Origin of the sequence: Paenibacillus sp. GCM10012306 (assembly GCF_042649265.1) — a bacterium.
Lineage (GTDB): Bacteria > Bacillota > Bacilli > Paenibacillales > Paenibacillaceae > Paenibacillus_AQ.
The window spans coordinates 173,014-218,547 of the sequence record NZ_JBHRYW010000012.1; the positions used below are offsets into that span (position 1 = coordinate 173,014).

At 48.9% G+C, this 45,534-nt stretch carries 39 protein-coding genes, 1 rRNA gene and 1 riboswitch (1 of these 41 only partly in view); of the genes, 34 read left to right on the forward strand and 6 right to left on the reverse strand.

The features are described from left to right. Window positions 1–450, forward strand: the 3' portion of a protein-coding gene (locus ACFORK_RS23105) for a nucleotidyltransferase domain-containing protein (protein WP_379203461.1). It extends 336 nt beyond the left edge of the window; only the last 450 of its 786 coding nucleotides appear in the window; its start codon lies off the left edge, out of view; it ends in the stop codon at window positions 448–450. Between the two features lies 1 nt (window position 451). Continuing rightward, window positions 452–1,678, forward strand: coding sequence for an RtcB family protein (locus ACFORK_RS23110; protein ID WP_379203463.1), 1,227 nt, complete (start codon window positions 452–454; stop codon window positions 1,676–1,678). A 561-nt stretch (window positions 1,679–2,239) separates the two neighbouring features. Here ACFORK_RS23110 and ACFORK_RS23115 read toward each other — a convergent pair. Then, window positions 2,240–2,989, reverse strand: coding sequence for a class I SAM-dependent methyltransferase (locus tag ACFORK_RS23115; RefSeq protein ID WP_379203466.1), 750 nt, complete (start codon window positions 2,987–2,989; stop codon window positions 2,240–2,242). Window positions 2,990–3,284: 295 nt separating this feature from the next. On the opposite strand from ACFORK_RS23115, the gene ACFORK_RS23120 reads away from it, so the two are divergent. The 6 genes from ACFORK_RS23120 to ACFORK_RS23145 all read left to right on the forward strand — a co-directional run bounded on the left by ACFORK_RS23120 (window position 3,285) and on the right by ACFORK_RS23145 (window position 8,657). Continuing rightward, complete coding sequence (locus tag ACFORK_RS23120; protein ID WP_379203468.1) at window positions 3,285–3,968, forward strand: HAD family hydrolase; 684 nt, start codon at window positions 3,285–3,287, stop codon at window positions 3,966–3,968. Window positions 3,969–4,055: 87 nt separating this feature from the next. Next, window positions 4,056–4,445, forward strand: coding sequence for an iron chaperone (locus ACFORK_RS23125; RefSeq protein ID WP_379203470.1), 390 nt, complete (start codon window positions 4,056–4,058; stop codon window positions 4,443–4,445). A 204-nt stretch (window positions 4,446–4,649) separates the two neighbouring features. Beyond that, a complete protein-coding gene (locus ACFORK_RS23130; protein ID WP_379203472.1) occupies window positions 4,650–4,916 on the forward strand; it encodes a CD3324 family protein in 267 nt (88 codons plus the stop codon). Between the two features lie 167 nt (window positions 4,917–5,083). Continuing rightward, window positions 5,084–6,106, forward strand: a complete 1,023-nt coding sequence (locus ACFORK_RS23135; protein ID WP_379203474.1) for a phosphotransferase enzyme family protein — start codon at window positions 5,084–5,086, stop codon at window positions 6,104–6,106. Window positions 6,107–6,176: 70 nt separating this feature from the next. Continuing rightward, on the forward strand, window positions 6,177–7,427 hold the full coding sequence (locus tag ACFORK_RS23140) for a helix-turn-helix transcriptional regulator (protein ID WP_379203476.1): 1,251 nt from the start codon (window positions 6,177–6,179) through the stop codon (window positions 7,425–7,427). A 69-nt stretch (window positions 7,428–7,496) separates the two neighbouring features. Next, complete coding sequence (locus ACFORK_RS23145; RefSeq protein WP_379203478.1) at window positions 7,497–8,657, forward strand: hypothetical protein; 1,161 nt, start codon at window positions 7,497–7,499, stop codon at window positions 8,655–8,657. Here the strand turns inward: ACFORK_RS23145 and ACFORK_RS23150 are convergent. Further along, window positions 8,654–9,559 carry an AraC family transcriptional regulator gene (locus ACFORK_RS23150; protein ID WP_379203480.1) on the reverse strand — a complete coding sequence of 302 codons (906 nt, stop codon included), beginning with the start codon at window positions 9,557–9,559 and terminating at the stop codon, window positions 8,654–8,656. The genes ACFORK_RS23145 and ACFORK_RS23150 overlap by 4 nt on opposite strands. Window positions 9,560–9,748: 189 nt before the next feature. Here ACFORK_RS23150 and ACFORK_RS23155 point away from each other — a divergent pair, with 189 nt between their 5' ends. Next, window positions 9,749–10,588 (forward strand): SDR family NAD(P)-dependent oxidoreductase, encoded by an 840-nt coding sequence (locus ACFORK_RS23155; protein WP_379203482.1) that lies wholly within the window; start codon window positions 9,749–9,751, stop codon window positions 10,586–10,588. A 191-nt stretch (window positions 10,589–10,779) separates the two neighbouring features. On the opposite strand, the gene ACFORK_RS23160 is transcribed toward ACFORK_RS23155, so the two are convergent. Beyond that, the gene (locus ACFORK_RS23160) at window positions 10,780–11,151 is read right to left on the reverse strand and encodes a winged helix-turn-helix transcriptional regulator (RefSeq protein ID WP_379203484.1); all 372 of its coding nucleotides are present in this window, start codon (window positions 11,149–11,151) and stop codon (window positions 10,780–10,782) included. Window positions 11,152–11,326: 175 nt separating this feature from the next. On the opposite strand from ACFORK_RS23160, the gene ACFORK_RS23165 reads away from it, so the two are divergent. The 9 genes from ACFORK_RS23165 to ACFORK_RS23205 all read left to right on the forward strand — a co-directional run bounded on the left by ACFORK_RS23165 (window position 11,327) and on the right by ACFORK_RS23205 (window position 20,325). Continuing rightward, the gene (locus ACFORK_RS23165) at window positions 11,327–12,217 is read left to right on the forward strand and encodes an NmrA/HSCARG family protein (RefSeq protein WP_379203486.1); all 891 of its coding nucleotides are present in this window, start codon (window positions 11,327–11,329) and stop codon (window positions 12,215–12,217) included. Window positions 12,218–12,547: 330 nt separating this feature from the next. Then, the gene (locus ACFORK_RS23170) at window positions 12,548–13,402 is read left to right on the forward strand and encodes an AraC family transcriptional regulator (RefSeq protein WP_379203488.1); all 855 of its coding nucleotides are present in this window, start codon (window positions 12,548–12,550) and stop codon (window positions 13,400–13,402) included. 135 nt (window positions 13,403–13,537) lie between these two features. Beyond that, a complete protein-coding gene (locus tag ACFORK_RS23175; protein ID WP_379203490.1) occupies window positions 13,538–14,404 on the forward strand; it encodes a DUF6923 family protein in 867 nt (288 codons plus the stop codon). Between the two features lie 31 nt (window positions 14,405–14,435). Then, window positions 14,436–15,800 carry an ABC transporter substrate-binding protein gene (locus tag ACFORK_RS23180; protein WP_379203492.1) on the forward strand — a complete coding sequence of 455 codons (1,365 nt, stop codon included), beginning with the start codon at window positions 14,436–14,438 and terminating at the stop codon, window positions 15,798–15,800. Window positions 15,801–15,889: 89 nt separating this feature from the next. Beyond that, window positions 15,890–16,816, forward strand: coding sequence for a carbohydrate ABC transporter permease (locus tag ACFORK_RS23185; RefSeq protein ID WP_379203494.1), 927 nt, complete (start codon window positions 15,890–15,892; stop codon window positions 16,814–16,816). Between the two features lie 82 nt (window positions 16,817–16,898). Next, window positions 16,899–17,735: a carbohydrate ABC transporter permease gene (locus ACFORK_RS23190; protein WP_379203555.1), complete on the forward strand. Its 837-nt coding sequence runs from the start codon at window positions 16,899–16,901 to the stop codon at window positions 17,733–17,735. A 12-nt stretch (window positions 17,736–17,747) separates the two neighbouring features. Beyond that, complete coding sequence (locus ACFORK_RS23195; RefSeq protein WP_379203496.1) at window positions 17,748–18,605, forward strand: metallophosphoesterase family protein; 858 nt, start codon at window positions 17,748–17,750, stop codon at window positions 18,603–18,605. Then, window positions 18,602–19,804, forward strand: a complete 1,203-nt coding sequence (locus tag ACFORK_RS23200; RefSeq protein ID WP_379203499.1) for a Gfo/Idh/MocA family protein — start codon at window positions 18,602–18,604, stop codon at window positions 19,802–19,804. The genes ACFORK_RS23195 and ACFORK_RS23200 overlap by 4 nt, the downstream gene beginning before the upstream one ends. 2 nt (window positions 19,805–19,806) lie before the next feature. Next, window positions 19,807–20,325, forward strand: coding sequence for a GNAT family N-acetyltransferase (locus ACFORK_RS23205; protein ID WP_379203501.1), 519 nt, complete (start codon window positions 19,807–19,809; stop codon window positions 20,323–20,325). A gap of 52 nt (window positions 20,326–20,377) precedes the next feature. On the opposite strand, the gene ACFORK_RS23210 is transcribed toward ACFORK_RS23205, so the two are convergent. Next, window positions 20,378–21,565 carry an MFS transporter gene (locus ACFORK_RS23210; protein ID WP_379203504.1) on the reverse strand — a complete coding sequence of 396 codons (1,188 nt, stop codon included), beginning with the start codon at window positions 21,563–21,565 and terminating at the stop codon, window positions 20,378–20,380. Window positions 21,566–21,699: 134 nt separating this feature from the next. Here ACFORK_RS23210 and ACFORK_RS23215 point away from each other — a divergent pair, with 134 nt between their 5' ends. From ACFORK_RS23215 to ACFORK_RS23240, 6 genes are all read left to right on the forward strand, one after another. Further along, window positions 21,700–22,038, forward strand: a complete 339-nt coding sequence (locus ACFORK_RS23215; protein WP_379203506.1) for a winged helix-turn-helix transcriptional regulator — start codon at window positions 21,700–21,702, stop codon at window positions 22,036–22,038. Window positions 22,039–22,296: 258 nt separating this feature from the next. Continuing rightward, window positions 22,297–22,878, forward strand: coding sequence for a hypothetical protein (locus ACFORK_RS23220; protein ID WP_379203508.1), 582 nt, complete (start codon window positions 22,297–22,299; stop codon window positions 22,876–22,878). A 17-nt stretch (window positions 22,879–22,895) separates the two neighbouring features. Further along, complete coding sequence (locus ACFORK_RS23225) at window positions 22,896–23,825, forward strand: aminoglycoside phosphotransferase family protein (RefSeq protein WP_379203510.1); 930 nt, start codon at window positions 22,896–22,898, stop codon at window positions 23,823–23,825. A 95-nt stretch (window positions 23,826–23,920) separates the two neighbouring features. Continuing rightward, the gene (locus ACFORK_RS23230; RefSeq protein ID WP_379203512.1) at window positions 23,921–24,358 is read left to right on the forward strand and encodes a HEAT repeat domain-containing protein; all 438 of its coding nucleotides are present in this window, start codon (window positions 23,921–23,923) and stop codon (window positions 24,356–24,358) included. A 154-nt stretch (window positions 24,359–24,512) separates the two neighbouring features. Beyond that, window positions 24,513–24,619, forward strand: a riboswitch (TPP riboswitch). Between the two features lie 115 nt (window positions 24,620–24,734). After that, window positions 24,735–26,528 (forward strand): phosphomethylpyrimidine synthase ThiC, encoded by a 1,794-nt coding sequence (thiC, locus tag ACFORK_RS23235; protein WP_379203514.1) that lies wholly within the window; start codon window positions 24,735–24,737, stop codon window positions 26,526–26,528. An 86-nt stretch (window positions 26,529–26,614) separates the two neighbouring features. After that, window positions 26,615–27,199: a hypothetical protein gene (locus ACFORK_RS23240; protein WP_379203516.1), complete on the forward strand. Its 585-nt coding sequence runs from the start codon at window positions 26,615–26,617 to the stop codon at window positions 27,197–27,199. 105 nt (window positions 27,200–27,304) lie between these two features. On the opposite strand, the gene ACFORK_RS23245 is transcribed toward ACFORK_RS23240, so the two are convergent. Then, a complete protein-coding gene (locus tag ACFORK_RS23245; protein WP_379203557.1) occupies window positions 27,305–28,849 on the reverse strand; it encodes an acetate--CoA ligase in 1,545 nt (514 codons plus the stop codon). A gap of 366 nt (window positions 28,850–29,215) precedes the next feature. On the opposite strand from ACFORK_RS23245, the gene ACFORK_RS23250 reads away from it, so the two are divergent. Continuing rightward, window positions 29,216–29,938: a stalk domain-containing protein gene (locus ACFORK_RS23250; RefSeq protein WP_379203518.1), complete on the forward strand. Its 723-nt coding sequence runs from the start codon at window positions 29,216–29,218 to the stop codon at window positions 29,936–29,938. A 127-nt stretch (window positions 29,939–30,065) separates the two neighbouring features. Here the strand turns inward: ACFORK_RS23250 and ACFORK_RS23255 are convergent, their stop codons facing one another. Beyond that, a complete protein-coding gene (locus ACFORK_RS23255) occupies window positions 30,066–30,194 on the reverse strand; it encodes a DUF4023 family protein (protein WP_083205578.1) in 129 nt (42 codons plus the stop codon). 223 nt (window positions 30,195–30,417) lie between these two features. Between ACFORK_RS23255 and ACFORK_RS23260 the strand changes: the two genes are divergently transcribed. The 9 genes from ACFORK_RS23260 to ACFORK_RS23300 form a co-directional block, all read left to right on the forward strand. Continuing rightward, window positions 30,418–32,229, forward strand: a complete 1,812-nt coding sequence (locus tag ACFORK_RS23260) for a sensor histidine kinase (protein WP_379203521.1) — start codon at window positions 30,418–30,420, stop codon at window positions 32,227–32,229. Window positions 32,230–32,232: 3 nt separating this feature from the next. Beyond that, window positions 32,233–33,759, forward strand: a complete 1,527-nt coding sequence (locus ACFORK_RS23265) for a response regulator (protein WP_379203523.1) — start codon at window positions 32,233–32,235, stop codon at window positions 33,757–33,759. Between the two features lie 176 nt (window positions 33,760–33,935). Next, window positions 33,936–35,423 (forward strand): ABC transporter substrate-binding protein, encoded by a 1,488-nt coding sequence (locus ACFORK_RS23270; protein WP_379203525.1) that lies wholly within the window; start codon window positions 33,936–33,938, stop codon window positions 35,421–35,423. Between the two features lie 82 nt (window positions 35,424–35,505). Then, window positions 35,506–36,438: an ABC transporter permease gene (locus ACFORK_RS23275; protein WP_379203559.1), complete on the forward strand. Its 933-nt coding sequence runs from the start codon at window positions 35,506–35,508 to the stop codon at window positions 36,436–36,438. A gap of 24 nt (window positions 36,439–36,462) precedes the next feature. Then, window positions 36,463–37,380, forward strand: a complete 918-nt coding sequence (locus tag ACFORK_RS23280; RefSeq protein WP_379203527.1) for a carbohydrate ABC transporter permease — start codon at window positions 36,463–36,465, stop codon at window positions 37,378–37,380. 101 nt (window positions 37,381–37,481) lie between these two features. After that, window positions 37,482–38,801: a glycoside hydrolase family 125 protein gene (locus ACFORK_RS23285; protein WP_379203529.1), complete on the forward strand. Its 1,320-nt coding sequence runs from the start codon at window positions 37,482–37,484 to the stop codon at window positions 38,799–38,801. Beyond that, window positions 38,798–41,959 carry a beta-galactosidase gene (locus ACFORK_RS23290; protein ID WP_379203531.1) on the forward strand — a complete coding sequence of 1,054 codons (3,162 nt, stop codon included), beginning with the start codon at window positions 38,798–38,800 and terminating at the stop codon, window positions 41,957–41,959. The genes ACFORK_RS23285 and ACFORK_RS23290 overlap by 4 nt, the downstream gene beginning before the upstream one ends. Window positions 41,960–41,981: 22 nt before the next feature. Then, the gene (locus ACFORK_RS23295) at window positions 41,982–44,720 is read left to right on the forward strand and encodes an alpha-mannosidase (RefSeq protein WP_379203533.1); all 2,739 of its coding nucleotides are present in this window, start codon (window positions 41,982–41,984) and stop codon (window positions 44,718–44,720) included. Window positions 44,721–45,367: 647 nt separating this feature from the next. Then, a 16S ribosomal RNA gene (locus ACFORK_RS23300) occupies window positions 45,368–45,534 on the forward strand; the annotation flags it as partial.

Consider the following 45,534-nt stretch of genomic DNA (forward strand, 5'->3'; position numbering starts at 1 on the left):
CGGCAAATCCGTGACATTTCTTCATTCATGTTCTCCCCCAAATCGTGCATGCACCACTATCTGCATATGGCTAAGGGGAACTATCGCGATTACCTGCAGGGCGATCATGTGAAAATAAAGAAGTATTTTTATGTGCTTCGTCCAGTGCTGGCCTGCGAATGGATCGAGCGATTCCATACGATACCACCTATTGAATTTCTAATATTAATGGAGACCCTGCTGCCGGAGGAGGGCTTGCTTAGAGCGGCCGTCGATGATTTGCTGGTCCGTAAAAGAGCAGGAGACGAGATGGATTACGGTCCGAGAATTCAACCCATTAATGAGTTTTTGGAGGAACGAATCAGCTACTACGAGCAGGTCGTATCCGGAATAGAGGCTGCTGAAGGCGGTCAGGATGGACGGCTCGATGAATTGTTTAGAACATTAGTAAAGTTACAGGAGTGGGTGTAAGATGACATATCAGAATATTGACGGTGTACGTGTTTGGGGAAAGCCTGACGAGGGAGCACTTGCTCAGGCGAGAACCTGTTCCAAGACGGGGAACGTAGTTCAGACGCTGCTTATGGCGGATCATCATAAAGGGTACAGTCAGCCTATTGGCGGTGTTGTTGTCTATGACGGGCAAATCTCGCCCTCCGGTGTGGGCTATGATATTGGATGTGGGAATAAAGCGGTGCGGACGCAGCTGTACGCAGCTGATGTAAAACCTGGGCTGGCCGGAATCATGAATGATATCGCTCGCCAGATTTCTTTTGGCGTGGGTCGTATCAATAACGAGAGATTGGATCATGAGTTGTTCGACGATCCGGACTGGGATGTATACCGAACTATAGGAAAGGCAGAGCACGATAAGCTGAAAACGTTGGCCCGTGATCAACTCGGAACGGTTGGTTCAGGGAATCATTATGTGGATCTCTTTGAGGAAACGGCGACAGGGCGGCTGTGGATCGGTAATCATTTTGGCAGCCGGGGCTTCGGGCATAAGACGGCAAGCGGTTTTATCAATCTGGCAGCAGGACGTGGATTCTTAGCCAACGCGCCGGGTGAAAAAATGGATCAGCCGCCACTCCTGCTGGATTTGAACAGTGAGCTAGGGGATATGTACTACCGTGCCATGAAGCTGGCAGGGCGTTATGCGTACGCAGGACGGGATTATGTAATGCGCAAAGTGCTGTCCATCTTGGGGACGGAGGCCGACTTTGAAGTACACAACCATCATAACTATGCCTGGAAGGAAACTCATGACGGGAAGGAGACAGTGGTGGTCCGCAAAGGTGCTACACCGTCTGCACCGGGACAGATGGGTTTTATCGGCGGGAGCATGGGAGACATTTCGGTAATCGTTAAAGGTAAGGATACCGCAGAGAATCGGGACGCTTATTACAGCACGGTTCACGGAGCCGGACGGATCATGAGCCGGACACAGGCCGCAGGCAAAATGAACTGGAAGACCCGAACCCGCAGCGGCGGAGTAATCTCGAAGGCGCAAATGCTGGACGCGGTGCAGGCATTTAATGTGGAGCTGCGCGGAGCCGGGACGGACGAAAGCCCGTTTGTATACCGGAAGCTCCAGGAAGTACTGGACGCTCACGCGGAGACGATTGAGGTTATGCATGTCTTAAAACCGATCGGAGTGTGTATGGCAGGAGCGGACGAGTTTGATCCGTATAAGGATTGATTATGGGCTTATAGGGATTGCTTTGAGTAAATAAGGATTAACTATGTGCGTATAGTGATTAAGCATGGACGTACGAAGATGAAGCATATTGTCCTATAAGGAAGGACCTCAGCTCCCACGTTATTGTGGAGCTTGAGGTCCTCTTTTGCAAACGGATTTTCATACCCTAGGTGCTGAACCACCGAAAGGCCTTTTCTGGGGAATTAAGGGACAAAAATGCACTTAATCACCCCATAATGGAAATATTGCGAAAAATAAGGTGCAATTTTGCCTTTAGTAGCTGAGTTTTGTACACTGTTGTCCAGCTTACTAGCTCAGCACTAGCACCCAGTTGACTAGCTCACTAGTTCAACAACCCACCAGCTTTTTCTGTCCACTAGCGTACCTACGCAGCAGCAGCAGCAGCACCCAGTCGACTAGCTCACTAGTTCAGCAACCCACCAGCTTTTCAGTCCACTAGCGTACCTACTCATCAGCACCCGACTAGTTCACCAACACAGAGGCCCACCACTCAGTTAACCAGCGCACCATTCCAGCGACCCATCCACCGGCCGACCAGTTTTAGAGTAGGCCAGTAATCATAAAACGCTCTGAGTTTGTCATAATTCCTTGCTCGGTTTGATTCTCTGCAATAAATCGCTCAAGAATCTGAAAATCCTCTTCGTTCTGGCCGAAGCCAGGAATGATCGGCGTATGCTTCAACAGAAATATCAGGTCTTCAGCGGTCTGGTAATACTCGGTGATGTTATATTCGTAGGACTGAATCTCCCTGAAGCCTGCTTCACTTAGCTCGGTCAGGTACTGCTGCTTGAGGGTGCCACCCGGTGTACCCCAAGCTTGCCCGCTCCCAAATGCTTCTTTAAGGTTCAACTTATCATTCTCGGCCACTTGCTGGGTCAGGAATACTCCATCCTTGGACAAGACTCGTGCTATTTCCTTGGCGGAATAAGGAGAATGTCTGCATGGGATCACATTAAAGAAGTGTGCCGGAAACTCCAACTGATCACCATTCATCTCCAGAAAACGGACATTTGTTCTGCCGGAGCTGGATAGATTCCTGTTTGCTGTCTCCATCATCCCAGTAGACTGGTCAATGCCCACCAGCAGCGCTGCTGAATCAGCTATGGATAAAATGGCTTCTCCGCCGCCTGTTCCGATATCCAGCAGGAGGTCGGAGGGGTGACATCTCTTCGTGACTTCACGGTAGAAGTCCCAAGGAGCTTCTTCGGACACGCATTTCACATGGCTGAAATCCCAACCGTTTAATACACCGACTCTATCATAAAATTCCTTATAATCTACCTTGTTCATTCTTAAATTCCACCTTCCAATGAGAATAAAATAATACGGAGTCTCCGCTGGCTATTGCTCAAGATTGCACTGGGTCAAAGGGCAGACTTCCCCCTTGACGGCTGGTACGCGTTTTATCCAGCCCGGCAGCTACATACCTCGAACGATGCGGAAAGACATCCATTTCACCCCGATTTAGAAGATTTTTCAATTATAAAATTCGGCGAGTGAGTGATCAAGAGGTAGAATGATTATAGTGGTTTTAGGCGAATCCGCTTGGACCCTAATTTAACCTCAGAGGAGTGAATACATCCAAGTGATAAGGGCTGTGCTGTTTGATCTGGACGGAACATTGCTGGACCGGGATACATCCTTGAAACGATTTGTTGAAATGCAGCATCAACGCTTGGGGCATTGCCTTGGCCATACTTCGAAGGAAGCTCTGATTAACCGATTTGTCGAGCTAGATGCAAGGGGCTATGTATGGAAGGATGTAGTCTATCGGCAATTGATAGATGAGTTTGGGATTCAGGGAACAACGTGGGAAGAACTACTTAAAGATTATGTGTCTCAGTTTCATCAGTCCTGTGTACCATTCCCTAATTTGGTTGAGTTGTTAGAAGAGTTACAGCGGCAGGGAATAGAGCTAGGTCTGATAACCAATGGCTTTACAGCACTACAAATGAGCAATATCCAAGCCTTGGGCATTGAACGATTTTTCTCGGCCATACTGGTATCAGAACAGGAAGGTCTAAGAAAGCCAGATCACCGAATATTTAATTTAGCAGTAGAGCGGCTGGGCGTAGCACCCGAAGAGAGTATATACGTAGGAGATCATCCGATAAATGATGTGCAGGCCTCCAGAGAGGCCGGAATGAGAGCGATTTGGAAAAAGGACCAGTACTGGGAGCCCCCTGTTGAGGCTGATGCGATCATTAATGATTTGTCCGAATTGGTAGGAGTGCTGGAGAATTTTATCCATCTCGAACCATTGAAGTGAGCTTTAAAGAGCTTGAAATAGCGCTAAATATAGAATGAGCCCAGAAATATATAACCATACTAACCATGCAGTGAAAGGAGGAATCATATGGATACGGACAAGCCTGTTTTTGAGACAATAGATGAATACATCTCGTTGTTCCCTACCGAAGTTCAGCAGACACTTCAGACGTTAAGAGGTGTTATACACGAAGCTGCACCGGAGGCGGTGGAGAAGATCAGTTATCAGATGCCCACCTTTGCGCTGCAAGGCAACCTGGTGCATTTTGCTGCTTACAAGAACCATATCGGCTTCTACCCGGGGGCCAGCGGAATTGCCGCTTTTAAGGAAGAACTGTCAGGGTATAAGGGAGCCAAAGGCTCTGTGCAATTTCCCATCGGCCAACCAATGCCCTATGAATTGATAAGCAGGATTGTAAAATTTAGGGTTGCAGATAATGCCAAACGAAGGGAAAATAAGGGAAGGAAGAAAAAGTAATCATATTGCATGTTAAGGAAGGGAGGGGCACCACATGGCTAGATTAGATCAGCGCTCTATGCAGAGTTTATTCTATAAACAACAAGCGGTTGTTTGCATAGAGCTGAATAGAAATAAGTAACCGCTTTTATATGACAGTGTTCATGTTTATAGAATAGACTTTGCTACCTTTAAGATTTCAACATTTAAAGGAGCGGAGCTATTATGAAATATGTAAATGCTGACCTAATCTTCCCGGAAGCCTTGCTGAAGGAAGTACAGAAATATGTCCATGGCGGGATGGTGTACATCCCCAAGCCGGATGGCGTGCGCAAGAAATGGGGCGAGAAATCCGGCAGCCGAAAGTATCTGGATCACAGAAATGAGACCATTCGTTTAGAATTTTCAACCGGGGTCACGATGGACCAGCTGGCCGACCGGTTTTGCCTATCCAGAGATAGTATTAAGAAGATTGTATATGCAAAAAAGTAGTCACATAAAGCCGCATTGGGACTTATTCTGATGTGGCTTTTTGCTGTGTAAAATACAGTTTTTAATCATTTATTGTATATTTCCGGGTGGCCCGTCATTGCTATAATGACCAACAGAACAGGGACGGCGTTATCGATCCCAGGCACAAGACACCGGGAGGACTAGGTATGGATGATTTTTCCAGGTATGACACAGCGCAGCATAGGCGTTCTTTATTGAACAAAGCCAGGACGATAGTTCTGTCGGCACTTATGCACTACGATATCGAATGGGAGGGCATCCAGTTCATTCAGCTATCGGACACCATCACGTATAAAATAGAGACGAAATCAACGGGCCATTATTTACTGCGTATTCATTCGGACCTCATGAGCAAAGAGCAAATTCAATCCGAGTTAACGCTGTTACAGGCGCTTAACTTATGTGATGATCTGACGGTTCCGGAAGGGATTGCAAGCCGTGATGGCTCGTATGTATTGGACATTGAGGTTGCTGGTGAGCAACGTCGTCCCTATTATGTGACCATGATGCGTTGGGTAGAGGGCAGCCACGTAGAAGGTGATTTTACCGACAGTTTGGCTAATAAAATGGGGATGCTGATGGGCAGGCTTCATGAAGCCGCTGTGAAGTTTGACCCGCCAGCAGATTTTACGCGCCCTGTATGGGGTGCCGGCAGCTTCCGGTCTGAGTTGGCTAAGCTGGAACAGCATTATTCCGTATTTTTGTCGGAGGAGGCTTGGAGATCCTATCAGGCAGCTGCTGAAAAAGTGTGCTCACAACTCGAAGAAATACCCTGCAACGATCGTAACCATGGTCTTATCCATGGCGATTTGCACAGCGGTAATATCGTTATTCTGGAGGATGAGCCCTACCCCATTGATTTCGGAAGATGTGGCTATGGCTATTATCTTTACGATATGGCAGGGGCGTTGTTGGGGCTTTGGCCGAAGCACCGCTGGATGTTCATACAGGGATATGAGAGCGTAAGGAAGCTTACAGGGGACTATGTCCGCGAGCTGGAATGCTTTTTCATCATGGTTATGATCGGAAATTACGCTCATCATGCCTCTAATCCGCTGGAGACAGCAAGTCTGATTGAGGAGCAACCCTACGCTCAGGCTTACATTAGGGAATTCTTGAGCGGCCGATCATTTCTGTTCGAGGTGGTCGATCTTGTGAGAAGTAATTAACAGTTCCCACAGTGTCAAAAGGTTTACGATATAAGGGTATGCTACTATTCCTTATCGGGGAGGCGGTCGTGTGCAGCCCAAACCGCATATTCAATCGATAATCGAATATATAGAACGGAATCTCGCTGCGGGGCTGGACATACAGCATCTTACGAAGCGGTGCTTCCTGTCGCCCATGCAGTTATATCGAGATTTTTATAGTGTGACAGGTCATTCGGTGAAGGAATACATCCGCAAGCGCCGACTCTCCAATGCGATGGCACTGGTGAAGCATTCAGAGATGCCGCTGGCGGATATCGCGATGGAATGGGGGTATAGCTCCCAGCAGGCTTTTTGCAAACATGTCAAATCCACGCTGGGACAGTCCCCTCTGGAATATCGGAACGGGGATTGCTATTATTATTTCCCGCCGTATAACAGCCAGAACGACAGGCAAGTGTCAGTGGCCTCAGAATGTATTCCGGAGACGGTGCGAGCAAGGTATTATCACAGTAGTCTGGAGAATATTGAACGGAATGCCATGCGGTCTCTGTTCTCCCTGCTTCCTGGCTACAGGGGGCGCATTTTTGGGAGGAACGGCAAGCAGGATGGGAATCGTTTTTGCTATGAGCTGTATATTCAGGGTATTGACGCAAGGGATTTGGCGGAGGGGGAATTTACAAGCTTGGAGACAGTTTCTTCGTTTAACAACAGTTTTGCGACCGTGATTGTCGATCATAAGGAAGATGCCATCTTCGAGGCCTGGAATTATCTCTGCATTGATTGGCTAAACAGGAGCATGTTCGTACAGAGTGAACGACCATACTTTGAGGAATACATAATCAGACAAGGCACATTCCAGAAGCTAAAGCTGTACCTGCCATTGCACAAGCGCAGTGACTTTCCCCGAATTACACTAACTTGTCCAGGTGAGATGGTCTTCTTGGTGTCGGAAAAAATGGGTCCGAGAGCGGAAGAGGCAGCAGCGGCAGCAGTCACAGGATTTGCAGCAGTCTATTTCCCTCACTTGCTGAAGAGTGAGCAGGAATTCTATGTCTCCCGAATGCCGGACGCTTGTATCTGCGGAATTAGAGTTGCAGAGGCACTGGAGCTTCCACAGAATTCTGAAATAAAGCTGCTGAGAGTGGAGGGCGATACTTGCTGCGCGATGTTGCAGGAAAGTGGCGGCGGCGATTATACGGTATATGATCAGATTCTTTCCGGATGGATTAATGACAATGGGTTGCTGTGCGAGGATGAACCTGCTTTTGCGGTATACCAGGCCATCAGCGATACTGGGAGCGTGCAGCAGAAATTATATCGCAGACTCAAAAAATGGTAAGAACGGATAATACTACGAAGTACGAAACGGCTACAATGGGTGACATCAGTGACGAATGGAGGAATCCTAATGAATACAGCCAAAAAGCTGGATGCAAGCCCCGAGGGTTATGGACCCAAGGTAAAACCAGTCATTATGAGCATGGTGGAGGAGGCAAACCGCATCAGTCAAGCAGAGGTATTGGTAGAACAGGTGAACGAATTCTGCGCTATTGTTGACAGAAGTGAAATCAAGATTGTCGGAATTGGCTTGACGATCACCTACGAGAGCCGTGGCTATGGTTATGGGCGAAGTGGAACGGCTGGCCGTGATTTAAATGATTATTTTTTTGCCCGAAAAATGATTGCTGAAGGAGAAACGGCGCTGCTAGCCGATATCCTTGGGGTGAAGCTGGCGGAACAGGAATTGCTGAGCGCACGTTATGATATCGCGGGGGATGGCAACTACAGAGTAGTTGTTGGGATTGCTGTGGACAGCTTGGCGAATCTGCCGGCTCATCTCCCGGAGAATACGGTAACGTTGACGATACCGGCCTGCCGCTATGCCAAGATGTTGATCAACGGGAAGAAGCAAGAAGGCAGAGCCGGATATGACGAACGGATGCAGGCTGACGAGTATTTTGTCAATGGCTTCCGTACCGATACAAAGTATGTTTATAACCCGGCAAGCTCCCCCCTCAATACCTATGATGAGGACGGGGATATGCTTGTGAAGTACGAGCCGATCAAGCTTCCGTCCAATGCTGGGGATTCTTTCGAGACTTTAAGATGCCGCCCGGTGACGCTTCCCGAGATGAAAATAGCATGCAGTGTGACCCCTCCTGACTCGGAGGAATTTGTAATTACCAAATACTTTGAAGTGGAGCAGCAGGTCTTTGCAGTAGAAGCGGCTCAATATTATCTGCATGATTACTATGGCTTTCCAGTTGATACGGGGGTGGAGGGACAAGTGAACAGTTGCTTTGGTACACGGGTTAGTTCCTTCGAGGGGCTGCCGGATGGTGTGGAAAAGATCACGCTGCCCGGTGGCATCTATCTGCATATCTCGCAACTGGAGTTCAACGGCGACAATCCGGCTATGCCGTATGATGCCGCATTTAACCATCTGGATGAGCTGTTTCTAGCCTCCCATCCACAATATGAGCGTGACTGGAGCAGGCACGTCATCGCTCGTTTTCGCCAAGCCAACTGTGCCTCGGTGTTTGTTCCGCTTCTATACAAAGGCATTTAGCTGAACCGCTTAATATCGCTCATTGGAGAGAAGCCGAACAAACGCGCATATTCCCGGCTGAATTGGGAGGGGCTCTCATAGCCTACCTCGAACGCAATATCTGCCACATGGGTAGATTCGGTTAACAGGCGGCGGCGAGCTTCCTGCAGTCGAATTTGCTTCTGATACTGGACTGGGGTCATGGCGGTCACTTCTTTGAAGTGACGATATAACGAGGAGGAGCTCATGTTCGCAAGCTCAGCTAATTCTTCGATGCGCAGCGGCTGGTTGTAATCCCTCTTGATCCGCTCGACCACCTCAGCAATGGAGGCGTAATTACTTCCAGCCATGGCAATCTGCTTGAACACATCTCCTTGATCATCGCTAAGGAGTCTGTAAATAATCTCCCGTATGACAAGGGGCGCCAGTGCCGGAATGTCCTTCGGCGTCTCTAACAGGCCTACCAGTCTGACGGCTGCGTCGAGGAGAGCATTATTCATTTTGCCTACGAATAATCCTCTATGGTATCTATTAGTGCTCTTGGGAAGTAGGTCCGTCTCCTTCATGATCTGAAAGATTTGGCTGGCCTCTAAATCCAGACGAATCGCTAAGTAGGGGGATTCAGGAGAGGGCTGAGTAGCCCGGCCGGTTATCGGCACATCCAGAGACACCGCGAGGTAGTCAGATACCCCGTATCGGTAGCGCTCATCTGCGAGCATAATAACCTTCTCACCTTGGGCAACGATGCATAGCGATGGTTTTTGAATTCTGCAGATCGGAACCTCGGAGTGGGAATCGCGAACCAGATGCAGTGAGGGGATGAGGGTAGCATGGTCGCCATCTTTACCGGAGAACTTCTCGACGAGCTTCGCTAGCTCCAGCTGTTTATAGTATGTTTTTTGAGCATCATCCAGCATGTGCATCCCTCCCATTACTGTGTTTCAGTATAAATTCTTGAACTGTGTTTGTTAAGTAAGGTGAGAATAATAGGCAAGAACGTGAGAGTAATATTCTAACGGAATTTCACCCGGCAGGAGCATAATAAGGTTGTTCCAACAGACCGGCGGCAATCGCCTATTACACAGTAATGATTATCCATTGGAGGGGAAAATATGCAACATGATAAAGTATGGTACGTGACCGGTGCTTCGAAAGGGCTGGGGCTGTCCTTGGTGAAAAAATTGATTGATAGCGGATATAGAGTCGCTGCAACTTCACGTAATATAGAAGATTTAAAGCAAGCCGTGGGTGAGGTGTCGGAAGGACAATTCCTGCCGCTCGCGGTCGATCTGACCCAAGCAGATTCGATCCAGGCATCCGTGACAAAGACGTATGAGCAGTTCGGGCAAATAGATGTAGCGGTTAACAATGCAGGGTATGGCATCGGTGGTGCAATCGAGGAGCTATCGCAGAAGGAGATCATGGCTAACTTTGAAGTCAATGTATTTGGTCCCATTAATGTCATTCAAAGTGTGCTGCCCTATATGCGGAAGCAGCGGTCAGGGCACATTTTCAATATCTCGTCTATCGCGGGCTTCGCTCCGCATTTGGGCTGGAGTGTGTATGCAGCGACGAAGTTCTCGCTAATGGGACTGACAGAAGTGCTTGCCCAGGATGTGCAATCTCTGGGGATCAAAGTGACGGCAGTAGTACCCGGAGGCTTCAGAACGGAGTTCAATAAGGCGGATTCCCTGGTTCTGTCTGCCAATAAAATTGAGGATTACAGCAAGCTTCACGCTGGACATAACCAGTTCGTAGCGGCAGATGGCAAGCAGCTTGGTGATCCTGAAAAAGCGGCAGAGGTGTTCATTGATCTGGCGGAATCACCGAATCCGCCGGCTCAATTGTTCCTGGGCAGTGATGCTTACCGGAGAGCATCCGAGAAGCTGGACCAACTGCGTGAAGAACTGGAAGCGAACAAGGACGTCAGCTTCCGAACTGATTTTGAATAAGTGGCGATCACTATCCTGAGAAGCAGGATGGAAGTAGTGTTCTAATTTTGTTAGATCATGATTAGCTGAAGCTAGTGGCAAATGCCGTAAAACCAAAAAAGACAACGAGTCCCGATAACGGATACTCGCTGTCTTTTTATATTTGCTGAAGACCAGTTCAATTTATAACCCGGTTTGTATTCTCTCCATGCTTATCTATTTGTACAACAACGATATTCGCGACCATCGACAAGCTGCGGATGTTCCCCCCAGTTTTCACCCCATGTACGCATTTGCGCAAGCACGGGGATATACTCCCGTCCTTTATCGGTTAGTGAGTATTCAACGGTTACTGGTACAGTAGGAAACACTTCGCGATTGATGACTTTATATTGCTCCAAATGACGCAGGACATCCGTTAAAGACTTGATGCTGATGTTATCTAAATTTCTTCGCATTTGATTAAATCGTTGCGGCCCCAGACTAAGTAAGGAAAGCACCAAAAAGGACCATTTTCCGCGAACAACCTCCAAAGCTTCACGAATAGAAATGAGGCATAGTTCGTCCCCTTTGCGTACATCCACAGAAATCACTCCTAACTAAAATATAGGTAGTCTACTTTATGAAGTTATATAAAAATAATGTGTCTCCTTTAAATTATATAGTTAATAATTTAGGATAACAACAGGACTTATTTTACTGTAATGGTTTAGTTTAAGCAGAGATAGTCTTATACAGCTTAGAGAGGAGCATGGGGATATGACTGATAAAAAGATATTGGTTTTAGGCGCAACGGGACAACAAGGAGGTGCCGCTGTTAGGCATTTAATCGCTGATGGCTGGAAGGTTCGTGCATTTGTTCGCGATTTATCAAGCGATAAGGCCCTGAAACTAGCCCAACAGGGAGCTGAGCTTTTTTTAGGTGATATGAACGATTTTGCCTCACTTGATGCCGCTATGCAGGGGGTATATGGCGTATTCAGTGTTCAAGCATCGGGCTGGAACCCTACTCTCGAAACCAATGCCGATGAAAGACGTATCGGGAAGGCTGTAGCGGACGCTGCCTTAAAGGCGAACATTCAGCACTTCATTTATACATCAGTTGGCGGTGCAGATGCGCAATCCCGTTATCGTGACATGCAGAAATGGGATATAGAGCAGTATATTCTTTCATTAGATTTGCCGGCTACCATATTGCGTCCCGCCACCTTTATGGAGAACTTCTCAGACCCGATGACAGCCGGTGTGCAGAACGGAATGATCGCACAAGCCTTCAAGCCAGATGGAGTGATCCCGCTTGTAGCTGTGGACGACATCGGCGCTTTCGTTGTGTTAGCACTTAGATTCCCAGACGACTATTTGGGCAGAACTGTCGAAATTGCCGGTGACATGCTAACACCCGTACAGATTGCTGATGCTATAGGCCGCATAACCAACCGAACCATTCCTTATGTTCAAGTTCCGCTGGAAACATTGCGTCAGCATAATGAAATCTTGGCCGGCGTGTTTCAGTGGCTAAACGAAGAAGGCCACGAGGTCGATATTTCTGTTGTGAGCAAGGCATTCCCGGCACTTACGGATTTCAATACCTGGATTGAAAAGCAAGGAAAAGCGAAGTTTGAGGCATTGTTTCTTCCAGAGCGTGTATGAGATTGTTAATTAACAGCTCTGGCATTCGAAGACCGCAGTCATAACCATCGGTTTAGTCGGTGGTTTGAAAAAAAGCGCGAGTAACAGGTTCATTTCACACCTGTCACTCGCGCTTTTTGGTGCGGGAGGATGTCGGATTGCACCCTCAATGAGGAGGTAAGTCCGAAGTGGCGGCATATTTGCCAAAGCAAGACACACATAGGGACGTTATGACGAAAATATTGCTGTGCAATACAACATTTGCGATGTAGAGATTTACAAATGTTTTACAACTCATTGACGCGGCGCGCATATATGGCTGATAGATTGGGGGGACAAGGGGTGATGGCTATGAAAAATTTTACAGAATCGGTCTCCACGACATCTCAGCCTGTTCTGGCAAGTGACAACCTGGGTTGGGATAAGGTCAAGGTCTCGCAATGGTACAGTCCGCAACAAGCGTTTAGTCCCTCGCCGGAGCCCAAGTATTTGGTAGGAATTCATTGTACGGCTTATTACGAAAATTATTATACGATTCATATTACCCCATGCAACGAGAGCCTCCTCTGCCCCTGGGGCAAGACGTCGTTATATTTCCTGAATATTGAGATCACTCCTTCTGTGATTGAAGAAGTTGCCCGTGAATCCGGATTTTTGACGGAAGGGCACATTCAATTAGACCGCAAATTCCATGTCAAAGATTCCAAGCTCCTGCAGTTAGGGCTCTGGATGCTGGAAGAATTGCAGAATGGCGGAGCGAAGGGGAAAATATACAGCGATTCACTGTCCAATATGCTAATCATTCACTTACTGCAGCACTATTCCTCTGTCATTCCCCAACATTCTGGTGCTAAAACGCTAGCGAACCAGGAGATTTTCCGCGTTATCCAATACATGCGAGAGAACCTGGAGGAAGATGCTCCGCTGGCTGAGCTGGCCGCGAAGGCCAATATGAGTCAGTCCCACTTTATCCGTGTCTTCAAGCAGCAGACCGGTTATACTCCCCATCACTATTTAATCCGCCTCCGTATTGAACGCTCCAAATTCCTGATCCGATCAGGCAAGGTAGGCTTGAAGGAAATTGCTGCTCAAGTCGGTTTTGCCGACCAAGGGCATTTTACCAGAGTCTTTAAACGGGAGACTGGATTGACTCCGAAGCTGTATGCTTATCAAATTTCAGCTAAACCCGGCTCCATGTCGGAATAAATATGCAAATGAGAGTTTTATTCAAGGAAAGAAGTATTTTGTTCAATAGGAGGGGGATGGATCAGCCCTAGAATGGGATTAAGGTCAGGCGTGAGGACGTGCTGGGCCAAGATAACACTAGGAGGAGAGAAGAACATGAAAGTTGCAAGGTTTTGGGGTCTGGTTGTTGCGGGAGTAATGGTGTCCAGTTCAGTGTCTATGTCTTCGGTACTTGCAGATCCGGTAGAAACGGAAAATCTGGGAAGTGATTTTGCAATTACAGCAGCAGCTGAACCCTGGCATGAAGTGTCCAAGCAAACTTTCTGGCTGTTAGATGCCCTGGAACGGGGGCAAGGGGTAACGACGGATGGGAACGCATGGATTTTCAGCTCACCTTATGGCCTGCTTCGTACAGCACTGGACGGCAAGACGGTAATCGCACGGAATCCTTTGGCGATTCCATCCCAGATATCCGCGCTTGGCGGGGATCACATCGGGGATATCTCCTATTATAACGGGAAGATTTATGCTCCTATTGAAGATGGGAAAAAATACGAGCATCCGTACATCGCCCTTTATGATGCCAATACCTTGCAGTATACCGGTACTTCTTATGCGCTGCCGCTAGATCTCCATCCTGGAGGTGTTCCATGGGTTGCTGTAGATGCTGCCCGCGGGCAGGTGTACACGGCAAAATGGAACAATGCTGATGTGTTAAACGTGTTCAGCCTTGACGACATGCACCTGATTAAGACGGTTCCGCTTACTCAAAGCATTGATCGGGTTCAAGGTGCTGCGATGTATAACGGATACCTCTATGCTTCTTCAGATAATAAGACCCAGACTCTCTATAAAGTCGATGTGGATAACGGTAATGTGTCCGTTGCAGTAGACCGTAATTTGCCTAGTGGTACCGAAGCTCAAGGTATTGCAGTGCTGCCAACGGCTGACGGAGCCCAGCTTCACATTCTCGATGTAGGTTCTAATCGCATAAGCGTGAACTTCCGTCACTATTCTTTCTAATCCAATCGAAGCTAAAAAGGAGCCTATAGAAATGATGAAGCAATCGAAACTGATGTTGTTCTTGATGGGATGTACTCTACTGGCCACAGGCTGTAGTCAATCTAATAATAATAGTGTTACAGAAGCTGCCGCAGACCCTACTGCGCAGCCTTCTGCAAGTGCAGAGGCCACTGAAGCACCGAGCACACAGAACGTAGAAATTACCTTCTATTATCCGGTTAACGTCGGGGGTCCACTGACCAAAGTTATCGATAATATGGCCAAATCCTTTATGGAGACGCATCCTGGAATTAAAGTGAATCCTGTATATACCGGCAATTATGGTGATAATACAGTGAAAATTCAAGCCGGTGTTCAGGCTAAGCAGCCGCCGGATGTAGCCGTGATGATGTCCACGGAATTGTACAGCATGCTGGATATGAATGCTATTGTTCCGCTGGATGATTGGATCGCTAAGGATACAGACGTTAATATGGATGATTTCTATCCTGCTTTTATGGAAGATACACAAACCGAAGGCAAAACCTACAGCCTTCCGTTCCAACGAAGCACAATTGTCATGTACTACAACAAAGAGATGTTCAAGGAAGCAGGCTTAGATCCTGAGAAGCCGCCGACAACCTGGGCTGAGCTTGTATCCTATGCCGGAAAGCTGAACAAAGACGGTCATGCTGGCCTGGAAATCCCGGGTAATGACGACTCCTACTGGATGTTCCAAATGCTTGCCCGGCAAAATGCCACAGATCCTAAGCAAAACATCATGTCCGATGACGGTAAAAAAGCAATGTTCAACACACCTGAGAATGTGGAAGCTCTGCAATTCTGGCTGGACCTGTCCCACAAAGACAAGGTAATGCCAGAAGGCGTAATTGACTGGGCTACCGTGCCTACTGACTTTATTCAAGGCAAGACAGCAATGATGATGCACACAAGCGGTAACCTGACGAATGTCAGAACAAATGCCAAGTTCGATTTCGGTGTGGCTTTCCCGCCTGCACAGAAACAATTCGGATCACCTACGGGCGGCGGCAACTTGTACATCTTTAAAGACACTTCGCCTGAGAAGCAAGCAGCAGCTTGGGAATTTGCTAAATATATGACTGCTCCAGAGCAGGCCGCACTGTTCAGCAGCTCCTCCGGCTATGTAGGCGTGCGCAAATCAGCCTATGATACAGAAGCCATGAAGAAATATACGGCTGATTTCCCGCAAGCACTTGTTGCGCGCGATCAACTGCAGTATGCCTTCAGAGAATTGTCTACGCATAACCACGGTAAAGTGTCGACAGCGATCACGAATCAGATTCAAGCTGCTTTAGCCGGACAAGTGGATGCTGCTGGTGCACTGCAGAAAGCGCAGGAAGAAGCCGATCAGGCGCTTGCCCCGTTCAATAAGTAACAAAGGCAACGGATAAGAAGGAGTTGTTGCGGAGTACGCCGGGAGGGTCTCTATCTCAAGGCGTACTCCATTCTATACCGTGAAATGGAATGATCCAGAGCCCGTGGCAGAAAGGACGGAAAGGCATGCTTGCCGGATGGAGTGAGAAGCTCAAACGAAATAGCTTTGGCTGGGGGCTGGTGTTGCCCTCACTGCTGTTTCTCTGTTTATTTACCTACTACCCGATGTTGAAATCCGTGTGGCTTAGTTTATATGAAAAGAATCTGGCGACCCCTGAACCTGTGTTCGTCGGGTTGGGGAATTATGCAAACCTGCTTAAAGATCAGGTGTTTAGAAAAGTGGTAGCAAACAATATTTGGTTTGCTGTCGGAACGGTTCCCGTTTCAGTAGGACTCGCGTTTGTCATGGCGCTGTTTGCCGACAAGGCGATTAAGGGACGCGGGGTTGCCCGCCTTGCTTTTTTTTATCCGAATATGATTCCAATGATCGCTGTGGCGAACATTTGGTTGTTTCTGTATACACCGCATTTCGGGCTGTTCGCCAGGTTTGCCGCCTGGATCGCAGATCAGCCGGTCAATCTGCTTGGGAACCCCGATACGGTAATGGGGGCGCTAATTGTCATGATGGTCTGGAAGGAAGCCGGTTACTTCATGATTTTCTATTTGGCGGGGATGCAGCAGATTCCGAAAGATCTGTATGAAGCCGCAGCGGTTAGCGGTGTTGGCACTTTCACCTCGATACGGCGGATTACCATACCGCTCACGATGCCAACTACGTTGTTCGTCATGGTAGTTGCGATTACGAATTCTTTCAAGCTGGTTGATCATCTATGGATTATGACCAAGGGTGGTCCGAACAATTCCAGCAACTTGCTATTGTACTATATCTACGATACCACCTTTAACTTCTACGATCAGGGAATGGCTGCTGCGATGACCGTCGTGATGATCGGTCTGCTGCTCATTATCTCGTCCCTCCAGTTCTTTGGGTGGGATCGTAAAATTCATTACGAATAGGACGGGGCTCATGGACAATCCATTAAAGCTGTCACTTCTGCCAAGGCAGAAGAAAAGCAGGTTGGCAGAAGAAGAGCGGGCTATGCACCGGGATCGGCGGTTCGGTCGAAGACTTCTTCAAGTGCTGTCGCATGGCATCGGCTTCGGTGTGGTGGCGCTCTGGATCATCCCTTTTTTATGGGTGGCCAGAACGGCCTTTTTGCCCAAAGCCTCGGCTGTGGATACAGGCTGGTCCTGGGGATGGACGCTCGATAACCTCACCCGGGTGTGGCAAGCGGCACCCTTTGGGCAATTCTTTTTAAATACGTTATTGGTCTGTACTGGCGTTCTTGCTGTTCAGCTGGTTACGTTGACCATGGCCGCCTACGCATTTGCACGGGTGCGCTTCGTGGGCAGAGAGTTAGTATTTATGTTGTTTTTAGTACAAATCATGGTACCGCCTGATGTTCTAATCTTCTCTAACTATCAGATTTTAAGTGACATGGGTCTGCTGGATACCAAGATCGGAATTATGCTGCCTTACTTCGCATCCGCCTTTGGTGTCTTCCTGCTTCGGCAGTCTTTCAAGCAATTACCGTATGAACTGGAGGAAGCTGCCCGTGTAGAAGGGGCTTCCCGTCTGCGCATCCTGGCGCAAATTTATGTTCCGTTGTCCCGGCCGGTCTATGTATCGTTCGCGATCGTCTCTTTCAGCTTCCACTGGAATGATTTCTTGTGGCCGTTGATCGTGACCAATTCCGAAGAGAACCGGCTGTTGACCGTAGGGCTGGCGATGTTCGCGAAATCTACCGAGTCAGGGGCACAATGGAGTGACGTAAGCGCGGCGACGCTAATTGTTTCGGCACCTCTTATGCTGGGGTTCTTATTGTTCCAGCGTAAGGTGATCGGCAGTTTTATGCACTCAGGAATCAAAGGCTAAGGGGGACTACGATTGAAGTTAGCTATAATTGGAGATTTGCATTACCCGTATGAACTAACCAGCGATGAGCCTTCGATAGCCGCTGCCCGTGATGCTTATTATGAACGCTTCATGGATCTGTTCTTATCCCTGGAGGCTGATTATTATATTTCGATCGGTGATTTAACGCATGCGGGAGAAGCCGCCGAATTCACGTATGTCATAGAGCACATTGAAAAGCGTGGTCTACGCGACCGTTTTCTTCATGTGCTGGGTAATCATGATACGTATACGCATCCGAAGAGCGATATTCTTGCGTTAACCGGGTTGAAGAGATATGAAGTGATCGAGGAGCATGACGCAAGAATTATACTGCTGGATACCGCGCGTGAAATTCGTGAGGATTGGAGCGGCACCATAGACGAGGAACAATGGAACTGGCTACACAGCCAATTGAGACAGGACCCGGACAAGCCGCTGATTATGATCGGCCATCATCCGCCTTACGGGACAACCGCAAGGTCGACCGAAACCATGATGTCTCTAGACCCTGACCTCGCGATCTGGCCGTTGCTTGAACAATGGCAGGGAAGCGGATTCTATTTTAACGGACATAATCACGTGAATTCCATTGTTCGCCAAGAACACTGGCACTTCATCCAGACGGCAGCTGTACCGGATGTACCCTCTGTGCGAATGGTGAACATTATAGACCAGAAGGTTAGCGTGGAAACGATCAGCTTCGCCAGCGAGGATCTATCCAACTGGGCGCGTGTCTATACGCCGCACATGTACGATTATGAGAGACATCCCAGCTGTGAAGGTGACTCGTCTGCGCTGGGACTCTTCGTCAATGCCCAAACAGCCCGCAAAGGAGTTGCAAGGAAATGAGCCGTAAGCCTGTAAAATTAGCCATTGTTGGCGGGAATCGGGGGGCCAGCTTTATGAACGCCCTATCCTCGCTCTCTGACCGAATTCAATTGACTGCAACCTGTGATTTGAATGAATGGGTGCTTCTTCAGTGGAAAGAGAAATTCCCAGAAATCCGTACCTATCGTGATTATCACGAAATGCTGAAAGACCCCTCGGTGGATGCTGTTTTTATATTAAGTCCTATGCATCTGCATGCCAGACAGTCCATCGACGCACTGAATGCTGGCAAGCATGTACTTAGTGAAGTTATTGCTACCCGAACGTTGGATGAAGCTTGGGAGCTGATCGAGACGGTAGAGCGGACAGGACTTAAATATATGATGTCCGAAAATTATTGCTTCTCCCGTTCCAATCTGACAATCAAGCATATGGCAGATCAGGGGATGTTCGGTGAGATTACATACCTGGAGGGCGGGTATATCCATGACCTGCGCCATTTGATCCACCATCCGGATGGCTCGCTCACTTGGCGGGGCCAGCTGCACCAACAATTTAATGGAATTAATTATCCTACACACTCCATTGGCCCCATTGCGCAGTGGATCAACCTGAACAAGGAGGGCGGAGACCGCTTGAAGCAAGTCTCTACCTTTGTGTCCAAATCAAGATCGCTGCAGCGCTACTTTAGTGAGCATTTTGGCAAGGATCATCCGGCTGCGGGGAACGGATTTTGGCAGCAGGGAGATAGCGCAGTAGCTATTTTGCAGACCGAGAAGGGTGTGCTGATCGAATTGCGTGTGGATTGGACCTCGGTAAGGCCGCACAATAAAACGCATTATTTACTCCAAGGTACGGAAGGTGCCTTTATTACAGGCCGGCATCAGCAGGAAGATGATTTGATCTGGTTCAAGAACCGTTCGCCTCAGCATGTAGAGGACGGGTCGGAGATGTGGGAACCCCTGCAGAACTACCAGCCTCAGTACGATCACCCAACGTGGAAACAATGGGGAGCATTCGCAGCAGGGACGAAGCATGGCGGGGGTGATTTTCTAGTATTGGAGGAATTTATTTCGGCCATCCAGGAGGATCGCGAGCCTTCAGTTGATGTATATGATGCGGTTACCTGGAGCTCGATCTTCTCCCTATCCATGGAATCGGTGAAAGCGGGCGGACAAGCCATTCCCTTTCCTGATTTTAAGGCGAAGAGGGGGGAGTAACGATGGGACAAGGACTGTCGAAGCTGATTATGCAGAAGGAGACGCTGGACGATTTGCCGCCATTTCTATGTCCAACGGGCTTTCGGATAATGTCCTACCAGCATGGAGACGAACGCAATTGGGAGGATCTCATCCGTCATTCTTTTACTAGAGACGTGAAGTTTGCGGATAAAATTGGCGACATCGTTCCGCTCTACGCTGATCGCTTATTATTTCTCTGTAAAGGCGACCAGCCTGTCGCTACTGCGACTGCCTGGGAGACAGCGAGTCACAACTGGTATCTGCACATGGTGGGTGTGCTGCCCGAGTATTCCGGAAGAGGCTTGGGGTTTGCGGCAAGCCTTGCCGCCCTGCATAAGATGCGTGAAGAGGGCGGGGGAACGGCCTATTTAGAAACAGATGATTTCAGATTGCCAGCCATTCAAATCTATCGGAAGTTGGGATTCACGCCAGTCCATATGGATGAGAGTCACCCTGGAAGATGGGAACGGATTCTCCAGCAGCTTGGCCCCTCTGTTTAACTGTAAAGAAAGCCTCCCTTCAGGGAGGCTTTTCTTCTTATGAGGGTGAACGTTAAGCCTTGTGCCTCTTCTCTACACGTTGTCCCCATAGCGTGATTAGTAATCCCAGCAGCGTCACCAAAGCAGCTACCCAGGTTAAGGATTGCAGTCCCAGCGGACTGTCCAGTACGATACCTCCGAGCCAGGCGCCGCCTGCACCGCCAAGATTAAAAGCGCCGATATTGAGTGCAGAGGCCAGGTTGGGTGCAGCACTGGCTTTATCCAGAACACGGATCTGGAACCCGGGTACTGTGCCAAAGGCGGCGAATCCCCAGATGAAGATCGTGATCACTGTAGCGATTTTGTTGTGGCTTGTGAATGTGAACAGGGTCATCACAACAGTAAGAAGGATCAGCATCCCGATCAGGGACGGCATCAGCTTCCAATCTGCTAATTTTCCACCTGTTATGTTCCCAAGGGTTAATCCTGCGCCGAACAGGAGCAGCAGAACCGTCACGGTGCTTTCCTGAAAGCCGGCAATTTCCGTCAGGAAGGGGGAAATGTAAGTGAAAATAACAAACACGCCTCCGAATCCCAGAACCGTCATCAGCAGGGTGAGCAGGACCTGAGGGCTGCGAAGAACACGTATTTCTTTTCGAAAACTGGGAGTCTCCTGACTCTTCAGCTTAGGAACGAATATGGCTAAGGTGATCAACGAGAACAAACCTAGCAGAGATACGACCCCGAAAGTCGAACGCCAGCCATGACTTTGGCCAATCCAGGTTCCTAAGGGAACGCCGAGGATGTTCGCTAGAGTGACGCCGATGAACATCATGGCGATCGCAGTAGCTTTTTTATCCGGACTGACGATACTGGCGGCGATAATAGAACCGATCCCGAATACCGTGCCATGAACGACAGCTGACAGAATACGTGCAATCATGAGAACTGTATAATCGCTGGCGACCATACTGATCAGGTTGGCTCCTACGAATAGAGCCATCAGTGCCAGGAGCAGAGTTTTCCTAGGTAGACGGACAGTTAATGCGGTCAGTAATGGCCCGCCAATGGCCACCCCCAGAGCATAACCTGACACCAGTAGCCCTGCTTTGCTGATGGAGATATGGAGATCATTGGCTACGTCAGGCAGAAGCCCCATAATAACAAATTCAGTTGTACCGATAGCAAACGCACTGATCATCAAGATATAGATGGCAATGGGATAAGATGTTTTGGCATTGTTAGTCGTAGTTGCTTGCATATGCTGTACTCCCCTCTTGCTGTTGATTATAAGAACGTATTTGATTATGCTTGAATGGTAGAGTTCTGAGAAGTACGCACTTTATTTCGCGTTAGTTTCTTTGAAGTAAGTGTAAGTGAAGGAGGTAATGCCGAATGAGGCCAACTGAATGTGATTATGCTGCGAACGTAACGCTTGGAATCATTGAGGGCAAATGGAAGCTATTGCTTCTCTGTCATCTGCGCAATGGGACCAAACGATTCAGTGAGTTTGCTCAACTGATACCCGGGATCACGCAGAAAGTGCTGACCTACCAGCTAAGAGAGTTAGAGGCACACGGGCTGATTAAGCGCGAGGTGTATCCGGTCATTCCGCCCAAAGTGGAATATTCATTAACCGAATACGGGGAAAGTTTAGTCCCGTTGATGGATTTGATGAATCTGTGGGGCGAGAATCACAGGGAACGAATTAAACCAACGGAACGGATCTGTTAATGATAGATAGAAGAATAGGCAGGAGGGCTCTGGAGTCGGGAGAATGACTTTCGGAGCCTTTTTGCAGCTAACATATAGAAGTGACTGATGATTGAGACAATTATAGATAGCATAGGAGTCAGTGAAGAAGGGGTTGCTATCAGAAGAATCAAGAATAAATGTATTATCAGGCATTCATAGAGCTGAGCCGGTACCATTGGCATACAAATGCCGAGGCATCCGGTCAGGTATTCAGAAGATCATTAGGAGGTTTTATTAATGACTCAATTTCATTACATCGGCTCACCGGTGGAGCTGCCGCTCGGCGAGAGGGGAAGCGTACGGTCTTCCAAAACGCGCAGCGAAATGTTAGCCTCCCCGGAATACCAAGCGAAGCGCGAGGAGCTTAAGCAACAGGGCATGGTTCCACTGGAGGATATTATTGACCTGTCCCATATTCGGGATGAGGACTGTCTCGTATATGATACGGAAGAAGATGCCGGGGGTATTTACATTGAAGCGCTGGGCTACTGGAATGAGGAAATCCGCAAGCATTTTCATAGTACTTATGTATACAAAATCTCTCCGAATTGGGGTAGTTTCACGGTAAAACCAGCAGATCAGGAGACTCGTCCTGATTCGGAGAACGCCTCACTCAAATGCTGCCGGGAATTGTTCAAGCTGATGCAGGATTTCGGCGTGTCTGGTTCAGTATTCGAGCTGTACAGCTGCTGGGCGGACGAGGAGGGTGAGCCGCGCAACAAGAAGCATGACCGCGTAATTGATCTCTCCACATTTAGCTTGGAGCAGGGATTTGACTTGCAAGAGAAAGGGTATATTGTGGTGAAGCTTCCTACGTAGATACAGGAGGGATGCAGGTGGAGCGGTTATTGGGTATTCCCGGCGCGAGCGCCTGGACGAAGATAGAGCCTGTCCTCAAGGGCTGGTCTAATGATAAAAAGTATTATATCGAGGACACCGGCGGCCGCAAGCTTCTGCTGCGGGTATCGGACGGGAAGAATCATGCACAGAAGCAAGCAGAGTATGAAATGATTCAGCGGGTCAATAAGCTCGACTTTCCAATGTCACGGGCGGTGGATTTCGGCGCGTGGGGTGAAGGTGCGGAGCGCAGTACATATATGCTTTTGACTTGGGTGGAGGGCCAGCCGCTGGAGGACTGTCTGCTCTCTGTGGCAGAAGAAGAACAGTATGCACTTGGGGTTGAAGCCGGGAGGATACTCAAGCAGATTCATACGATTTCGAACAACTGTGATCTTGCAGATTGGGAAAGTCGGATGCAGGCCAAGATATTACAGCGGGTACAGGAGTATGAGCAAGGCTGTCCCTTCAGGGTTGAAGGTGATAAGATGGCGATTGCTTTTGTGAGGGAGAATATCGGGGCGATTTCGCAAGTGAAAAAAGTATATCAGCACGGCGATTTCCACATCGGTAATCATATTTACACAAGTGAGGGCCGGATTGGTATCATCGATTTCAATCGTTGGGATAACGGGGATTATGCTGAAGAATTTTACAAGCTGCAAGCATTTGACCGAGAGCATAGCGTTGCTTTTACACGTGGAAAATTGGATGGTTACTTCGATGGGCCTCCTCCTCAGGATTTCTGGGTCAGACTCGCAGTGTATGTGGCCTATACTTCTATATTTTCGATCCAGTGGGCGATTCCATTCGGAAGTGCTGATATTGAGGGGATGCAGGCGCGCTGCCGGATGGCGTTCACGGACTATGATCACTTTCAAAGGCTGATCCCGCATTGGTATGCGGAAGGAAGAGCCGGGGAGCTGTAAGACGGGATTATTATTTGTTTGTCCAAAAGATTGATATTGGGGATAGCGGTACGGTAGAATTGGTACAGATTGATTATAGAAGGGAATTGTGACTTTTGAACAACGAAGAAGTGCAGCAAGAGCTGCCGGAAAATTATGAGCAGTTAAAAAAGGAAGCGGGTCGTTCCGCGGATTGGAAAGCCCGTTTGGCGGCAGTAGAAGAGCTTGGCCGTACACCGCATAAGCAGGTTATTGATATTTTGAAGCGTCTGGTGGAGAACGATCCTGTATATACCGTACAAGAGGCGGCTTACCGTGCATTAGTGGCTTTTGGCGAAGAGGTGCAAGAGCCGTCCAAAAACAAACCTGAACTATTTAAGGGTTTGTCCAAGATTCTACTGAGAATCAAGAAGAGTCTGCCGAAAGACCACTCATATGAGGACTTCAAAGAGAAGTTCAAGAAGATGAGAATCGACATCTACGACGCTTACGAAGGTGAAAAAGGCGCCGAATTTGATCAATGGCTGGAGAGCAAATGGCAATCGGCTAAATAGTTCTACACAGGAATGAGCCCTCTCTGATCAGAGAGGGTTTTTCGGCGTTACCCTCTGCTTGTTGTCTGTTCTTAACACAACACATCCAACCCTAAAGCTGCAGAGGGTGTTGACGAATTCCAATTATACCGTTAACTTATAACTAATTAGATAAGATAACCACTAGGGGAGCCTGAATAGGCTGAGACGGGAAAATTGCATTCCTGGACCCTTGAACCTGATCTGGATCATACCAGCGTAGGAAAGTGGAGACGGAACTTTTTTCTGTATAGCCAGGTCTATTTTTCTGGTTGTTCATGGATAAAGCCGCTCCATGTGGAGCGGCTTTTTTGGCGCTTGTCTTATTTATATCCCATAGTACAGGAGGATGCATAAGATGGCACATGAACACGAGCAGGACAAGAAACGAGAGTATGATAAGGTGGACCTTTCAGCTTTTCCGGGTAGTCGCAAAGTGTATGTGGAAGGGCAACATCCCGATATCCGGGTACCTATGCGGGAGATTAAGCTCAGACGGACCGAAGGGGTTGCTGGCGAAGAGGAGAACGTCCCTGTGCGTGTCTATGATACTAGCGGACCCTATACAGACAGTGACATTGAGAATGACATTCGCCAGGGGCTGCCGCCTCACCGTAAGTCCTGGATTGAGCAGCGTGGGGATGCCGAATGGTATCAGGGACGGACGCTTAAACCAGAAGATAACGGACATGCGATGGGAAAATCGGCCGTGGAGGCGTTCCCAGGATTGCAGCGACGTCCGCTTCGAGCAAAAGCTGGCCGGAATGTTACGCAGCTGCACTACGCGCGAAAAGGTATCATCACTTCCGAGATGGAGTTTATATCCATCCGAGAAAATGTAAGTCCTGAATTCGTTAGGGATGAGGTAGCGAGTGGACGCGCCATTATTCCAGCTAATATTAATCACCCTGAGAGTGAGTCGATGATTATTGGGCGCAACTTCCTTGTGAAGATCAACGCGAATATCGGAAACTCTGCTGTATCCTCTTCCATTGAGGAAGAAGTGGAGAAGATGAGGTGGGCCACCCGCTGGGGTGCTGACAACATTATGGATCTCTCTACGGGCAAAAATATTCATCATACCCGGGAATGGATTATCCGCAATTCTCCCGTGCCGATCGGTACTGTGCCGATCTATCAGGCTCTCGAAAAGGTGAATGGAAAAGCAGAGGATCTGACATGGGAAGTTTACCGTGATACGCTGATTGAGCAGGCGGAACAGGGAGTGGATTATTTTACAATTCATGCTGGGGTGCTGCTTCGTTACATCCCCCTGACAGCCGGACGAATGACGGGCATTGTCTCCCGTGGTGGGTCGATTATGGCGGCCTGGTGTCTGGCTCATCATCAGGAGAACTTCCTCTACACGCATTTCGAGGATATCTGTGAGATTATGAAAGCCTATGATGTCGCCTTCTCTCTGGGAGACGGGCTGCGGCCGGGATCTATCGCTGATGCCAATGACGAGGCCCAGTTCGCGGAGCTGGAGACGCTGGGTGAACTGACGACACTAGCTTGGAAGCATGATGTTCAGGTCATGGTAGAGGGGCCGGGCCATGTGCCGATGCATCTAATCAAGGAGAATATGGACAAGCAGCTTGAGCATTGTCATGGAGCGCCATTTTATACGCTGGGACCCTTAACCACGGACATTGCGCCGGGCTATGACCATATTACTTCCGCTATCGGGGCAGCCATGATCGGCTGGTTCGGGACGGCGATGTTATGCTACGTTACGCCCAAGGAGCATTTGGGACTGCCGAACAAGAACGACGTGCGTGAAGGTGTGATTGCCTACAAAATTGCTGCCCACGCCGCAGATTTGGCCAAAGGCCATCCGGGTGCCCAAGAGCGGGATAACGCGTTGTCCAAAGCACGCTTTGAATTCCGCTGGCGGGATCAATTCCATCTGTCGCTCGATCCTGAGCGGGCACTGGAGTACCATGATGAGACGCTGCCAGCAGAAGGTGCCAAGACAGCCCATTTCTGCTCCATGTGCGGCCCGAAGTTCTGCAGTATGCGTATTTCTCACGATATTCGCAACTCTGGAAGAGTGCAGGATGAACCCATACAGGAGCAGGAGGCCATCGTTGCTGGGATGCGCGAGAAATCTGCTGAGTTCAGAGGGGGCGGCAGCCAGATATATCAATAGAGGTAACGTCAGGAGTTGCATCGGCAAGCGCATTGGGGATAATAGAGAGTAGATAATACTACCTTACAGATGCAAAGGATGAAGACATGTCAGTTCAAAATTTAACGCAATTGTTTCAAGATTACCTTCAACTGTCGGACAGTCTGCGGCCTGGATACTCTGCCAGCCTGGGAACAGGACATGGGGGAAAAGACGACCAAATGGCGGCAATCGTGCCGGAAATCCCAGAGCTGCTAGCGGCTATATACAATACGGTGTCAGGCACAAACCGTGAGGAGGAAGAACCAAATCTGATTGAGTTTGTGCCGGGGTATCGCCTGATTCATCGGGATGAATATGAGCAGGAGATGCAAGTACTGGCGGGGATTTTGGCAGAGAAAGGCCATCCCGTTGAAGGGACCGTCCTGCCCATCCTGACTAACTATGGCAGTGATTTCATCTGCTACTATCGGTCTGCGGACGGTACGGAACGGATTTGTGATCTGCTCCATGACTTCGGCGATTTAGTGGTAATGTATGATTCTCCTGCGAAGTTCCTGGAGACGCTTAGCGAGTTTTACCGTCAAGAAGTGTACTTCTTGGACGAAGACGGTTATCTGGACTGCGATCTGATTAAGGAAGGCGAAGTAGGCGCGGAAATGAATCCGGAAGCCTCCTATTGGTCGGAGTAGCGGAGGACTAGTAATCTTCCTGTGTGTTTACATAGAAAAAGCAGCCCGATTGGGGGCTGCTTTTTCTATGATGATTAGCTCGAACTATCATACCGATATTCTCGCTTACTCCGCAGCGCGCTGCTCCTGCTGGCGCAGTTCCACCCGCCGGATTTTACCTGAGGCTGTCTTGGGGAGGTCAGCGACAAACTCGATTTTACGTGGATATTTATAAGGGGCAGTGATCTCCTTGACATGGGTCTGGAGTTCCTTAACCAGTTCGGCTGCGCCCTCATATTCATCCTTGAGCACGACAAAGGCTTTGACTACATGGCCGCGAATCTCATCAGGACTGGCGACAACGGCACATTCCTTGACAGCGGCATGTTTCATAAGCGCATCCTCTACTTCAAAAGGGCCAATCGTATAGCCTGAGCTGATGATAATGTCATCGCCACGGCCCTCGAACCAGAAATATCCGTCCTCGTCCTTGCGCGCCCGGTCTCCGGTGACGAAGTACTCGCCATGCGAGGCGTTGGACTTGCGTTCAGGGTCCTTGTAGTAGGTTTTGAACAAGGCCGGCATGCTGAGATGCACGGCAATATCCCCAACAACGCCAGCCGGCAGTGGGATACCATCCTCGTCAATGACCTCCACGAGGCCCGGCGCGATGGATTGGCCCATAGAGCCAATTCGGACAGGCTTGTCCTTAAGCGCGGCAATAATCAGCGTGCTTTCGGTCTGGCCATAGCCGTCACGGATCGTGATATCGAAGTGCCGCTGGAAGGTATGAATGACTTCCTGGTTCAGCGGTTCACCGGCAGAGACGGCGCAGCGGAGCTGAGACAGGTCGTAATGCTCCAGTCCTTCAGTCTTGGCCATTAGGCGGTATTCTGTCGGTGTGCAGCACAAAACTTGAATGCCCTGATCCTGCAGCAGTTGCAAAAAGCGTTTCGGCCCAAAAGCGCCATTATACACAAAGCCAGTTGCCCCGTTGCCCAGCACAGACAGGAAGGGACTCCAGATCCACTTCTGCCAACCCGGCGCAGCTGTTGCCCATACCGTATCCGACTCGCGAATATCGAGCCAGAGTGAGGAGGTAATTCGCAAGTGGGCATAACCCCAGCCATGGCTATGTACCACTGCCTTGGGATTGCCGGTTGTGCCGGAGGTATAAGCCAATATGGCGATATCGTCCCGATGGCTGGCTGCTGTTGGATAGACATCCGGCTGATCGGCCATGAGGCCCTCCAGATGTACCCAGCCTGTGGCACCTTCCTGATACTCCGTCGTTCCGGTCACGGCCAGACGGTAATCAAGGGCAGGCAGATCGTCAGCGATGAGATCTACTTCATTTGTAGTGTCGGACCAAGCGATGACAGCTCTAGCCTCCGAGTGCCGCAACCGGTAGGACAGATCCTTGGCACGCAGCATCTCTGATGAAGGAATGACAGCCAGTCCCAGCTTCAGACAAGCCAAATAGATTACATAAGCGATGATTCTTCTTGGAACCATGACCAGCACGCGGTCTCCCTGGTGGAGACCTAGACTCGACAGACCTCCAGCCAGACGGTTGGCCTGCTTGCGCAGCTCCCCGTAAGTGATTTCCTCGTAATCTCCGTGATCACTAAGCCATTTCAATGCTATTTTCTCCGGTGGATGGTGTTCCATCTCCGAAGTCAGATTATAAGTTTCCGGTGCGATCCAGTGTGGGTTGTTCAAGTTGAACCTCTCCTAATGAATAGAATGTGTGCAGCAGATTCATTAAGTATAGCACGTTATTTAAATTCCAGATGCTGGGAAGGTGTTCTCCAGGCTGATTAAAAAGAATATTTTGTGAAACAGCGACCGGAAGTCCAAACATTCACCGTAGTGACGACCGAGCCTTACGGCGGATCTTAAGTTGAGCTTAAATAGTCTTACGCCCCGCTGTGAAATACTTCTTTACATCATGGATACAGTTTGGAAACAACTCATTGGTTTAATAAGACTATGAAATGCAGCACAGCACACCAAACTTCAAGGAGACGATCTCAGATGAAAAGCAAAAAAATGATCATAGCAACAATGGTGTTCGGGATGGCAGTGACAGGTTCAGCGGGGGTTTATGCAGGAACCAATTTAGAAAAGATCAGTGCGTACCTTAATCATGGCCTTGGCTTCAAAGTTAACGGTTCCGCTTATACACCAGTCGATGGCAACGGCAACAAGCTGGCACCGATTACGTATAAGGATACGACCTACCTGCCAGTTCGGGCGCTGGCGGATGCGCTGAAGGTGCCGGTCACTTTTGACGGTAAGACTAATCAGGTCATTATCGGTAAAAACGATGGCGGCTCTGCACCAAGCAATGGTGGATCGACCAATGAGCTGTCAGCCATCCAATACACCGCTGCGCAAAAGCAGGCAATTCAGAAGGCCTTTGCCCAGTTCAAAGGCTTTGAGACAGCCTATGCCCCAACACAAATGACCAAAGGCGATGCTTTTGATAAAGTGGCCTCCTCCGATGATGGTGTGAGCTTCCTGTTCAAGCATATGAGAATCGTGATTTCGGCCAGAGACTATTCAGGCGGTTATGCCAGCCAAGCGGTCCAACTGTCCAATGGTGTTAAAGCCAAATGGTACAGCCCTTCCAGCGACACGCAACTGCTGGGCTTCAACCTGAATGACCGGGTGGTAACGATCAGTTCTCCGGATAAGAGCCTCAGCAAAGCACAATTGGAGAAAGTAGCAGTAGGTGTAGCAAAATTAAGCAAATAATCTCATTAAGCTTCACCTCATAAAAGATTCAGCCCATAAAACAGCCCGGCATATCTCTTCACGGATAGCCGGGCTGTTATGAGTTTGCGGGTAGGCCGCAGTCCAACTGCTGCGCTCCCGGATGCTTTTATTTTTTGGTGCTGTGCTGCTTGTTGGGTAGCTTTGCTTCAGGACTGCCTTGTCCCCGGTGCTTGCTCTTCTCCGCTTTTTTCTGCGTGTCATGCAGCTTCTCCACATACTCATGTGTATCATCCATTACTCCTTGCGCCTCCTCGCCTTGATAAACTTGCTGTTACTGTAACCAGATGGGCTGTAAAACATACATAATCCCTGCATGATCTTTAATTTTTGCAGAGAATCTTTAATTTTTGGGATAGTTTGCAAGACGAGCATTTCCGCAAGCGCTGTCATTTTCGTGATATACTATAGGATAGCAGTGCAAATGAAGCGCGGCTTCATCAAAAAACAGGAGGATGAACATGCTTCTGGGGAAGATGTACAGAAAATATTTTCAACATAATGTATTCATCAAGATCATCCTGTTGTTCTCGATCGTTGCGGTCGTCACTATCATTACGTTCTCTTATTTAATGTTTCACCTGATGTCTCAGGCGGCAGTACAGCGGCAAATGGAGATTCAGAAACGGACAGTTGAAAGCGTTAGTCATTATATCGGGCAGAAGTATGATCTGGTGCAGTCTATGATGATCGATATTTACCGGGATAGCGAGCTGACCTCGAATACGGCGTACTTGTTGGAGCATCCCTATGAGAATTACATCCGTTACCGGTTGGATCGGTATTTCAACGAGAGTAATTCAACCACCGACACCGTACAGTATTTCAAGAACAAACTTGAGGATGATCCCGGTATTCGTAACTTGATATTGTATAGCGCTGCAGAACAGCAGCTCTATGTCTTTAATTCGCACAAGCAGTTTGAGATCATCGCTGCGAATGCAGCCCATTCCTTTGTTCCCGATGCCATGTATGCGGAAGAAGCAGTCAATGTCTCAGTTCCGAATATTTGGGTACGCAAAAGCATTGCTCTTGCCGATACGCCGATGTTCTCGGTGCGCACTCCCATTAATAACAAGCAGTCGCTGCGCAATATTGGCCAACTGCTCGTCTATTTCGATGCTGAGCGAGTGTGGAACAGCATGGGCAACGATAAGAATGATTTCAAAGGCACCATTCTGGCGTTGTCGGCCGACGGCGATGTGCTATTCGATACTTCAGGTCGATATTATGGGGCCAAATATCCGAATATGGAGCTGGTAAGTTCTGCCTACACGGATGGTGAAGAGGTCAACGGCATGACGATTACGAAGCTGACACATGGCCAAGGCGGCTTTACTGTGCTTAGTATCGTTCCTAAGGAAGAACTTGCAGCCACTTATCGTGGCTTGGGGAATACAGTTCTTACGATTTGTTTATTATGTATTGCATTCGCGATTATTACGGCCTCACTCTTTATTAGTAATTTTGCCAAGCGTACACGGGGCATCATCAAATTCACTCGTAAGGTTAAGAACGGAGATCTGAATGCCCGGATTGCTGATGTTAAGGAAGATGAACTGGGTCAGATTTCTAAAAGCTTTAACGATATGTTGGATGAACTCAATCTTTACATTGATCGGGTATTTAAGGCCGAAATCAAGCAGAAGCACACGGAAATTGCGGCGCTAGAGGCCAGAGTGAATCCTCATTTTCTATATAACACCCTTGAGGTCATCCGAATGCGGGCCATTTCACAGGGAGCCGAAGATGTCGGTGAGATGATATATAGCTTGTCGGTACTTTTCAAAAGCTACGTGCATCCTAAGCCCAAGCATACGCTGAAAGATGAACTGGAAGCCTGCCGGCTGTATCTGGAGCTGTTCCGGATTCGTTACAAGGACAGGTTCTCTTACGAACTGCGTTGTGAGCGGGAGCTGGAGGGAAAAGTGGTCATGAAAATGTCGCTGCAGCCCATTATCGAGAATTACATTTTGCACGGCATGCGGGCGGATCGCAGTGATAATCACATCACTGTGACTGTGACCAAAGAAGAAGATATTCTTCGTACTGTAGTAACAGATAACGGGCGTGGCATCACCCCAGGTAGACTGGAGGAATTGCAGCAGAGGCTGCATCAGGCCGATGAATCATCGGAGTCCTTTGGCCTGCGCAGCATTCACGAGCGGCTCCAGCTGCTGTATGGGGCGCCGCATGGCCTTGAACTGAACAGCGAAGAGGGTAAGGGTACGACAGTGACGGTGTATTTCCCCGATTTGGGAGAGGATGAGTGAGCCATGTACAGAGTATTCATTGTGGATGATGAACCGTTCATCATCGAAGGATTGTATGATATTGTCGATTGGGCCAGCTTTGGCATGGAGATTGTTGGTCAGGCGGGCAATGGACAGGAAGCGCTGGAGTCACTGAGGTCGGTGCGGGTCGACGTACTGATCACAGACATTTCCATGCCGCAGATGAATGGACTGGATCTCATCCGTAGTGTTCGGGAATTTCAGCCGGAGATTAAAACGATTATTTTAAGCGGTTACGATGAATTTGGGTACTTAAAGGAAGGAATGGCCCTTGGCATTGAGAATTATCTTTTGAAGCCGATCAATCTGAAAGAATTTAAGGCTACGCTGAGTACCATCGCCGAGAAGCTGAATGAATCCAGAGCAGACTATAGGCTGAATGAACACAGCATTTCAATTTTAAGAGATAATGTTATGCACCGATGGTTGAGAAATCAGATTGCTCCGCAGGAATTTCAGGAACGGGCCGACTTTCTGGGGATTGTCATCGACAAGCCGCTGGCCCAGGTCGCATTGCTACGATCTGAGCAGCGCGTGTCCGAACTATTTTCTGCGGTTGTTGAGGCATTGAATGGTATTCCCGGCGTCATTCCGTTTCAGGATATGGATGGGGACATCGTGATGCTGCACATGCTCAGCGAATACCAACGCGGCAAGGAAGGGGCGGAATCTATTCATCAGCAATTGCTGGCCGCTCCGGCGCTAGCTACCTACCAGCAACTGTATCTTTCAGTAGGAAGTGTACAGGAAACCGAGGACAATGTAGCACTGAGCTATACACAGGCGAAGCGGGCACAGGAATATTTTATGTTGTTCCCCGAACACAGTTATATCTGCTATGAGAATTTGCAAGAAGGGCGAGAGGAGATTAGCTTGGAGCTTCCAGTTAACTGGGAAGAGGATCTCAAGCTGATTATGGCGAAGGACACGGAGGGTCTGCTGCAAAGGATTAATCAGAACTTTGAGCAGCTGCGGAGGATGGAGGGAATTACACCAGAATTGATCCAGGACGTAGCTACGGAATGGCTAATCCGCTTCAAAATGCAGCTCAAGGAGATCCGGCATGCGGAGGAACCCGAGTTTTTTAAAGAAGGACTTCATAAAATTCGTGCAACATCATCCATCGCCGATTGGGCGGATATTTTGAAGGAAGCGGCAGCATATACTATAGATGCACTGATCCGTGATGTGAAAAGCCCTGTAGTTCAGCAGGTGCTTAACCATATTCATCAATCCTACAGCGAAGATATCTCATTGAAGACCCTTGGGACACAATATAATATTCACCCCGTGTATCTGGGGCAATTGTTCCACAAAGAAGTTGGTGAATCCTTCACAGAGTATATTAACAAGTACCGGATTGAGAAAGCTAAGGAGCAACTGCGAACCGGTTCGCTCAAGGTTCATGAAATCGCTCGGAACGTGGGATATTGGGAGACTGGATACTTTTACAAGCAATTCAAAAAGCATGTAGGGATCTCTCCAACCGAATATAAAGGGCTTGTTTAGCACATAAGCTAAGCAAGTCCTTTTCTTTATTTTTTACACCTTTTATTTAGTTTAGCTTCTGTTTGAAAATGCTTTCATAAATTACAGTATAAATAGTCCTTGAAGGAAATATCGCGAGGTATAATTCCGGGTTATGCAGCGATACTGAGGTAAACATAAGGGGAGGTTATACGAACATGAGCAAGAACAAAAAAAGATTATCTCTGATGCTGACATCTATGATGGCGCTTTCGCTTGCGCTCACCGCTTGTGGTGGAGGCAATACCAACAATGAGAATGCTTCCGGGAACGGTGGTAAATCAGAAAAGCCAGTTGAACTGATCTGGTACACGATCGGGCCCCCACAAAAGGACATGAACATGGTTGTGGACGAGGTTAACAAATATATTCAGCCTAAGATCAACGCAACTCTGAAAATGAACATGATTGATTTCGGTGACTATACACAAAAAATGCAAGTGAAAGTCGCTTCTGGCGAGCCGATGGATCTTATGTTCACCAGCTCCTGGGCTTTCGATTATGTACAAAATGCCCGCAAAGGTGCATTTATGGAACTGGATGACTTGCTTGAGAAATACGGCAAAGGCATCAAAGACACCATTGACCCTGCTTTCCTGGAAGGTTCCAAAGTAGATGGTCATAACTATGCGGTGCCTGCGAACAAAGAGCTTCCAGCCCAAGAAGTATGGCGCTTTAATAAAGACCTGGTGGACAAGTACAAGCTGGACATTGATAAAGTCGACTCCTTAGAGAGCCTAGAGCCGCTGCTGAAGACTATCAAGGAAAATGAGCCTAACATCACGCCTTATGCGATGGTGAAGGATTTCATGCCGGTACTGCCGTTCGACTACATCATCGAGAAGATGCCGATGGCTGTATATATGGACACCAAGGACTATAAAGTCGTGAACATTCTGGAAACACCGGAATTGAAAAACAGTCTTGAAACCATTCGCAAATATTACAAGGCAGGTTATATTTCACCTGAGGTAGCAACAACGACTTCCGTAGACGATCTCTACAAGTCCAGCAACTGGTTCATGGATCGTGCAACCAGCCAACCGATGGCAGACAACCTGTGGTCAGCGAGCTACGGCTATCCGGTAGTCTCAAAACCAGCCAGCAAGCCGTACGTTTATAACTGGTCTGTTATGGGTTCCATGCAGGCTATCTCTGCCAACTCACCTAACCCAGATAAAGCTATGGAATTCCTGAACTTGCTGAATACCGATCCGGTACTTCGCAATATGATCGATTCCGGGATTGAAGGTGTGCACTATGAGAAAGTTGGCGAGAACCGGATGAAGAACTTGCCGGAATCCAAGAACTACGATATGCCTACCTTCTCGCTCGGTAACATCATGCTTAACTACCTGAACGAAGAAGACCCTGATGATAAATGGGAACTCTTCAAGAAATTCAACGATTCCGGTGTGAACGCTCCGCTCCTCGGATTCAACTTCGACACTTCGAAAGTAACAAGTGAGATTGCAGCTGTTCAGAACGTGAAGGAAGAATTCTGGGCGCCGCTGATGACCGGAACTGTAGATCCGAATGAATACCTGGCCAAGGCCAATGAGAAATTTAAAGCCGCTGGACTGGACAAGATCATTGCCGAAGCCCAATCGCAAATTGATGCTTGGAAAGCGGCGAACAACAAGTAATACATCATTGGAACAGAAGACGCGGGCGGGGTGAGACTCTTGCCCGGTCTTCTTTACCATTCAGGAGGGATTCACTGTGAGAATGGCCCGAGAATTTTTCGGAAATATCAACAAAAACAAGGTTATGCTGTTTATGGTTCTACCGGGTACCCTTTGGTTCCTCTTCTTTTCATATCTACCGATGCTAGGGACGGTTATCGCTTTTAAGGAGTATCGCTTTAGTAGAGACGGCTTTTGGGCCAGTATCGTCAACAGCAAATGGGTGGGGCTCGACAACTTCAAGTTCCTGTTTACCACCAATGATGCCTATATCATTACACGTAATACGCTGCTCTATAACGCGGCATTTATTATAGTAGGACTAGCTTTGTCTGTTCTGCTGGCAGTCGTGCTATCGGAAATCGTTAATAAAAAACTCGCTAAGGTCTATCAGACCGGAATGTTCCTGCCTTATTTTCTGTCATGGGTTGTCGTCGGCTACTTTGCCTTCAGCTTCCTCAGCTCCGAACGTGGCATGCTGAACCAGATTATGGGCTATTTCGGTGCGGAGTCTGTGCAATGGTATTCGGAAAAGAAATATTGGCCGCTGATCCTCATCCTCGTATATCTATGGAAAGCCGTCGGCTACAACAGTGTCGTCTATCTGGCTGCCATTATGGGGATCGACAAGTCACTCTATGAAGCGGCGATGATCGACGGGGCCAGCAAACTCCAACAGATCCGCAACATTACGCTGCCGCTTTTAAGACCGATTCTTACCATTATGACCCTGCTTGCTGTAGGGAAAATTTTCTATGCCGACTTCGGCCTCTTCTATCAGGTGCCTCGTAATTCCGGTACCTTGTACAGCGTCACGAACGTTATTGACACCTATGTCTATCAAGGTCTCAAGAGTACGGGTGAGATTGGCATGAGTACAGCGGCAGGTCTTTATCAGTCGCTCGTCGGGTTCACGCTCGTCATGTTCTCGAACTATGTGGTGCGCAAATACGACAAAGACAGCGCATTGTTCTAAATCACCTGAAAGGAGTGTGCCCATATGTCATCAATTACGCGTAAAGAACGCGATTTTCATCAATTGTCCAAACCAATGAATGTGTTATTTAACTTGATCGCCGGAATTTTTGCCTTTCTCTGCGTATTTCCGTTTCTGTTCGTTGTCATCATCTCCTTCACCGATGAAGGAGCGCTGGCAAGAGACGGCTACCGGTTAATCCCGTCCAAATGGAGCCTCGGAGCATACCGTTATGTTTTTGAGTCCGGGGATATGCTGCTTCGTTCCTATGGCGTTACTATTCTAGTTACTGTGCTCGGAACGATCGTCAGTCTGTTATTGATGTCTTTTTATGCTTATGCTATTTCGCGTAAAAGCTTCCGGTATCGTAATTTCTTTTCGTTCCTTGCTTTCTTCACTATGCTGTTCAACGGTGGTTTGGTACCGACTTATATCGTAGTCACTCAATTGCTGCACCTGAAGGATACCATCTGGGCGCTGGTGCTGCCGCTGGCTGTTAACGCGTTCTATATTATGATCTTGCGAACGTTCTATACGACCAGCGTGCCTGACGCTATTATCGAGTCGGGTAAAATCGACGGAGCCGGCGAGTTCCGGATTTTCCTCACGCTAGTGCTGCCGTTGTCGCTGCCAGGTCTGGCTACGATTGCGTTGTTCAGCACACTTGGCTACTGGAATGACTGGTTCAACGCCCTACTCTACATCGACACTCCGAATCTCGTACCGCTGCAATCCATGCTAATGCGAATCGAGACCAGTATGCAGTTCCTATTACAGAATTCACAGAACAGCTCGCTCAGCCTGGAAGCCTTGCGCTCGATGCCACAAGATACTTCTCGTATGGCGATGGTCGTGCTGGCTACAGGACCGATTATTTTCGCTTATCCGTTCTTCCAGCGCTATTTCATACAGGGGCTTACTGTAGGTGCGGTGAAAGAGTAATACATCTGAAAGTCTAAACATTTTCCGCAATGTTACCCCTGTAATTTTCCTGAGATCAATCTTAATCATTCGATAACATATATAAAAGGAGAGTATATTCCTTGGAACAATTCAGACTACCCAAAATAGCGATGCCACAACTTACTTTGCCAAAAGCAGTGCAGGAAGTGCTGGCGGAAGCTGAAGAAAAGCTGGCCCATCGTCCGAAGCTGCTACAGCTGTTCAAGAACTGTTTCCCAAATACGCTGGAGACGACCACAAAGCTATTGGATGACGGAACAACCTTTGTCATTACCGGAGACATTCCAGCTTCGTGGCTGCGCGATTCGGTAGAACAAGTAATTCATTATGTGCCACTGGCCAAGAATGATCCGGACTTGCAGCGCATCATCGGCGGGTTGATCAAGCGGCATATCCAATACATCCATGTTGATCCTTATGCGAATGCATTCAACGAATCAGCTAATGATTGGCACTGGAATACGACGGATGTGACTGAGATGTCGCCGTGGGTGTGGGAGCGGAAGTTCGAGATTGATTCGTTGTGCTTCGTGATTCGCCTGGCCTACACGTACTGGAAAGAGACAGGACTTACCGATTTCTTCGATGCCGGATTCAAGTCGGCCCTGCGCCTTATCGTAGATCTGTTCAAAAGAGAGCAGCATCATTTTGAGCAGTCTCCATACCGCTTCACTCGCAATAATGGCATTCCTGAGGACTCGCTGCGTAATGGAGGACTTGGCATGCCGGTCAACTATACCGGAATGATCTGGTCCGGCTTCCGCTCCAGTGATGATGCTTGTGATTTCCACTACAACATTCCAGGCAACATGTTCGCTGTGGTGGCGTTGCGTCAGATGCAGGAATTTGCAGAGTGGGTCTTCCGCGATCTCGATTTCCTGGCCGAGCTGAAGGAACTTGAATTCGAAGTGGATCATGGTATTAAGCTATACGGCATTTACCGTCACCCTGAATTTGGGCCGATTTATGCTTATGAGACAGATGGCTTCGGGAACTACTGTCTGATGGATGATGCGGGAACACCAGGACTGATCTCCATCCCTTACCTGGGGTATACCACAGCGGATGATCCAATATACCAGAACACGAGACGGTTCGCTCTTAGCAAGGAGAATCCGTTCTACTTTGAAGGAACCGCCGCTAAAGGTATCGGCAGCCCACATACACCGAAGGATTACGTCTGGCATATGGCCTTGTCCATGCAGGGCATTACGGCACAATCTGCTGAAGAGAAGCTGGAAATGATCAAGCTATTGGAAAGCACTGACGCTGGAACAGGATATATGCATGAAGGGTTCCATGCTGATGATCCGTCTGTCTTTACGAGAAGTTGGTTCGCTTGGTCGAACAGTCTCTTCTCGCAGCTCGTCTACCGGGCGATGAAAGAAGGGATTCTGTGAGCGCGACAGGAGTGATTGTTTTTTGTGATCCGCTGTTTCCGGGAGAACTTGCAACTGGAGCTGCGCAGGGAATTGAGACAGGCTTGCTGGGTGTCTCCGTGGCATCCGTTAATGGCCACGGGCTAGCGGAAGCGCTGGATACTGCTCCGGCAGGCGGGGTCTTCATTAACCTGCATGCGCCATACTTTCCTAAGGCAGCCTGGCCTTCTATTGTAGCTTTTTTGCAAAGAGGTGGGGGTTTGATCAGCGCTGGAGGCGCACCGTTCAAACATCCGGTGACCTGGGAAGCTGGGGAGTGGCATATCGAAGCAGAGCAGACGGCCTACCACCGTCAGCTTCATATTCATGAAGCGCTGCGGGTGAGCAGTAAGGAACGGGTCAGCGAGTATACCTCGCACCCGGATATCCCGCTCTTCGCTGGGCAGGAGCAGCTTCTGCCGGTTGCGAACACTTGGAATCTAGTACCGCATGTCACGAAGAGCAGTGATTTGCCAGAGCAAATGGGCTCTAGTGGACCGATGGATACGCGGATTTATGCGCTGCTGAAGGGCGTGTCGGCACAGGGGCGTGAAATCTCGGCTCCGGCGGTATTGTGGGAGCATGTCGGCGGTCCCTTTAAGGGAGGACGCTGGCTGTTCATTAACCAGCCGCTGGGGCAGAGCTTCTGGGAGAACGGTGGTGCGACAGCTTTGGCGGGCTGGACTGCTTTTGCCGCCAAGGGTGTAACCGAGCTGTGGCTGAAGTCGAATTATGCTTCCTATGAGCCGGGAGAACGTCCAGTGCTGAGTCTGCAAAGCCAGAACCTGAGCCGCAAGGCGTCCTCATCCAAGGAAGCTACTGAGTGGAAGCTATCCTTCACCCTGAACAAAGAGGGTGAAGAAGCTGGCGCTCTATTCAGCCATACGTGCGAGGTGAAAGTCACCCGGGAACTGAACATCCTGCGGATTCCAGTTCCAGTCGAGCTTCAACCCGGGCTGCACCGGCTGGTCTGCCGGGCGGAGTCAGAGGATGGAGAAGTACGCGTGCTGCTCCAAGGCCTGTGGGGCCATGATGAAGCCCTGCTGTCACAAGGTGAGCCCGTTTCAGCTGGCAGAGATTATTTTGTGAAGAATGGAAAGCCGTTGCCGGTGGTGGGCATGACTTATATGACCTCCGACGTAGCACGGAAGTTCTTGTTCCTGCCGAATGCGGACGTATGGGATCGGGATATGGCACAGATGAAGAAGGCGGGAATTAACTGGATTCGGACGGGGATTTGGACGGCTTACCGTAATGTAATGCAAGTGGATGGGCATGCCTCAGAAGAAGTACTGCGGGCCATTGACGCCTTTTTCCTGACTGCGAAACGGCATGACCTGCAAGTGACCTTCACCTTCTTCTCCTTCACACCAGAGACCTGGGAGGGTACGAATCCGTATCTTGATCCCCGCAGTGTGGAGGCTCAGAAGCGGTTTATTCGCTCAATTGTCTCCCGGCATCGTTCTACGACTCACGTGGATTGGGATCTTATTAATGAACCGTCGATGTTCGACCCGCCGCGCATTTTCTCGGACGGACCTAGCTCGGCCAGAGATATCCATGAGATCAAGGCCTTCTCAGCTTGGCTGGAAAAGCGTCACGGGAACATCTCCACTTTGCAGGAGCACTGGAACATGACACCACTGGAGCTGCCGGACTTCGCGGCTGCCCGTCCTCCAGAGCAAAGTGATATTAACTTCAGCATCCAGGATATTCACTCAGGCAAACGCGGTACGCGCTGGCTGGATTACTGCCTGTTCTCGATGGATATGCATAATGTCTGGGCGCAGGAGCTGTACGGAACGATTAAAGAGTTGTGTCCAAACCATATGGTTACCGTAGGCCAGGACGAAGCACTTGGTGCGCAGCGGCCATCGCCTTTCTTCTATGAACAGGCTGTGGATTACACGACCGTTCACACCTGGTGGCTGAACGACAGCCTGCTCTGGAGCGGCATCTTCGCCAAAACGGCAAACAAGCCGAATTTGGTTCAGGAGACTGGCATTATGTACGTGGAGACACCGGACGGACGGGCTAAACGGAGCGAGGAAGAACTGCAGTCCATTCTGGAGCGCAAATATGCGTATGCTTTTGCTACCGGTGGCGCTGGTGCCGTGCAATGGATCTGGAACACGAACTTCTATATGGACAATGCCAATGAATCGCAGATCGGCGCGGTTCGTGCGGACGGTACAGAGAAGCCTGAAGCTGATGTGTCTTATGATTTCGGCCGTTTTATCGGCGAAGCCGGAGGCGTGTTCGACGGACGCAAGCTGGAGGATATCGCTGTTATTTTCCCGTATTCCAATGATTTCTCCAACCGGAAGCTGGCTTACGATGCCACTACACGATTGACGCGGATCATGTCCTATCAGTTGCATCTGCCTTTCCGTGGAGTGTCGGAATATGATCTGGAGGTTCTGGAAGCCCAGCCGCCGAAGCTGATCATGCTGCCAAGCGCGCACAATCTCGATAATGAGGCGATGAAGAAACTGTTGTCATTCGTAGAGCGCACTGGAGCGACCTTGCTGGTAACTGGCAGCCTTGGCCTTGACGCGTACTGGCAGCCAACGGATCGTCTGGATCATTTGCTGGGTCGCCGGGAGCTTCACAATGTACGTAGAGAAGAGCGGCTGAACCTGAATGGGTTGACCTTCCCTGTGTCCTACGGACAGCGGCGGATTGCAGAGCTTATTAAAGAAGTGTCTGTGCAGGAGGTTCCGAAAGCCACTTCTCAATCTGTACAAGGTGATGCTGTAGTGGAAGTAGCTGTAGGCAAGGGGCGGTTGATCTGGAGCCCGCTACCGCTGGAGCTGAATGAACGGGATGAACCGATTGCGGCATTGTATCGCTATGCGGTGGCAGTTTCCGGAGTACGCGCAGAACTCGAATGGCAGGCCTCAGGTGATCTGCCGGGTGTCTACGGGCGGAAGCTCGACTTTAGCGAAGGAGCACTCTTTGTCTTTGTTTCGGAGTATGCCTGGGATACCGAGGTCAAAGTGAAGGATGTCGGAACAGGTACCGTGTACAGCTTTGTTTTGGAAAAAGAGCGTTCGGTGCTGTTCACGACCGATGCAGAAGGACACCTACTGTCCGTATATAGACCTGATGAAGTAACGATAACAAGCCACAAAGGCTGAACTAGAGAGGAGAGATGGATTTATGGCTAAAAAAAGAACAGCGCATATCGTATCCCACACGCATTGGGACCGGGAGTGGTATTTGCCTTACGAGAAGCATCATGTCCGTCTGATTCAACTGGTGGATGCACTCCTGAAGAAGCTTGATGAGGGATCGGCCTTTAAGAGCTTTTACCTGGATGGACAGACGATCATTCTGGAGGATTATCTCCAGGTTCGCCCGGAGAACAAAGAGAAACTGGAGCAGTATATCCGTGAAGGACGAATTCTGATTGGACCTTGGTACATTCTGCAAGATGCGTTCCTGACGAGCAGCGAAGCTAATGTGCGCAACATGCAGATCGGACACCAGGATGCTGAGAAATTCGGAACGCCGTCCAAAATCGGTTATTTCCCTGATACCTTTGGTCTGACCGGACAAATTCCGCAGCTGATGCTGCAATCTGGAATCTCCAACGCGTTCTTCGGACGCGGCGTGAAGCCAACTGGCTTCAATAACACCGTCTCCGACGGCGATTATGAATCCTCCTATTCCGAGCTGATCTGGGAGGGTCCAGATGGTTCTAAAATTCTCGGTATCCTGTTCGCTAATTGGTATTCCAACGGCAACGAGGTTCCAGTAGAAGAAGGGGCCGCCAAAGAATTCTGGGACCGTAAGCTTGCAGATGCTGAGAAATATGCTTCGACTAGCGAGCTGATGTTCATGAACGGATGCGACCACCAGCCGCTGCAGACTGATCTTCCGGAAGCTATTGAGACGGCAAAGGCTTTATACCCGGATACAGAGTTCGTTCATTCCAACTTCCCGGATTATCTGGATGCTCTGAAAGACAGTCTGAAAGATGAGCTTTCTTCTGTCAAAGGCGAGCTGCGTAGCCAGCGTACCGACGGATGGGGCACCCTGGTTAATACGGCCTCAGCCCGTGTCTATCTGAAGCAGATGAATCAGAAGGGACAGACTATTCTGGAAAAAGTGGCAGAGCCTTTGGCCTCTATCGCTAAGCTTGCAGGACAATCTTATCCACATCATCTGTTCACTTATGCTTGGAAGACGCTGATGCAGAACCATCCACATGACAGCATTTGCGGCTGTAGCGTGGATGAAGTGCACAGAGAAATGGTTACCCGGTTTGATAAAAGCCGTCATGTGGCCGAAAGCATTGTAGAGGATAGCGGCCGGTTTATTGCTGAAGCCGTTGATACTTCTGGCTATAGTAAATTCGGCAATGATGCTGTGCCATTTGTCGTTATGAATACAACAGGCTGGAACCGTACTGGTACGGTCAGCGTGGAATTGGATGCAGCGCGGTTGTACCTGCGTGAAGGCTTCTCTTTGGAAGAGACCGCTCGCCGCATGCGAGAGGTTTCCCTCGATGGACATCAATTGGTGGATGAGAACGGCATCGCTGTATCCTACACTATCGAAGACCTCGGGCTGAGCTTCGGCTATGATCTGCCAGACAATCAATTCCGTCAGCCTTATTCGTGCCGTAAAATCAAACTTACGTTTGAAGCGTCTGATGTACCTGCGCTTGGTCTTCGTACCTATGCTTGGGTGAAGTCGGCCGAGCCGGCTCCTGCCTTTGTATCCTTATTGGATGCAGCGCGAGTGCTTGAGAACGATGGAATTAAAGTGGAGATTGCCGATGATGGCTCCTTTACCTTGCACGATAAGAACAGCAATACTTCATATAATGATCTTGGCGTGTATGAGAATACCGGCGATATTGGTAATGAATACATGTACAGACAACCGGACGGCGAGGTTCCGCTGACCACCAAAGGCTTGAAAGCCGAAATTCGTGTGCTTGAAGATACTTCTTTCCGGGCTGCGATTGAAATACTTCATGACTGGGAGATTCCAGCCTCAGCTGATGAATTGCTGGACGCAGAGCAGCGGGCCCTAGTCTATTACCCGGAACGTAAGGCACAACGCAGCCGTGAGACCGTTACGTTGAAGCTTCGTACCGTACTGTCACTGGAACGTAAGGGCAGAGGTCTGTCTATCGAATCTACTATTAATAACAACGCTAAGGATCACCGGGTACGGATGCTGTTCCCGACCGATCTGGTAACTGATGTGCACCATGCTGACTCTATGTTCGAAATTGCTACGCGGGATAACGTTCCGGCGAGCGAATGGCTGAACCCGAGTAATACCCAGCATCAGCAGAACTTTGTTGATGTCAGCAGTGACCAAGCCGGACTTACGGTTGCTAATCTAGGGCTGAATGAGTACGAGATCTTGCGGGATGGCCGCAATACAGTGGCTGTTACCCTGCTGCGCAGCGTGGGCGAACTTGGAGACTGGGGCTGGTTCCCGACACCGGAAGCCCAGTGCTTGGGCGAGCATACGGTACAGCTGCAGCTAATTCCGCATAGCGGGGATCGCATTGCGTCCGGAGCATATACTGAGGCTTATCAATTCCAGGTGCCTTGGACTGTCTTCCAGACAGGGGTTCATGAGGGTAAGCTTGCCTCGGGCTATGCACCTTTCCAATGGAAGGGTACAGCAGCCGCATTTTCCTCTGTAAAAATGAACGAAAAGACTGGCGACCTGCTGGTTCGCTGGTACAACATGGCTGAGCAGCCTTTAGAGCTGGCTCTGGACGTCATTGCTCCGCATGAGCATCTGTATGAGACGACTATTCTGGAAGAGCGCACGGCGCCATGTGCAGATCCTGGAGATCGTCCGTATTCATTGAAGGTCGGTCCTTTCGGGATTGCGACCTATGGAATTCAAATTGGGGACGCACAGTAATAACGAAGTACGGAATGTTACCTTTAAAGCCAGTTTCCATCGTGGATGGAGACTGGCTTTTTCAAATTAAAGAATGTTTGAATTTGAAAGCTACAGTGATTGAAGTATTAATCAAAAGGGTAATGGGGCATAGTAGGGGAGATCACCTCCCAAGAGCTACTGAGTTTAATGATGGACATTCTTTATAGAAGGAACATAAGTGTGTCTTCTTACGAATCACTGAAATGCAGTGCTGTTGGCAGGACATGCAAAACCTTGTATACAGGGATAAATGGTCATGGCGCGGGTAATATTAAATAAAATAATAAAAAACACTTGCAATGGTCTTTTATCCATGGTATATTCTAATTCCGGCCAAGAAATAACGATGCCGAGCTCGAAAAAAGAAATTAAAAAAAGAGCTTGACATTAAAACGCCGGACATGATATAGTATAAGAGTTGCTGCTGAGACATTGAGTGGACAACGAGAACAGCTTGATCTTTGAAAACTGAACAACGAGTGAGTATCGAATTCACGCAAGTGAGTTCACAAATGAGAATTTAATTCTCGTCAGATGTTTCAAAATGAGCAATCGCTCTTTTCGATAAGTTTTCGGATGGTTATTTTCTTGGAGTAATTTCGAGGAAGTGAACGCTCGAAAAAACCTATTTGGAGAGTTTGATCCTGGCTCAGGACGAACGCTGGCGGCGTGCCTAATACATGCAAGTCGAGCGGGGTTGATTTGAAAGCTTGCTTTCAAATCAACTTAGCGGCGGACGGGTGAGTAACACGTAGGCAACCTGCCCCACAGACTGGGATAACTACCGGAAACG

Excerpts from the sequence above, each read along its gene's own strand:
- ACFORK_RS23110 (WP_379203463.1), top strand. The coding sequence starts at position 452 with ATGACATATCAGAATATTGACGGTGTACGTGTTTGGGGAAAGCCTGAC.
- ACFORK_RS23115 (WP_379203466.1), bottom strand. The coding sequence starts at position 2,989 with ATGAACAAGGTAGATTATAAGGAATTTTATGATAGAGTCGGTGTATTA.
- ACFORK_RS23125 (WP_379203470.1), top strand. The coding sequence starts at position 4,056 with ATGGATACGGACAAGCCTGTTTTTGAGACAATAGATGAATACATCTCG.
- ACFORK_RS23130 (WP_379203472.1), top strand. The coding sequence starts at position 4,650 with ATGAAATATGTAAATGCTGACCTAATCTTCCCGGAAGCCTTGCTGAAG.
- ACFORK_RS23135 (WP_379203474.1), top strand. The coding sequence starts at position 5,084 with ATGGATGATTTTTCCAGGTATGACACAGCGCAGCATAGGCGTTCTTTA.
- ACFORK_RS23145 (WP_379203478.1), top strand. The coding sequence starts at position 7,497 with ATGAATACAGCCAAAAAGCTGGATGCAAGCCCCGAGGGTTATGGACCC.
- ACFORK_RS23150 (WP_379203480.1), bottom strand. The coding sequence starts at position 9,559 with ATGCACATGCTGGATGATGCTCAAAAAACATACTATAAACAGCTGGAG.
- ACFORK_RS23155 (WP_379203482.1), top strand. The coding sequence starts at position 9,749 with ATGCAACATGATAAAGTATGGTACGTGACCGGTGCTTCGAAAGGGCTG.
- ACFORK_RS23165 (WP_379203486.1), top strand. The coding sequence starts at position 11,327 with ATGACTGATAAAAAGATATTGGTTTTAGGCGCAACGGGACAACAAGGA.
- ACFORK_RS23170 (WP_379203488.1), top strand. The coding sequence starts at position 12,548 with ATGAAAAATTTTACAGAATCGGTCTCCACGACATCTCAGCCTGTTCTG.
- ACFORK_RS23175 (WP_379203490.1), top strand. The coding sequence starts at position 13,538 with ATGAAAGTTGCAAGGTTTTGGGGTCTGGTTGTTGCGGGAGTAATGGTG.
- ACFORK_RS23180 (WP_379203492.1), top strand. The coding sequence starts at position 14,436 with ATGATGAAGCAATCGAAACTGATGTTGTTCTTGATGGGATGTACTCTA.
- ACFORK_RS23185 (WP_379203494.1), top strand. The coding sequence starts at position 15,890 with ATGATCCAGAGCCCGTGGCAGAAAGGACGGAAAGGCATGCTTGCCGGA.
- ACFORK_RS23190 (WP_379203555.1), top strand. The coding sequence starts at position 16,899 with ATGCACCGGGATCGGCGGTTCGGTCGAAGACTTCTTCAAGTGCTGTCG.
- ACFORK_RS23200 (WP_379203499.1), top strand. The coding sequence starts at position 18,602 with ATGAGCCGTAAGCCTGTAAAATTAGCCATTGTTGGCGGGAATCGGGGG.
- ACFORK_RS23205 (WP_379203501.1), top strand. The coding sequence starts at position 19,807 with ATGGGACAAGGACTGTCGAAGCTGATTATGCAGAAGGAGACGCTGGAC.
- ACFORK_RS23210 (WP_379203504.1), bottom strand. The coding sequence starts at position 21,565 with ATGCAAGCAACTACGACTAACAATGCCAAAACATCTTATCCCATTGCC.
- ACFORK_RS23215 (WP_379203506.1), top strand. The coding sequence starts at position 21,700 with ATGAGGCCAACTGAATGTGATTATGCTGCGAACGTAACGCTTGGAATC.
- ACFORK_RS23220 (WP_379203508.1), top strand. The coding sequence starts at position 22,297 with ATGACTCAATTTCATTACATCGGCTCACCGGTGGAGCTGCCGCTCGGC.
- thiC (WP_379203514.1), top strand. The coding sequence starts at position 24,735 with ATGGCACATGAACACGAGCAGGACAAGAAACGAGAGTATGATAAGGTG.
- ACFORK_RS23240 (WP_379203516.1), top strand. The coding sequence starts at position 26,615 with ATGTCAGTTCAAAATTTAACGCAATTGTTTCAAGATTACCTTCAACTG.
- ACFORK_RS23245 (WP_379203557.1), bottom strand. The coding sequence starts at position 28,849 with ATGGAACACCATCCACCGGAGAAAATAGCATTGAAATGGCTTAGTGAT.
- ACFORK_RS23250 (WP_379203518.1), top strand. The coding sequence starts at position 29,216 with ATGAAAAGCAAAAAAATGATCATAGCAACAATGGTGTTCGGGATGGCA.
- ACFORK_RS23255 (WP_083205578.1), bottom strand. The coding sequence starts at position 30,194 with ATGGATGATACACATGAGTATGTGGAGAAGCTGCATGACACGCAGAAA.
- ACFORK_RS23260 (WP_379203521.1), top strand. The coding sequence starts at position 30,418 with ATGCTTCTGGGGAAGATGTACAGAAAATATTTTCAACATAATGTATTC.
- ACFORK_RS23265 (WP_379203523.1), top strand. The coding sequence starts at position 32,233 with ATGTACAGAGTATTCATTGTGGATGATGAACCGTTCATCATCGAAGGA.
- ACFORK_RS23270 (WP_379203525.1), top strand. The coding sequence starts at position 33,936 with ATGAGCAAGAACAAAAAAAGATTATCTCTGATGCTGACATCTATGATG.
- ACFORK_RS23275 (WP_379203559.1), top strand. The coding sequence starts at position 35,506 with ATGGCCCGAGAATTTTTCGGAAATATCAACAAAAACAAGGTTATGCTG.
- ACFORK_RS23280 (WP_379203527.1), top strand. The coding sequence starts at position 36,463 with ATGTCATCAATTACGCGTAAAGAACGCGATTTTCATCAATTGTCCAAA.
- ACFORK_RS23295 (WP_379203533.1), top strand. The coding sequence starts at position 41,982 with ATGGCTAAAAAAAGAACAGCGCATATCGTATCCCACACGCATTGGGAC.